Raw genomic sequence first — 50,533 nt, 5'->3', positions numbered from 1 at the left:
TCTAAAAGGAATAAAGAAGTGAGGACATTTCTAAAGCACAATATACTTCCTGAGTTATTTAGCCAAAACTGTTCTCTCACCCCTTTTGCTTTGTATGTAAATTTATTCTTTTGCAAACATAGGAGCCTAAACCTATAAAAGCCTACACATAACATTTGTTAATCAATATCAAAACAGGTAGATTGATAAATAAAAAAGGCTGTTTCTCACAAATGAAACAGCCTTTTTACAATAAATTTAGGAAATGGAAATGTTTTCATGGTGGTTAAGAACTCCAACTTTCAGCATGCATTCCTTCATTTTTTGGTAAGTTCTTTTGATATCGTGGTCAAGACCGATGGAGAATCTGATCAGTCCATCTGAAATTCCTATAGATGCTCTTTCTTCTTCAGGGATTTCAGATGAGGTAGATTTTCCTGAGCATGAGAATAAGGTCTTATAGAACCCTAAGCTCACAGCAAGATAACCCAGGTTCTCTGTCTGCATCAGTTCCATCAGTTCGTTTGCTTTTTCTGTTGTTCCGGCATCCAGGGTCAGTAATCCTCCGTATCCGTATTCTTCATGAATCATACTTTTCATTAATTCATGGTTTTTGTGGGATGGTAAGCCCGGATAAGATACTTTTAAACCATCTTTTTCAAATCTTTCAGCCAGATACATGGCATTGTGGCTGTGCTGTTTGATTCTGATGTGTAATGTTCTCAGATTTTTTAAGATACTTGAAGATCGTAAGCTGTCCATGGTTGGGCCAAGAAGCATACATGCTCCGGAATTGACATTTTTGGTATCATCAATGAATGCCTGACTGGCACAATATACTCCTCCTACCGTATCACTGCTTCCGTTGATGAACTTTGTCAGGCTGTGAATCACGACATCAGCCCCGAATAATGTCGGAGAAATTGAAAGAGGGGAGAAGGTATTATCTACAATCAGTTTCAGGTTGTATTTCTTACAGATTTCGGAAAGCTTTCTAAGATCTGCTACTTCAAGCAGCGGATTGCTGACACTTTCACAATAAATGACTTTAGTATCGGGAGTAATAGCTTTTTCTATAGATTCAAAATTATTGATATCTACAAAAGTGGTCGCTACATTGAACTGAGGGAAGAAATTTTTTAGAAAAGCATAGGTTCCTCCGTAGATAGTCCGGCTTGAAATAATATGGTCTCCACTTTTGCACACCTGCATCAAAACAGAAGTTATTGCTCCCATTCCGGATGCTGTAACGTTGGCAGATTCTGTGTTCTCCATCTTGGCAAGAGCCTGTGCCAGATAAAGATTCATCGGTGATGAATGTCTGGAGTACAGATAGCATCCTTCCGCATTGCCTTCGAAAGTATCAAACATTGTCTTTGCAGAAAGGAAGGTATAGGTAGAGCTGTCAGAGATAGAAGGATTCACTCCCCCGAATTCACCAAAATACTGAAGATCCTGGATCTCATTGGCTGCGTTAAAGTTTTCCATAAATATTGTTTTTATTTTATGGTCTCAATTTGCATTAATTTGTTAATTATTACAACATAAATTTGAATTTATAGAAAATAAAACTGTGAAATATTGTTTATTTAGAAAAAATATTTAGTATCTTCGATGGTATTAAACTTTTACCAAAAAATTATCTATGGAACTTGACGAAACTGATAAGAAACTTTTGTCTTTTTTACAGGAAGACTGTAAACAAACCACCAAAGAACTGTCCGCTAAGCTTGGATTGTCCGTTACAGCAATTTATGAGCGTGTAAAAAAGCTTGAAAATGCTGGAGTTATTTCAAAATATGTAGCCTTGCTGGACAAGAGTAAAGTTAAGAAAAATTTTATCGTTTTGTGTCATGTGAAACTAAGCCAGCATAAAAAAGAATTTGTCCTTCAGTTTGAAAAAGAGGTAATGGACCTTCAGGAAGTTACGGAATGTTTCCATGTGAGCGGAGATTATGATTATATCCTTAAAATAGGAGTGAAAGACATTGAAGATTACCGCAGTTTTATGCTGACGAAACTTACAACACTTCAGCACATCGCAAGTACGCACAGCTCATTTATGATTTCCGAAGTTAAAAATACGACGGCGATTGTATTGTAAGCTTATCGCAGGTTTTTTGATCTAACTGTATGGAAGATCAATGTTTATAAATATCTTCTTTGGTCATTTTGTCGATAAAATAGTGAAGTCTTTTAATCTCGCTTCTGCCTCTGTTTTTGTCATTCAGAAAGCAGGTCGTCACGATAACCATTTTTAAATCTGGAATGATGCAGATAAGCTGTCCGCCATATCCGGTAGCCACAAAAGCCTGATGTCCGTTGGTTTTTCTCCGCCACCAGTAATAGCCGTATCCATTGGCACCCGGCATCACATCCCAGGAATCCAGTTTGACATGCTCAGCTGTCGATTCCTGAATCCATTTTGAGGAAACAATCTGTCTGCCTCCCAATTTTCCGTTATTCAGAATCATCAAACCAAATTTCAGCATATCTTCAGGTTTCATAAACATTTCCGAACCTGCAATATTCCTGTTCATGGAATCTGTATCCCATCGGGGAACATTGATCTTTAATGGTTTAAAAAGGTTTTCTGCTGCAAATTGTTTCAGATTGGTTTTCACAATTTTTGCCAGTGCTGCTCCGAAAAGGTGGGTTTCACCGCTGTTATAATTGAATACGGTTCCCGGATACTCTTCAAAAGGAAGATCCAGTACAAATTTTACAGGATCACCGGAAAATGACATGGCTGTTGAGATTTTTGAATTTTCAATCCAATCGAAACCACCTTGCATGGTCAGCAGATTTCTTAACGTTAACGTATTTCTGATCGAATCATGAGCTACCTTTCCTTCAATATTGGAGATATTTTTGAAACTGCTTCTTGAGACATTGTATTCCGGAAGAGTTTTTAAAACCGGTGTATTGAGATTGGGAAGTATGTTTTTATCTTGCGCAATGCCTGCCAGAACAGAGACGATACTCTTGGTAACGGACTTTATACTGAAGATGGTTTCTTTGTTGGCTCCGTGGGAATAATACTCATAAATCAGTTTGTCATTTTGGGAAACAATGAACGATCCCAGAGAAGGAATACTGTCGTTGATCTCCTGTTTGAACTGATCTGTAAATTCTTTTGGTAACTCTTTATTGAAAGCCGCCTGCGACTTTACTTTAGGGCAGAATAGGGTAAGGCACAGCATTGTGATAGCCTGCAGAAGTTGCCTGGATCTCATTGTTTACAAAGAAGGGATAAATTATTAGCTGATGGAAAAAGTAACAACTATACTGATCCGGATGAATCTATATAGCTGATGCTTTCAATGCCCTAAATTATGAAAAACAATGAACTTTTAAAATATATTTTACCTGATATTTTTATTGCAGTTTTGTTTTAATAAATGATCCTCAGAAATTATACTAATACTCCGTTTTTGGAAGCAATAGGATCCGGAAGATCTGTTTCACCGCTCATCTGCAGAAGGTCTATTTCAATCGTTCTGCAGATAGACAGCATAGGGACGTCAAACATTAATCCCGCAAATGGATTTTCAGAATAATCTCCTACCAGTTCCATGATGATATAAATCCATCCGATAATGATACAGAAAGGAATAGAGGTCCATATTCCCCAATCTCCCAATTTGGCAAACTCGTTCACTAATCCCAGTGGAAGAAGCATGATGAACAGAATATTAAAAACAAAAGCTGTACTGGCAAACTGTCTTGGAGAAGGGAACTTTTTGATTCTCTCCGCCTGTCCCTGGAAATTGTAGAATTCATTCAGGCTGTTTTGAAGCTGAGTCTGATTGAAATCTGTAATGGCATTCATATTTTTCAGCTCGTTGATGTCTTTCGCCTGTTGGGCAATAAGATAGGTAGCAAAATTTTTATAATCATTTTTAAGATCATACTCTTCCTCTGACAGATATTTGTGCAGGAAAATAGGAGCTCTTCCGTAGTCAGGAAAACCGGCTTTTATTAACCTGTTTCTTCTCAGGTTGATATTCCCGAATTTATTATTTTCTGTACTGATATGCTCCCATTCTGTAGGAATCAAAAGCTGTTCCCGGAAAGTGTATAACCATGCTATATGACGGTAAACGATTCTTCTTTTACGGTCTTCAAGATCAAAAACACCAATTTCTTCGTTTTTAGTATCGAAGGCATATACCATAGAGGCAAAAGAACGGCTGGAATTCACAATTCCACCCCAGATTTTTCTGGCTTCCCAAAGTCTGTCATAAGCCTGATTGTTTTTAAAACCTACAAGGAATGCTTCTGCCGTACCAATCAAAGCTACAGGAACCCATGGAATCGTCATCCACTGCCAATTGAAAAAATAGAAAAGGACAGCGATCAGCGTACACCAGATTGAAATCAGTATAAGATGAAAACCTGATAAATTGAGAACCTGCTTATAATTGACATATTTAGTAGTGATCATAAAGAAGTATGGAATTTTTGGTGCATATAAACAAAATAGATACCAAAATGAGACATCTGTTCTGTTGATTAAAATTAATAAAAAAAACCTCTGATTTTTCAGAGGTTTCAATTATTTAATATTTCAGCATTTCTTCGATCTTACTGCTAAGCTTTTCAGCATTTGGAAGCATTTCTTTTTCCAGAACAAGGTTGATAGGAACAGCAGGTACATCCAGTGATCCCATTGTTTCTACCGGTGCGTCAAGATACCTGAAGCAATTTTTGGAAATACGGTGTGCAAAAGCTTCTGCAAAAGAGTTATTAAGCTGTTCTTCTGTCAGAACGATACATTTTCCATGCGCTTTCACTCTTTCGAAAACAAGTTCTTCATCAAGAGGGATCAATGTTCTTAAGTCGATCACTTCAACTCTTCCGTTGAAACTCTTAGCTGCTTCTTTAGCCCAGTAAACTCCCATTCCATAAGTAACTATCAATAAAGTTCTGCCTTTTTCGGTTTCATCCTTATCTGCTTCAATAATTACTTTACCTTTTCCAAATGGAAGAACATAATCTTCAGCAGGCTCTATCGTTTTGGCATCTTCAGTTCCCGGAACTTTACTCCAGTACAATCCTTTGTGCTCCAGCATCACTACCGGGTTCGGATCATAATAAGCTGCTTTTAGCAAACCTTTAAAATCTGCAGCATTACTTGGGTATGCTATTTTGATTCCTTTGATATTAGCTAAGATACTTTCCACACTTCCACTATGGTAAGGACCGCCGCCGCCATAGGCTCCGATAGGAACACGGATGATATTGCTTACCGGGAATTTTCCACCGCTTAAATAACTTGATTTTGAAATTTCCGTAATCAACTGGTTGATTCCCGGATAAATATAATCTGCAAACTGAACCTCAACAATTGGTTTCAGCCCAACAGCGCTCATTCCGGCAGTAGATCCTATGATATAAGCTTCCTGAATGGCCGTATTGAATACTCTTTTGCTTCCGAATTTTTTTCCTAAAGTAACCGTTTCACGGAAAACTCCACCGATTCTTTCCCCTACATCCTGCCCATAAAGAAGTGCTTCAGGGTGTTTCCACATCAGTTCCTGGATGGCATGGATGGCAGCATCCACCATTACAATTTTTTCTCCGTTGGCGGGTTCACGTGTCCCTGTTTCCTCAGTAATGGGAGTTGGGGCAAAAACGTGCTGCATTACGGTTTCAGGCTTTGGATCCTCTGCATTTTTAGCTTTTTCAAAAGCTTCTTCTGCTTCAAGACGCGCCTTTTTAGTGATTTGCTTTAAAAGATCTTCATCAACACCTGTTTCCAGTAAATGTTTTCTAAGGATTTCTCCCGGATCTTTGGCCCTGTGTTTTGTTAAATCTTCTTCGTCTCTATAGAATTCTCTTCTTACTCCTGAAGTGTGATGACCGATCAATACCGTTTTGGCACAGACAACAAGAGGCTTTCTTTCTGTTCTTACAAAATCTACGGCTTTTTTCATGGCTTCGAAACTTTCCACAAAATCAGTTCCGTCTACTCTCATTCTGCTTAACCCCGTGAATCCTGCTACAAAATCGTATGCATCACAGGTTCTTGCTTCGTCTTTCGTTACGGAAATTCCCCATTCGTTATCCTGAACAAGGAAGATGATCGGAAGCTGATGCAGGGCAGCAAACTGTAAAGCTTCACTCACTTCACCTTCTGTAACAGAATTGTCTCCAAGACTGCAAACCACAACAGGATTGTTTTCAAATTGCTGAAGATTGAAATCCTGAATATATTTGATTCCCTGTGCTACTCCTGTAGTAGGAATAGTCTGCATTCCAGTAGCGGAACTCTGGTGAACGATTTTTGGTTTGTTTTCATCCCTGCTTGAAGGGTGGGAGTAATAAGATCTTCCTCCCGAAAAAGGATCATCAGCTTTTGCCAGTAGTTGAAGCATTAGTTGATAAGGTTCAAAACCGATTCCTAAAAGAATGCTTTCGTCTCTGTAATAGGGAGAAACCCAGTCTTCTTTTTTAAGCTGATAGGCTGTCGCAAGCTGGATGGCTTCGTGGCCTCTGGAAGTACTGTGAACGTATTTGCATACATTTCTGTTTTCTTCGTAAATATCCGCCATTGCCTTGGCCAGCATCATATGATTATACGCTTTGAGTAATATATCCTGAGAAACTTTTTCGTGAAGTGCATTTTCCATAGGAAGCAAATATACATAAAAAAACAAAATACTAACAACTGTTAGTATTTTGTGAAAAATCTTTGTTTATATAGGTTATTCCTTGATCACTTTTTTAGAAATAACATCTTTGTCTGTTTTTATTTCAATGATGTAAATTCCCTTCGTGTAAGCAGATAAATCTATCGGTTCTTTGTCATTGCTGATCTTCCCTTTCTGTAACTTCTTACCTGAAAGATCATAGACATTGAATGTGGAATTTTTAGGAGCTTTCAATACATTGGTGAAGTCTTTTACAACCGTTGGTGCGATCGTTATGCCATCAGATGTTCTTAATCCGACATCCTTGGTTCCCAGTACTTCACTAAATCCTGATGCAATGATAGAATAATTCTGAGGGGAAGTGACACTTGGTGAAGCGTTGTTTTTCAATGTACCTTTGTGGGAAATTTCTATTCTGTAAACAGTTCCTGGAGTTGGATTATCAATTACAACCTGTTCTACATTGTCTACTGTATTATCTCCTTTTGCAGCAGGAGCCATTGGGTCTGATGCATTTAATTTCCACGGCTGATAAATTGTGCCTGTTACAGTGTCAATAATTCTTAGATCCAAATCATTTATTAATCTGGAACTTCTGTTGTTGTAAGCATCTGCCCATGTTAAGTTTTCAGAAACTACATATTCAGGATCAATCCAGGATATGGTTACTTTTAAGGGTTCAGATCCGGATGCTTTAACTATTTGGGCATTAACCGAACCGTTATTTAAGGTTTCATCATTAAATAGTATGGTATTATTGGATTTTCCTACAAGAAGTTCGGCTCCTTTTTTTGCATTGATGTATCCCCAGCCATTCCATGGATCCGGGCCGACAGTTCCTGCTTCAGATGCAGAGTGGATCATTAAGGTTTTTGCAGAGGATGCATTAAGCTCAAGAGCAGGATAAAGTTGTTTATAAATCTGCATCCAGACTCCTATGATTCCGGTAACAATAGGCCCTGAAAAAGATGTTCCGCTGCCCACGTTATATAAACTGCTGCCTGTTGTATTTTCCACTGTGGAACCATATCCTACATTAGTTCCTGTAGTAATAATGTCCGGTTTTATAGCACCGTCATCTCTTGGACCTGCGCTGCTGTAGCTTGATTTTATTACATCTGTAGCAGAGGAGTATCTTTTGTCACTAGCAGTCAGAATATCAGAAGCTCCCACTACGATAATATTTTTTGCCAAAGAGCCGGTGCCGATGCAGTCATATCCTAAAGCACAGTTGTTTTGTGGTATTGTATCTGTGGCTGCAAATTGTACATAACTTCCCGCGCTGTTTTTATAATATTTAGCTAAGGTGCTTCCTGTTGGCCCCATTCCATATGAATTTCCGGCTGATTTAACGATAACATAGGTGGGATTGTTATACACTATATTGTCATAAGTCTGATCACTGGTAAGATAGGTTCCCTGTAGATCCATGCTGGTTCCGGGACTTGTAAATTGCCCGTTCCATAACCAAGCAATTCCATAAAGCATACTCCAACCAGGGTTTGTGCCGTATGAATGATTGGATATTTTGGGCTGTGCCAGGACTATCTTTTCAAATACCGTACTGGGAGCAGAAGCTCCGGGTAATGTTGTAGTAGCGAAGGCATAATTGTCAAAAGTTGAATTTTGTGCTATTCCTCTTAAATTCGTAACCCGGGTCGTTCCATTGGTAAAGGTAAATGTATAAGGATAGTCTTTGGCACCGATAAATCCTGTAACAGCAGTGGCGTGTGAACTGTAATTCATGGTACTGGCTTCTTTATTATTAACCCTGCCTGCCGCGTTGTTAAACAGTTCATGTCCTTCAAATGCTCTTCCGCCATCAAAGATGGTATATTTAATATTTTCGCCGTTAAATGAACCTGTCAACCCTGTGATGCTGCCATTCTGTAAAAAGTCTGCATTGGAGTTTTTTATTTGATCCAAATCATCCGACTGATAGAAATAAGGCTTTCCATCCGGATCGAATCCTGCCAAAATTTTTCGCTGTTCTTCGAGTTCTTTAAATGTCTTAGGGTTTTTATCAGACTCAAAATGCTTTGAGAGAAACAAATCAAATTTTTTGTTGTTTTCTATTCGTTGCCGTTCTAATGTTTTTTTTAAAACTTCATTACTGTTTTGCGCATTCATGACAATGGTTGTCAGTATGCCGATCGAAATAAAAATTTTTTTCATTGTGATATTTTTTATGGTTGTTGGTTGTTAAATGTATGGATAAAATGCTTTTATTTTTAGTTTTGTGTAATTAAATATTGTTTTTGTTGATTATTTTAATATTTTATTTGGTTATTTATGAATAATCTAATATTTTAATTTGTGTTTATAGTTTTTATTTTACTGGATTTAAATGAGAATTGATGGTTTTTGACAGGAAAACAGTTAGAAAAAGTCCTGAGATTAGCATTCATGGTGTTTTATATGTGTAATTTATCATTTGATGGAGAATTAATTGGAAAAAAGCAAATCCGTAGGAGTAGAAAAAATTTAGCTTTATATTTCTAAGAGGCGGAGATTTTATATTCTGAAACCAGGGTGGTGATTAGAAAAAAATGAAGTAACTTTACATTCTCTTTTATAAAAAAGTTAGAACATTATATGTATTTAATTTTTGACACAGAAACAACCGGTTTACCAAAAAATTTCAACGCTCCGCTTTCAGACTCGGATAACTGGCCCAGAATGGTTCAGATTGCATGGCAGGTGCACGATGATGATGGGAACTTGATTGAAAACCAGGATTATATAATAAAACCTGAAGGGTATGATATTCCCTTCAACGCAGCACGTATTCACGGAATTACAACCAAAATTGCCAATGAAGAAGGCCGTGATCTTCAGGAGGTTCTTGAAGAATTCTCTACCGTTCTTGAAAAAATCAGGGTGGTTTCCGGGCATAATGTAGAGTTCGATTACAATATCGTAGGAGCAGAATTTTACAGAAAAAACCTGAAAGATAACCTTCAGGAAAAGCCTAAAGCGGATACCATGATTTTGGGAACCGACTTCTGCCAGCTGGGCGGTGGCCGGGGAGGCCGTTTTAAACCTCCGAAACTTGAAGAATTATATGAAAAGCTATATGGGAACAAATTTGATGAAGCCCATAATGCTGCAGCCGACGTAAATGCAACGGCCAGAGCTTTCTTTGAAATGGTAAGAATTGGCGTAGTTCCTGCTGAAACATTAAAGATTTCAGAAGATCAGCTCGCGTATTTCAGAAGCCTTTATCCGGACCCGATCAAGCCTTTCAATATTGTTATCAGAAGGCAGGTTGCTGATTTTCATAATAAGAAAAAGCAGCAGGATTTCGGAAGCATTGATGAAATTGATTTAGGTAAATATTTCAATTTTGATAACCATAGTGTTTTCTCTACGCTTACGGCTACCTCAAGCATTAATGACCTGATTAAAAAAGCCTCTGATGAAAATTTCCCTGCTGTCGGAATGGTGGATCTTGGAAATATGATGGGAGCTTTCAAGTTCGTCTCGGCAGTAGAGGGAGCTAATGCAGACAGAGCAAAAAAGCATAAAGAATATCTGGCAAAAAAGCAGGAAGCAGAAGAAAACGGAACAGAATTTACTGAAGAAGAGCCTGTTTCAGAACCGCTTATTCCTGTAGTGGGTTGTGAGTTTTATATTTCAGACCGTTACGAACAAAAGCAGTTTACCAAAGATGATCCGGACAGAAGAACACAGGTTGTGCTTTTGGCGAAAGATTTTAATGGATATAAAAACCTGGCAAAACTCTCCAGTATCGGATTCCTGAAAGGATTCTATTTTGGAGTTCCCAGGGTGAGCAGGGAGTTGATTGCTCAATATAAAGAAGGAGTCATAGCTTTAACATCCGGAATTATGGGGGATATTCCCGACGCGATCTTAAATACCGGTGAGCAGAAAGGAGAGGAGCTTTTCAAATGGTGGAAAGACACCTTTGAAGATGATTTTTATGTGCAGATTCAGAATCACAAACTGCCTGAAGAAGAACATTTAAATGAAGTTCTTTTGTATCTGGCAGATAAATATAATGTGAAAATTTTAGCTCAGAACGAAACCTTTTACACCAATAAAGATGATTCTAATATTCAGGACATTGTAAGCTGTATCAAAGATGGTGAAAAGCTTACTACGCCTATTGGAAAAGGATTCGGTAAAAGGAGAGGGCTGGCGACAGGCGAATATTACATCAAAAATTCTGATGAAATAAAAGAAGCCTTTTTAGCCTATCCTGATGCTTTTGATGCCTATGAAGAATTTACGGCAAAATTTAAACCTTATACCTTAAAAAGAGACGTACTTCTTCCTAAATTTGATATCCCTGCGGAATTTATCCATGCAGAAGATGAGGTAGACGGCGGAAAAAGAGGGGAAATGGCTTACCTTACCTATCTTACCTATGAAGGTGCCAAGAAAAGGTATGCAGAAACGGGTATTACTGATGAAATTAAAGAACGTCTTGACTTTGAGCTAGAGGTAATTGCCAATACCGGTTATCCGGGTTACTTCCTTATCGTACAGGATTTCTGTAATGAAGCCCGTAATATGGGTGTTTGGGTAGGCCCGGGAAGGGGTTCTGCTGCAGGATCTGCGGTTGCGTACTGTATCGGAATTACCAATGTAGACCCTATCAAATATGATCTCCTTTTTGAGAGATTCCTGAATCCTGAAAGGGTTTCCATGCCCGATATTGATATTGACTTTGATGATGAAGGGCGAGATAAAATTATCAAATGGGTTGTTGAAAAATATGGAAAAACTCAGGTAGCACAAATTATTACCTATTCGGTGTTGGGAGGAAAATCTGCCATTAAAGATGCCGGAAGGGTTTTGGATGTGCCTATTCCTGATACCAATAATATTGCCAAGCTGATTCCTCCAAGTCCAGGGATGAATATTGCAAAAGCTTTAGCGAAGTATGATAAATTAAAACCGGAAGAACAGATGCTTGTTGATGAGATGAGATATGTTCTTGAAAGTCCTGATGATGCACGACACGGAGTTTTAGCAAGTGCTAAAAAAATGGAAGGCTGTATCAGAAATACCGGAATTCACGCCTGCGGGGTTATCATTACGCCGGAAGATGTGAGTAATCTTGTTCCGGTTACCATTGCAGCAAAAGATGCTGATATCTTGGTGTCGCAGTTTGATAACTCTGTTGCGGAAAGTGCCGGTCTTTTGAAGATGGATTTTCTGGGATTGAGAACGCTGACCATTATTAAAGATGCATTGAAGCTTGTGAAAGCAAGATATGGAGTGGATATTGATCCGGATCTTATTCCGCTGGATGATGCCAAAACCTATCAGCTGTTTAAAGAAGGAAGGACAGTCGGGATTTTCCAGTATGAAAGTCCGGGAATGCAAAAATACATGAGAGAGCTTAAACCGACGGTTTTTGCCGATCTTATCGCCATGAATGCCTTGTACCGTCCCGGTCCGATTAAATATATCCCGAACTTCATCAACAGAAAGCACGGAATTGAAGAGATCGTCTACGACTTACCGGAAACAGAAGAATATTTAAAAGAAACATACGGAATTACCGTTTATCAGGAGCAGGTAATGCTTTTGTCCCAGAAACTGGCCAACTTTACCAAAGGTGAAGCCGATACGTTAAGAAAAGCAATGGGTAAAAAGCAGATTGATGTTCTTAATAAAATGTACCCGAAATTTATTGAAGGAGGTAGAAAAAACAACCTTAATGAAGAAAGGTTGGAGAAAATCTGGAATGACTGGAAAGCCTTTGCAGAATATGCCTTCAATAAGTCCCACTCAACATGTTATGCATTCATCGCTTATCAGACCGCCTATTTAAAAGCTAATTATCCGGCAGAATACATGGCGAGTGTAATGAGTAATAACATTAACAATACGGATTCAATCACCATGTTCATGGAAGACTGTAAAAGTATGGGTGTGGATGTTCTGGGACCGGACGTGAATGAATCTCAATACAAATTCTCCGTAAACGAAAAAGGACAGATCCGTTTTGGGTTGGGTGCAATAAAAGGAATTGGGGAAGGACCAAGTGAAGCAATTACAAGAGAAAGAGAAAACGGAAGGTTTAAAAATATTTATGATTTCTTTGAAAGAATACTGCCTTCACAGATGAACAAAAGGGTAGCAGAAAGTTTGGTGCTTGCAGGTGCTTTTGATGAACTGGATGCTTTCCATAGGGGACAGTACTTTGATATTGACATGGCAGGAAAGACCAATCTTGAAAGACTGATCAGATACGGGCAGAGTTTCCAGGAAAGCAAAAACGAGATGGAGCACTCTTTATTTGCAGATTTTGCAGAAGAAGTTCAGATTGAACAGCCTAAACTGGCTCCATGTCCGGAATGGCCTAATATGCATAAGCTTAATAAAGAAAAAGAGATCATTGGCTTCTATCTTTCTGCTCATCCGCTGGACGAATTTAAATATCAGTTCCAGTTTATGCAGGGACAGCTTTCTAAAAAAGCGGTTCTTGAGAAAAATGAAGAGGACAAGGTAGTTACCGATGAAGCGCCTGTTTTGGAGCAGGATGCCCTGGACGATGCTGTGGATCTTACGGAAATTGTTTCAGATGATGTAGTGGCAGGAGAAGAGGAAGTGATAGAAGAAGTTACTAAGAAGGCAGAGCCAAAAGGGAATTTCTTATTTCTGAATCTGGATGAGGTGGATGCTTACAAAGAGCAGGCTTTTTCCAATAAACAGGAAGGGTTGTTTGAAGAGAAAAAGAAAGACTGGAAAACCCTTCAGAAAGAAAGAGAAAATGGCGGTGGTGGTAAAGAATATACTGTAGCCGGCCTTATTACCGAATACAGGGTTCAGGACGGTTTCAGAAGCGGTGAGAAAGTAGCTTTTGTTACACTCGAAGATTATTCCGGTTCCTATTCATTCAGGCTGGGAGACAGAGATTACATGAGATTGAAAGAAAAGCTGGAAGTTCAGAGATTTGTGATTTTTAAGATAAAATTTGCCCAGGTAAAAGATGGCAGGGTCTTCGTTAATGTAAATGATGTAATTGAACTTCAGGAAGCATTTGAAAGATTTGCAAAAAGTATATCGTTGGTAATGGATGTGATGGATGTAAGACCTGAAGATCTCGACTTTTTCAGAACGGTTCTCGACAGAAACAAAGGAAACCAAAAATTGAAATTCTTTATCAAAAACCTGGAAGATGACTCCCATATTGAAGTTCAGTCTATGAAACATTCGGTGGATCTGAATGGTGATCTGATAAAAGAAATTCAACTTCTTAATAAATATGAATTTTATTTAAACTAGAAAAATACATGATAAAGAAAGGAGTGGCTTATGCCACTCTTTTTTTTGTTTATATATTATCAGTATTGATGAAAAATTTTAAATAGTTTTTCGCTTAAAATAGAAAAATTTACTGAAGTCTATTTTGGTTGTATAGTATTTAAGTATCTGTTATTTAATTAGTTGTTATTTTTCATCATATTGCTAAATAATTATACAATTTAAATAAATGTTTAATTGTATAATGTTTTAATGGTGTTTTTTATTGTTTTTGTATAAAAATTTATGATATTTTCTAATATTTCATTTAAAATTTAAATTAATATTTATACATTTACCGCCCTAACTGTTATTATTTACTATTTTATGAAGAAATTACTACTTTCGTGTCTGGCTTCCCTGAGTATGGGAGTCTATGCGCAAACCGACGTCGCCAACTATACTTTTTCAAAAAGTACCGGGGTGGCTTATACTTCCATTACAGGAGGTACAAAATTATTCCCTTCTGGGACTAATACGACTTATGACAATGATGTATCCGCAGCAATTCCATTGTCTTCTCCTTTTAATTTCGGTGGTGTTGCTATGACCACATGTTATGTGAGTGCCAATGGATTTATCACGTTTGGAGCAGCTCCTTCCGGGACAAACTACACTCCAATGTCAAGTCTGGGATCAACTACAGGGGCAATTTCTGCTTTTGGGCAGGATGGAGGCTTTTCATCATCAGATGCAACACAACCAGCGGGAAATCATGAAGTGAGATATGAAGACCTGGGAACTGAATTTGTTGTACAGTGGCAGGATCATGCCAATTACTTTAACAGATCTACTGAAAAGTTAAATTTTCAGATCAGATTGGTTTATGCTACAGGTGAAATAAAGATCATTTATGGAAGCTGTACAGATCCGGGTACCAGCACTTCAGGCAGTACTCCACAGGTAGGGATAAGAGGAAACAGTACTACTTATGCGTCCAATGTAAATTCCCTGATGATCGGAAACGTGCCGTCCGGAACTACGTGCGATTGGTCTAAAGCTGTCACCGGTAATGCTGGTAGCAGTACAATGCTTTTTTCCAGCACAACCAACGCAAGTGTTAAAATCCCTGCCGGGCTGCAATATAAATGGACACCAGGCACACAGGCTCCGGTAAGGACTTTTGCAGCTGCCACTGCAATTACCAACAATGCTGCTACTGTAAACTGGACGGCTCCGACAGGTGCAACAGCTTACAATGTTCAGTATAGAGAAGTCGGAAACTGTGATTGGACAGACCTTGTTGGTAATCCGGTTTCTGCTGCAACTGCTACAATTACAGGGCTAACTCAAAATACAAGCTACCAGGTTCAGGTTCAGGCTTTAAACGGATCAGTGAAATCTATATATTCTCATATTCCAAATGCAGCCGGAACGGGGAATGGGTATGCCTCGTCAGGGTCTTTTACCACTACACCTAACTGTGCAAGTACAGTAACCGGTCTTTCTTCTTCTGCTCTCACTCCTGAATCTGCAACAATAAGCTGGACAGCTTCTACAATACCTCCGGGTAATGGATATGAGTATTATTATTCTACATCCTCCACAACTCCGCTTGCAACGGCTACGCCTTCAGGATCTGTAGGTGCCGGGGTAATAACAGCTGATTTATCTGGCCTGACTCCTTCAACTCAGTATTATTATTGGATAAGAGGAAATTGTAATGGAACAGATAAAGGAAATTGGTCCAGCTCTGCAAACTTTACAACACTTGGGCTATGTCCTACCATTACCGCTCCTGCATCCAATGCTACAGGAGTAAGTGTAACCCCTACGATTACATGGAATGCAATAAATGGCGCTGCCGGGTACAAACTGAAAGTTGGAACTACCTCAGGAGGAAATGATATTGCAGATATGGATATTGCAGGCGGAACTAATAATTCTTATACTTTCGCAGCTCCTTTAAACTTTGCTACTGCCTATTATTATTCTGTAACTGCTTATACAGCTAATATTGCAGGACCTGCTACCGCATGTACGGTAAGATCATTCCAGACGGTATGTAATTCATCTAATTTACCTTATACTTTAGATTTTGAAAATGTTACAACACCTGCATTACCAATTTGTACAACAGTGGTAAACAGTGGTTCCGGAAATTCATGGAAAACAGCAACTGCTCCGGCTGGATTTACAGGGAAAGTGCTTAATTATTCCTATAATAGTTCTAATGCTGCCAATACATGGTTCTTTACCCAAGGTTTAAATCTTACTGCAGGAGTTAGCTACAGAATCAAATATAAGTATGCGAATGCATCAGGAACCACACAATATCCTGAAAAATTAAAAGTTGCTTACGGATCTTCTGCTGCAAGTGCTGCAATGACAAATACTTTAGCTGACCACGCCAATATTACAGGTGGAACTGCTACATATGCGTTTGTAGACTTTACACCAGGCACAACAGGAGTTTATTATTTCGGATTCCAGGCTTATTCTGCTGCTAATATGAACCAGATTTATGTTGATGATATCAATATAAATGTAACTCCTAGCTGCTCTGAACCATTGGCTGTTACTGTTTCAGGGATGACAACCAATGGAGCAAATGCTTCCTGGACTGCTCCGGCTACTGCTCCTGGAAGTGGATATGAGTATTACTATTCTACAAGCAGTACAGCTCCTACAGCGTCTACTGCAGCTTCCGGAACCAGCGCTACCACTTCAGCTCCTTTGTCCGGGTTATCTCCTTCCAGTACTTACTATTTATGGGTGAGATCGGTATGTAGTTCTTCCGATAAGAGTGCGTGGAGTTCTCAGGCTGCTGTTTTCAATACACTTTGTGGAACTGCTATGGCTCCTTTTGCTCAAAACTTTGATAATGGAGCAGCACCCAACTGTTGGAGCAGTATAAACCCTACGGCAACAGGTACCGACGCCAATCTGTTCTGGAAGTTCTCAGGGTCTGCAGATTATGGTGCAAGTCCGGCTAATAACCAAAAAGCGGCAGGTACATATGCATGGGTAGATGCAAGTTCACCATATAATGGAGCGGGTGCCAACACGGTTCAGCTGGTTACTCCTCCTGTAAATTTAACAGGATTAACCGCACCTCTTGTTTCTTTTGACTGGTTTAAAAACCATTCTACCACTTCTTCTACAACGGTTTCACCTTCCACTTATGATAATAACAAGCTTACGGTAGAAGTAAATGATGGAAACGGATGGGTAGTTATCTTTAGTGATAATACCAACTCAAACCAATGGAGAACAGTTGCTGTTCCTTTGGCTGCTTCTTATATCGGAGCTACTATTCAGGTAAGATTTACTGTAGATAAGAATGTAAGTGGTAACGGATATTATTATGATGATGTTCTTTTAGATAATGTTGAAATAAAACAAAACCCTAATCTGGCAACTTCTGAAACTGCAGTAAAAGAAAACAAGATTAATATATATCCTAATCCGTTTACTGATACGTTGACAATTTCTGATGTATCCAAGGTACAGTCTGTTTTAATTGTTGATGTTTCCGGAAGATTGATTAAGACTATTGATAAGCCATCTTCAGAACTTCAGCTGAGAGATCTGAAAGAAGGGTTATATTTAGTGATCCTGAATATGAAAGACGGATCTAAACAAACCCTTAAAGCAATTAAGAGATAAAATAGTTTCTTGAAAAACAGGAAAAAAAGAGGCTGCTCAATTTGAGCGGCCTCTCCTTATATAGGTAAATTGCTTTTTATTAAAGAAAAAGTTTAATTCATTGTGATATAATTAAATAAATATTTTTTTTATTGCTGATTTTCACTAGATTTGATTAACTAATACTGTTTTTATATGAGAAATTTTTTACTTGTTGGTTTCTTAATGGCCGGCTTTTTATCTTCTGCGCAGACTTACTGTACGCCTGCTTTTGCCAGTGGGTGTAATGGAGGAGATGTGATAGATTCTTTTGCAATTCCGGGTGCCGGATTTGATCATCCTAATACAGGTTGTTCTACTGATGCCTATGGAGATTATACCTCTATGACGATCAACCTGAGTGCAGGTTTGAGTTATGATTTTAGTGTTAAACATGATTACAGTGATCAGAATGTCCGTATCTGGATAGATTTCAATAACGACGGAACTTTTGATGATGCCGCTCCTGAACTTGTAGCTACGGCAAGCAGTACTCTTGTAGGAGCCAATAATATTACGGCCGGACTTATAACCATTCCTGCTACCGTTACTCCTGGTACTTACAGGATGAGAGTAGGCGACAGATTCTCCAGTGATCCTATACCTTGTAATACAGATGGGTATGGAGAAGCCCATGATTATACGGTAAACATTGGTGCCGTTCCGACCTGTTTTGCACCATCTGCTTTAACGGTATCTGCTGTTACGGCCAATTCTGCTCAGATCGGATGGACAGCTCCTTCTTCTGCGCCGGGAAGCGGTTACGAATATTATTATTCAACTTCCGGTACATATCCTACTGCTGCGACAGTTGTATCCGGATCTATCAATGGGCTGACTACAAATCTGCCATCCCTTGCACCAGCCACTACCTATCATGTATGGGTACGCTCTGTATGCAGTACTTCGAACAAAAGTGCATGGTCCCAAATGGCAACATTTACAACATCATGTGTCGCTGTGGGAGTACCTTACGCGTTGGATTTCGAAAGTATAACTCCACCTGATATGCCGAATTGTACTTCGGTAGTGAATGATGGTGCCGGAAATATGTGGGAAACAGGTGATCTGGATGCCCAGGGATTTACAGGTAATGTTCTTCAGTATTCTTACGATTATGCTAATAATGCCGATACCTGGTTTTTTACCAATGGAATCAACCTTACCGCAGGAACGACCTACAGAATTAAATATAAATATGCCAATGCAGAAGGAACTGTGTATGCTGAAAAATTAAAAGTAGCCTATGGAACTTCAGCTACCAGCGCTGGAATGGCAAATACCTTGGCGGATCACCCGAATATTGTTACCAGTACAGCAACGAGCGCTTTTGTGAATTTTACGCCAGCAGCTACAGGTGTTTATTATTTTGGATTCCAGGCGTATTCTGATGCTAATATGAATCAATTATATGTTGATGATATTAAAATCGATGTAGCACCGGCTTGTAGTGAACCTAATGCATTAGTTGTTTCAAACATTACCGCTGCAGGCGCTACCGTTTCCTGGGCAGCAGCTACTCCTGTTCCTGCAAACGGATATGATATTTATTACAGCACAACCAATACAGCACCTACAGCAACAAGCACACCTAATTTTACGGGAGTTACAGCAACTACCTATAATATTCCAGGCTTAGCTTCTTCCTCTGTGTATTATGTATGGGTGAGATCTGCGTGTAGCGCAACAAGCAAAAGTGCATGGAGTGATTCTGCCACATTTACAACATTATGTTCAAGTGCAAACCTTCCTTATGTTGTAGATTTTGAAAATGTTACTGTTCCAGAGCTTCCAGGTTGTACAATGAATGTTAATGCAGGGGCTGCAAATAACTGGGAAACAGCGGATCCTCCTTCTGACAGCCAGGGATTCACTACCAATGTACTGAAATATAAGTACAACTCTTCCAATTCTGCCAATGCATGGTTCTTTACACAGGGATTGAACTTAACAGCAGGAGTACAATATACAATCAGTTATCAATATGGTAATAATTCATCAACTTATGCTGAAAAACTGAAAGTAGCATATGGTACTTCGCCTGATGCGGTCGCTATGACGGGCTCTATAGCAGATTATCCTTCAATCAATGATGGAATTGCTCATACAGAATCTATAACATTTACAGTTCCTGCAACAGGGGTGTATTTCTTTGGATTTAATGCTTATTCAGATCCGGATCAGTATAATCTGTATATAGACGATATCAGTATTAACAATGCCAACCTGGCAACATCCGAAGTCGCTGCAGCGAAGAATAATATCCAGATTTATCCTAATCCATTTACAGATGTGTTGAATATCTCCGATGTGAAAAATGTGAAAAATGTATCTGTGACAGATGCTACGGGAAGATTAGTGAAAACCATTGGTAACCCCGAATCTACGATCCATTTAAGGGATGTAACGCAGGGAGTTTATCTGATAACGCTTGAAATGAAAGACGGATCTAAACAAACGATCAAAGCCATTAAAAAATAATTCATCATTTAAATAAAAAAAGGAAGACGGGTCATATGTGATCCGTCTTTTTTATTGAGATTAAAGAGTATTTGAAAATCTTGATAAAAAAAGATGAGTGAAATGTTCAGCTCATCTTTTTATTTTATCCAGGTTCGCGATGATTGTAAATTGTTTATCGTCGACAATTGCACATCACTCATCATTTATCGGGTACTGGCTGTATATCGCCTGTATTCATAAGATCAAAAACAGCAGGGAAGAACATTACTAATATAAAATAAATGATGACCATCAGTACAATCAGTGCAAAAAGAATAATTACTAAGCTATTGGGTCTGTTTTTCTTTTTTGGTTCCATGATTTTGTGGTGTTTGATTAATGAATTTTACTTATATCAAATATTAAGCTAATTTCTTGCCACATTTCTTACAATACCTTGCATCATCATCAATATCTTCATTGCCACAGCGTTCGCATACCATTTCCAGGTTTTGTCTTTTGTTTCTCATTTCTGCTGTTACAATACCGGTAGGAACTGCGATAATAGAATAACCGGCCAACATAAGAATAACCGCAAAAAACTTGCCTAAAGGCGTAATAGGAGATACATCACCATATCCTACAGTAGTTACCGTAACAACGGCCCAATAGATTGATTGCGGTATCGTTTCAAATCCAGGTCTTCCACCTTCTACCATAAACATAAGTGAGCCTACAATGACTGAGAAAATGATCAGGAAAAGAAGGAAAATGTAAATTTTTCTTGAACTGTTCTTTAATGCCCTTACAATGAAATACCCGTCATTCATAAAATCCAGTAAATTGAAGATCCTGAAAATCCTCAACATTCTCAACATTCTGAAAATCAGGAAATATTTGGTAATGGGAAAGAAAAAACTAAGAAAAAAGGGAACCAGTGCCAGAAAATCTATAATTCCGAAAAAACTGAATATATAGCTCCGCTTATTTTTTACCACTGCAATCCGCATGGAATATTCCATTGTAAAGAAGATGGAAATAATCCATTCAAGAATCAGAAAGGTATAATGGAATCTCTTATCAAGCTTAGGTACACTTTCCATCATGATAATAGCAGTACTTGCAAGAATTAAAGACAATAATATGATATCGAACAGTTTTCCAAGCTTTGTATCGGAGCGATAAATTATCCGGTAAAGGAATCTTTTCCAGAGAGTGTCCTCAGGAATAAGATTATGTTCTCTTTCCATTTATATAGGGTTATTTCACAGCGAAGTTAATAATTTCTATAAAGTATATGGTAAATATATGATTGTTAAAAGAATCCTGCAAATGTTAAAACAAAATCTATCATTGAAAAGTGAATTATGTGCAGTTAATTTAATGGTTATCAATATATTATATTAAGTAAAATACGAATAAAATATGACATATAAAAATATTTTTTTTAACATTTTTAGCATTCAACTTTGTAATTTTATTCTACAAAAGCTTTATATCATGAGAAAAATTTTAACCTTTTTAATGCTGTTTTTGATAAGCAGTTTTGCGTATGCTCAGGTTGGGATTAATACTGTAACGCCAAATAGTGCTTCAGTACTGGATATAGTTTCCAACCAGAAAGGAATTCTCATTCCTCGTCTTACTGATACTGACCGGGATACCAACCTGGCTGATAATGACGTTTCCACTGTACCTCCTGCAGGTGTAGTAAACGCTAACCTTACTGCAGGAACTCTTATTTATAATACGACAACGAATAACTTCCAGTATTGGGATGGTACCCTCTGGAGACAGCTTTTTGTTCCCACATCATCTCAGGCTGGTAACGACGGTGTCGTTAAAGTAAATTCTGGAAACGCAAATGTAAAACCCTCATTCAATTTAACGGCATCAGGAAGCGGCTATGGCCCGAGACAACAGGTGCTTTATGCCACACCGCTGGTTTTTGCTGCAAGCCCTACTACAAGCTGGCCGGAAACTACCGTTCCATTTCCGGGGGTTACGAGCAATATCTATATTGCGGCTACCGGTAAGTGGAGAGAAAATGAAATTAACGGGCAGGTTCATTTTTGGAGAGCAATCGCTACAATCACTCCAGGTTCCAACTCTTCAGGATCCATAAAAGCTACTTTTAAAAATCCCGATTCCGGTTTTGAAATCAATTCTATCCAGCTGGTTCCAAGCGGCTCCAGTGGAACAGGTAATATTCTTACCTTTTATTTCTATACCATTGCAGACCCTGCGAGTCTTGATCCGGGAAAAGGCTATCAGCTTTTTATGGAATCCGATATCAACTGTGGCGTAGTAGTAGATTCCTTTACAAGAGTATCGCTTTTCAAAGATTAATAGTCTTATTGAGTTCTTTTTTTAATATCAAAACAAAACCGGTTGAAGAAAGCCGGTTTTTTATTGCAAATTTTTCCGGGTTTTTGGTAAAATTAATATCTTCGCTGTAACCGTAAAATATAAATTAATGAAGCTAAAAACTGTAATTGCAAAGATTGAAGAGGAGATAAGCATCAGGCAGGCAGAAGATTTTGATAATGTAGGATTGCTGTGTGGTGTTTATGATCGTGATGTATCAGGAATTCTGGTTTGTCATGATGCGCTGGAAAATGTAGTAGATGAGGCGATTGAGAGAAACTGTAATCTGATTGTATGCTTTCATCCCATTATATTTTCCGGATTAAAATCTTTAACGGGAAAGAATTATGTAGAGCGGGCTGTTTTAAAAGCTATTGAAAATAAAGTAGCAATCTATGCCATCCACACTGCATTTGACAATGATTTCTTTGGAGTGAACCACGGTATATGCAGTCAGTTAGGATTAAAGAATATGAAGATTCTTCAGCCCAAAGAAAATAATTTAAAGCAGTTAACGGTTTTTGTTCCTAAAGAGTATTCGGAAAAAGTAAAAGAAGCCATGTTCTCAGCCGGAGCAGGAAATATAGGATTCTATGATGAATGCAGTTTTACAGTGAATGGTAATGGGACATTCAGGCCTGTGGAAGGCTCAAATCCGTTTTCCGGACAGCAGGGTATTCGTGAAAATGCAGATGAAGATATGATTTCTGTAATTTTTGAAGGCTTTAAACAAGGGCAGATTGTAGGCGCTATGAAGTCAGCACATCCTTATGAAGAAGTAGCCTATCAGGTTTATAGCCTGGATAATAAAAATCATCATGCCGGATTGGGAATGTACGGTGATCTGGAAGAGGAAATGGATGAAAAAGATTTCCTTGGGTTTGTAAAAGAGAAATTTAGCCTGGAGGTGATCAAACATTCTTCTTTTAACAATAAAAAAATCAAAAGAGTAGGGGTTCTGGGAGGCTCAGGAGCAAGCGGAATAAGATCTGCAGCGGCCAGAAAATGTGATGCTTACCTTACCGGAGATCTTAAATATCACGATTATTTTTTAGCAGAGTCTAAAATGCTGATCTGTGATATAGGACATTATGAGTCCGAACAATTTGTTGCTCAACAATTATTTGAAATTTTATCACAAAAATTTAGTACATTTGCAATTTCAAAATCTATTGAAAAAACAAACCCAGTAAATTATTTCATTTAAATATGGCAAAAACCAACGATATTTCAGTTGAAGAAAAATTAAGAGCTTTATACGATTTACAGATCATTGATTCAAGATTGGATGAAATCCGAAATACTAGAGGAGAATTGCCAATTGAAGTTGAAGATCTTGAAATCGAGATTGAAGGTCTTGAAAAAAGAGCTGAAAAATTTCATGCTGATATCAAAGATCAGGAAGATCAGATCAAAACAAAGCATGAAGTAATTAACCATGCTAAAACTTTAATTGAGAAATACAAATCTCAGCAGGATAATGTAAGAAACAATAAAGAGTTTGAAGCATTAGGTAAGGAAATGGAATTCCAGGAGCTGGAAATTCAGCTTGCTGAAAAAAGAATTAAAGAATTCGGAGCTAAAATTGCTCACAAAAACGAAACTTTAGCTGAACTGAACGCAAAGATCGACGATTTAAAAAGCCACTTGAAATTCAAGAAAGAAGAATTGGATGGTTTGATCTCTGAAACTCAGAAAGAAGAAGAATATCTTTTAGAGCAGTCTAAAGAATTTGCAGCTAAAATTGATGAGAGATTATTGGCTTCTTACAACAGAATCAGAACAAACTCTATCAACGGTCTTGCTGTTGTAGGATTAGAAAGAGGAGCTCCAAAAGGATCTTTCTTCACGATTCCTCCTCAGAAGCAAATGGAAATTGCTCAGAGAAAGAAAATCATCATTGATGAGCACTCTGGAAAAATCCTTGTGGATGATGAGTTGGTAATGGAAGAAAACGAAAAAATGAAATCTGTAATTAAATTCTAGTTATTGATTTTTAAGTCATAAGAAAGCTGTTTCAGAAATGAGACAGCTTTTTTTATGGAGTATAGTGTACAGTATTTTGATACTAGTTGATAAAAGAGAAAATAATATTTATTTTTCATATTTTTTATTAATTATTTTAATTTTAATTAATAATATTAAATTATTACCAACATAATATTTTTATATGTATATTTACTATAATGAAAAGACATGATGATTAAATAACTTACAGAGCTTCAGCAGGAGATATAGGAGGTATGGCTTTACGGTTACAATAAAAGCAGACAGATCCATTAACTATAGCTTTTGACCCGTTCAAAATGAATTTTTATAAATGATATCGTTTGGATATTCTGCTATTCAATTTAAGCATAACAAGAAAAATTATATATCATGAAAAAATTATTTATGGGGTTTTTATCTCTTTTAAGTTATTGCTTGCTAGGGCAATCAGGGAATGTTGGTATTAATACAGTCACTCCAGGAAGTACTTTGGAAATTAACGGTAGCCTTGCAGCACAGTACCGGTTGATATCAGCGGATTATAGTATGAGTATTACAGACTATTATGTAGCCTATAATGGCAGTTCAGTCGGTACCATAACACTGCCGGGAGCTATTGCCGCTTATCCTGCACAGGGACATATCAAGGGACGCGTATATTATATTAAAAACACAGGAAGTTTCAATGTCAATATAACAGCCAATGGAAGTGAACTGATAGATAATCAGCCTGGTGCTGCCGTATCATCCATAGGACTGGGGCAAGGATGGGCTGCAATACTGATCAGCAATGGCAATGCAGGTACCGGGGTAACCTGGGAAGCTGTAGTGATCAATCCAAATAATGCCATCAATACCATTATTGGCATGTCATCAAGCTCAACATATAGCTTACCTTCTACGGCAAATTTTAATTCCGGGATTCCTCAGGTGCTGCCTTTTACTGCCGCTGAAGTACAGGTTAACCAAGGTTCAACTGCTTCGTGGGATGCTGCAAACAACCGTTTTGTTATTAATGAAACGGGTGTCTATGAACTGGATGCTTTGTCCTATTTCGGAGCCGGAGGAACTACAGGGGCAAGTAGTTATATTGGTGTTAATCTGGGTATTACAAAAAATGGAACGGCTGCTGCCAACCTTATTGCCGGTACCCGTTCAAATATAGGTCAGCTTATTGCGGGGGCCGGGAATACACCTATTTCATTCCATTGTCTTGTTAATTTAGTTGCTGGTGATGTTATTTATTTAACGATGTATAGAGGGGCTTTTGACAATGCTACAGGAACAGTACAGTCGCAGGCACCTGCTGGTGTTTCTGAGGCCCGTCATTTCAGTCTGAAGAAATTATAAGGATGAAGAAAAATATGTTCTTGTGAATAAAAAACAGAAACCGCTTCAATAATGAAGCGGTTTCTGTTTTTTATTCATGATGATCATACATCTTATTGTATAAAGCAATAAATTTTTCTTTTACGGCTTTTCTCTTCAGTTTTAACGTTGGAGTAAGCAGTCCGCTTTCGATGCTCCATACTTCAGGAGTAAGCTCAATTTTTTTGATTTTCTCCCAGTTTCCAAGGTGTTCATTGATGCCTTCGATTTCCTTTTCAATTCTTTGCTTCAATTCAGGGCTTTTTGCAATTTCTTCAGGTGTGGAGCCCAAATTCAGGTTATTTCTCATAGCCCAGCTTTTTGCAAATTCAAAATCAGGCTGTACCAAAGCGCATGGCATTTTTTCACCATCACCTACCACCATAATCTGCTCTATAAATTTTGAAGCTTTTGCCAGGTTTTCAATAGTCTGGGGAGCAATATACTTTCCACCGGAAGTCTTGAACATTTCTTTCTTACGGTCTGTGATCTGTAAAAATCCGTCACTATCGATATGTCCGATATCCCCGGTCTTGAAGAAACCATCCTCTGTGAAAGCTTCTTTTGTCATTTCCTCATTCCGGAAATATCCTTTGAATACAGATGGTCCTTTTACCGTAATTTCTCCGTCTTCCTGAATTTTAACCTTTAAATTATCCAATGGGATTCCTACGGTTCCCACTTTCATCTTATCAAAACTGTTCACAGAGATTACAGGTGATGTTTCTGTTAAACCATAACCTTCAAGAATGGGAATTCCGGCATTCTGGAACATTAAATTAAGTCTTGTAGATAGGGCTGCAGATCCTGAAACCAAAGTCACGATTTCACCACCTAAACCTTCTCTCCATTTAGAAAATACAAGCTTGTCTGCAATGATTTCCTGAAGTCCGGAAGGCTTTGAAATGGTTTTCTTTTTGGTGATCAGATTCAATGCCCAGAAGAATATTTTGGATTTTAATCCTCCGGCTGAAGATCCTGTATTATAGATTTTGTCATACACTTTTTCTACCAGTCTCGGAACTACGGTCATATAATGAGGCTTCACTTCTTTTACATTTTCACCCATTTTCTCAATACTTTCAGCGAAATAAAGAGAAAAACCATTGTACTGATAAAGATAGAAAAGCATTCTTTCAAAAATATGGCAGATAGGAAGGAAGCTTAATGCTCTGGCATCTTTGTAATCAAAGCCTCTCTTTTTTGGAATTCTTGGAATGGATCCCAATATGTTTGAAACAATATTGTTATGGGTAAGCATTACTCCTTTAGGTCTGCCGGTGGTTCCGGAAGTATAAATGATTGTTGCCAGATCTTCTGTATTGATTGCATTAGAAAGGTCATCCACTTCAATTTGTGTAGATTCGTCCTTGCCCAGATCAAGAATTTCTCTCCAGTTGGCAGCCCCGCTGATACTGTCAAAAGTAAAAATTCCCTGCAAACTCGGGATATTATGTTTTACTTTCATTACTTTATTCAACAGCTCTTTATCAGAAACAAAACAATACTGGATTTCAGCATTATTGAAGATGAATTCATAATCTTCGGGAGAAATACTTGGATAAACCGGTACTGAAACAACCCCGATCTGAGAAAGTCCGAAATCCATAATAGCCCATTCTGTGCGGGAATTGGTTGTAATTAAAGCGATTTTATCCCCCGGTTTTATACCAAGCTTCAATAATCCTCTGGATACCTTATTTCCCTCATTAATAAACTCCTGTGTAGAAGTTTTTTTCCACTCACCATGATATTTGGTTACAAACATATCCGTTTTAGGATATTTTTCTAAAGCATAGTGTGGAATATCGAATAATCTCTTGATCGTCATGATTTTTTACGTAATTTATAAAGAAATTTAAATATAAGCATTTTTTTTAATTGAAACCATCCGAAGGTAATAATTAGAAATTAGTTAAATGCTTACCATAATAGTTTGAATCAAAAAGGAGACCGGAAGCCCTGAAAAGGGGATTTTATATTTTCAATTAATCTTTTATAAAGATTAATTTTTCCCGACGCATTTTATATTGTCTTCCTAAAGCATTATCCCGGTTCCCGAAACTGGTATCCATCATCAATAAATCTCACCAAACCTGCCTTTTTCCCGCTTTTAATTTATTTTTTCAGATTTGCTCAAAAAGTGTAAATTTACGGCTATCTAATTATTTTTTTTATGGACTTTAATTTATCGGAAGAACAGCTGATGATTCAGCAGGCAGCAAGAGACTTTGCACAGAACGAACTTTTACCTGGAGTGATTGAAAGAGACCGTGACCAGAAATTCCCTGCAGAACAGGTGAAGAAAATGGGAGAAATGGGACTTTTAGGAATGATGGTAGATCCAAAATACGGCGGTGCGGGTATGGACAGCGTTTCTTACGTGCTTGCTATGGAAGAAATTGCAAAAGTGGATGCTTCTGCAGCTGTTGTAATGTCTGTAAACAACTCATTGGTTTGTGCCGGTCTTGAAAAATTTGCTTCTGAAGAGCAAAAAGTAAAATATCTTACTCCACTGGCCAGCGGACAGGTAATCGGAGCATTTGCATTATCTGAGCCGGAAGCTGGTTCTGATGCTACTTCTCAGAAAACAACAGCTGAAGACAAAGGAGATTACTATCTTTTAAATGGTATCAAAAACTGGATCACGAACGGTGGAACAGCTACTTATTATATCGTAATTGCACAGACAGATCCTGAGAAAAAACACAAAGGAATTAATGCTTTTATCGTTGAAAGAGGATGGGAAGGATTTGAAATCGGACCAAAAGAAGACAAATTAGGAATCAGAGGAAGTGATACCCACTCTTTGATCTTTAATAACGTAAAAGTTCCAAAAGAAAACAGAATTGGTGAAGATGGGTTCGGATTCAACTTTGCTATGGCAGTGTTGAATGGAGGAAGAATCGGTATTGCTTCTCAGGCTTTAGGAATTGCTTCAGGGGCTTATGAACTGGCATTGAAATATGCTAAAACAAGAAAAGCTTTCAAAACTGAAATCATCAATCACCAGGCGATTGCATTCAAATTGGCTGATATGGCTACTCAGATCACTGCTGCAAGAATGCTGTGCTTCAAAGCTGCGTGTGAAAAAGATGCAGGAAAAGATATTTCTGAAAGCGGAGCGATGGCAAAATTATACTCTTCTCAGGTAGCAATGGATACTACTATTGAAGCAGTACAGATCCACGGAGGATATGGATACGTGAAAGAATACCACGTAGAAAGATTAATGAGAGATGCGAAAATCACTCAGATCTATGAAGGAACTTCTGAAATTCAGAAAATCGTGATTTCAAGAAGCATCGCAAAATAATATTTATAAAACACACTACCTATGAAAAAATCTTTGTGGATCACCCTCGGTGTCGTACTGCTGTTACTGGGAGTATTTGTATGGTATAAGTACTATTTCGTTTTCGGAGAAGGAGTAAAGTCCGGATACCTGAACTATGCCATGAAAAAAGGTTATGTTTTCAAAACCTATGAAGGTAAGCTGATTCAGGAAGGTTTTGGGAGAGGAAAAACAGGAACTATTACAAGCTATGAGTTTGAATTTTCTGTAGATGATCCCGAAGTTTTCAAACAACTGGAAACCAACAGCGGTAAAACTTTTGATCTGCATTACAAAGAGTACAACGGGGCTCTTCCGTGGAGAGGAAACACAAAATTTATCGTAGATAAGGTAGTGAATATGAAATAAAAACAAATAAGGCTCTCAATATGAGGGCCTTATTTTACACCAAATCACAAAATATTAATATATGAAATAAAATTTCCAAATTTATTTGAACCTCGTCCGATCGGAGATTCATTGCATTTTGCTTATACTTAAAGTTAAGAGTTATTTTTCTAATAAACAACACTTCTGTTGAATATTTGGTAAAATTAAACATAAGAATCGAACACCAATTCCAAACCTCATTAAAAAAAAATTAAAAATCTAATGAGAATCACTATCAGCGGCGTTCCTATTCTTCTTTTTATAGAAATAATATCCAATGCCGGCAATAAGAAATAAAGGCCATAGCGGCAGGATAAACAGGAATATGGACGTAATAACATTCCAGCCGGATTCAATGGCTGCCAGGGATTTTCCACTGAAGGTTTCAGGCTCTGTTTGTGTTTTAGCTTTCTCACTGATATTTACATTGATCGTACAGATTGCATTGTCCGTATAGTTTCGCCCCGAAACCTGAATATCTTTTGTGTCAATATCTCCAACATTACTGTTGATAGCATCCATTAAACCATCAAAATGCTGCATAGGAACTTTGATATCCAGACTGTATACTTTTTGATTTTCCCCATGCAGATAGGCGGATTCCACATAAGACAGATTTTCACTTTTGATATACCCGTTATTTCTGTTCGCTTCTTCCCGGATAATTTCCTTTACCGTTTCCACATTCTCCGCGGTTATAGAAAGATATCCTGATTTTACCATTTTATCTTGTGGTATATTCAGTTCGTAACTGTCGTTCTTAGGCTTTTCTTTATAGATGATTTTGGTTTCTTTAATAACCTTGGGAGCCGGAGCTTTTGCTACAATTTTTTCAGATTTCTTTGCTATAGAATCTTTTTTCTCTATTTTGGATTCCAGTTTTGTATTCGCAATTTTATCCGATAAAGAATCTACCATCTTGGAAGTGTTTTCTATCTTTTGACGGATGTCGCTTTTCGAATTTTCAAAATCTTTTATTTTAATACTGGCTGAGTCCAGGACTTTATCAGCCGTTTTACTGACATGATCTATAGTTTCTGTAGCAACAGTGGCAGCACTGTCCGCTGAATGGATGGCTTCATTGATTCTGTCCTGTGTAGCTTCTGCCTTTTTACACATAATGAAAGTGCCTGCTGCAGCAGCGAGTAAGATGAACTTTTTCATAAGATTAATTTTTTTGATGAAGTAAAATTAGAAGGGAAGTTCTTGTAAAGATTGTAAATGAAATGTATTATGCTGGTAAAACATTAACTCTTATATTACCAGGGTTTTGTATTTGTTTTACAAAAGATTTACAAAGCGTTTTTCTGAGTTTAGGGTATTGAAATGATTCGAAAGCTTTGTCTTTTCACTAAATATGAGTTCGGAAATCTAAAAATTCCCATCCTCAGGAGGGGTGGCAAAAATTTAAAGAATTTTTGACGGGGTGGTTTCATACGATATATTATAAAAAAATCCGCAGAAATTTCTGCGGATCTATATTGTAAACAATTTCGGTTTGCCTGATTGCTTCTTAACTTTCTCTGAACTCACTGATGAAGTGTAACTTCACATTCGGGAATTTCTCCTGCGTCATATGAATCGTGAAAGAAGAGTCTGCAAGGAATACCAATTGATTGTATTTATCTCTCGCCAGGAATCTCTGCTTCAATCTTGCAAATTCTTTGAACTCTTCAGATTTTTCGTCAGCTTCTACCCAACAGGCTTTGTGCATAGATAACGGTTCATAAGTACATTTTGCACCATATTCATGTTCCAAACGGTACTGGATAACTTCGTACTGTAGTGCTCCTACGGTTCCGATGATCTTTCTTCCGTTCATTTCAAGGGTAAACAGCTGTGCAACTCCTTCATCCATCAGCTGATCAATACCTTTCGCCAATTGCTTAGCTTTTAACGGATCATTATTATTGATATAACGGAAATGCTCAGGAGAGAAGCTTGGAATTCCTTTGAAGCTTAATTTCTCTCCACCTGTTAATGTATCTCCGATTCTGAAACTTCCCGTATCATGTAAACCAACAATATCACCAGGGAAACTTTCTTCCACCACTTCTTTCTTATCGGCAAAGAATGCGTTGGGAGAGGAGAATTTCATTTTTTTACCTTCTCTTACCAGTAAATAATTTTCGTTTCTCCTGAATGTTCCTGAAACAATCTTCACGAATGCAAGTCGGTCTCTGTGCTTAGGATCCATATTCGCATGGATTTTGAAAACAAAACCTGTGAAAGTACTTTCTTCCGGTTTTACCAGACGGGTATCACTTTCCTTTGGCTGCGGCATCGGAGCAATATCAATGAAAGCATCCAATAGTTCACGTACTCCAAAATTATTTAAAGCAGAACCGAAAAATACCGGCTGAAGATCACCTTTCATATAATCATCACGATTAAATTCAGGATAAACAGACTGGATCAGATCAAGCTCTTCTCTTAAATTTTTTGCAGCTTTTTCACCAATAACATCATCAATTGAAGTATCATTGATATCATCAAACTTAATAGAATCTCCAACTTTCTGTTTTTTCTCTTCCAGGAATAACTGAATATTGTTTTCCCAGATGTTATAAATTCCCTGGAAGTCACTTCCCATACCAATCGGTAAAGAAAGCGGACAAACGGTTAGTCCTAATTTTTGTTCTACTTCATCCAAAAGATCGAAGGCATCTTTACCCTCACGGTCCAGTTTATTAATGAAGACCAGCATCGGAATGTTTCTCATTCTACACACCTGAACCAGTTTTTCCGTCTGTTCCTCAACTCCTTTTGCAACGTCGATGACAACGATTACAGAGTCTACGGCTGTTAATGTTCTGTAGGTGTCCTCAGCAAAATCTTTGTGACCCGGAGTATCCAGAATGTTGATTTTATGATCTCTATATTCAAATGCCAATACGGAAGTCGCTACAGAGATTCCTCTCTGTCTTTCAATTTCCATAAAGTCGGAGGTAGCTCCTTTTTTTATTTTGTTGGATTTTACCGCACCCGCTTCCTGAATCGCTCCCCCGAAAAGAAGTAACTTTTCTGTAAGAGTAGTTTTTCCGGCATCCGGGTGGGAAATGATCCCGAAGGTCTTTCTTTTTTGTATTTCTTTGATTAAGTCTGACATATCGTATTTTGAAGTTGCAAAAATCGTGATTTTTTATGAGGTTTTCAAATTTAAATGAAGACAATATTCATTACGCAGAAGAATAGAAGGATAACCGCATTTGAGAATGAAAGATATGGCTATAAACTCATCAGTAATTGACTTTGCGTAAACATTACTTATCAGACAAACATTTTGATCAGCAATATAAAGACATAAACCAATCCGGCAGCAATCAGTATAAAAACTGCAGACATGATGTATTCAAATATTCCAAATTTAGTTTTTTGTGGTTCTGAACTAAGATTGTACTGATCAATAGCCTGTTTACTTATTCTCAGATCCGGACGAAAGTGTTGAATTCCTTTAAGAAAATGACGGTAAAGCTGATATTGGTTGCGTAGAATTACTAAGCTAAAATTAAAATCTACCGCTGAAGGCATAATTTCTCCTGCTTTATTTTTCAGATAGAACTGTAATGTTGTTTTGCCATATTTTACGGTCTGGGTGTTGAAAACATGTACATCGGTGGATGAGTGCTGAGCTGGCTGAAGTTCATGGTATAATATGGTTTCAATAATTACATTACGGTGGTTGTAGAATGTTACTCCTTTTTCATCTACAATGGCTTTTCGGATCTTTTGTTTTTTTCTGTAAGTTAAAGCCACGATCAAAGCGATGCAGCAAAAAATAAGAAGAAGCAGAGCAATAAGAATCGTGAAAAAGATTCCAGGATCATTTTCTGCATATTGTCTGAAATTATTGTAGATAAAATTAAAAACAACCCCGATTACCACCATAATCAGAATAACAGCGATCCAGAGAATTCCCAGGAGAAAATAAGTAATGGGTGTATTGATTTTGGATTCTATGGCCTGGAATTTTTCAATCATTTTAATTCTTGATTTCAGTTAACAAAAAAACGAGCCCGCATATAAGTGCCGTAATTATGAGTACTGCCAGAAATAAAAGCCAGCCTCCCAGAGAAATTCCATTGCTGTTTACTTTCCATGTTTCTGTGTCAATAGAGTAGTTACGGAAAACAAAAGAATCTATTGTTAAATCAGGACGGAAAATAACAATGCCGTGAAGAAAATGAGCATATAAAGCAGATTTATTTTTTACCATTTTAAAAGGTAGATTCATATCAATACGCCTTGTTGTTTCTTCTTTTTTCTCTGACCGGATGGTGAGTTCCAATAAGGGAACAATGCCTGATCCCACCGGATTGACTGTATAAATATCAAAGTCCTGTTTTGAAGGCCGGAGATCTGTGTAGAGAATCTGATCTACAATTTCATTTCCTGAATTATAAAATAAAAGTCCGGTATCATCAACTACAATTTGACAGGCTATTTTTTTTCTTTTGATGATATAATAACGGATAGCAGGAATCATAATCACTAATGAAAGTCCCCAGCCGATCAGGGCAGGGTACAGCATGGCTTCAAATCCTCTTTTATAAATTCCGTAAGCAGGGCCCAAAACGAAAATCAAAGCGAAAGAAATAAAGATCACAAAGAAAAGAGCATTCAGGACAATGGTCATCCACCTGTTGGTGATAGACTCAATTTTTTGGAATGGAAATTCTGTATGCATTTTGTGATGTTCATGGATAAAGGAACGAAAATAAGAAAATCCTTTTTTAGTTGCCTGTAGCAGTCAAAAAAATTATCTTTGTTTTTCATAAACTTTTTACAGAGAAAGGATGGAAAATAGCAAATATCCGAAGTTTACGTTTACATGGTTGGGCGGTGTTGTCTTGGTGGTTGGATTATTCGTAGGAACAATGGCCGTTTCTTTATTCAGTACTTTTTGGAAAGTGGTTTTCAGGGAAAATATTGAATTGAAAGACTGGTTTCTGATGGTAGCGAATTCTGTAGGGTTCCTTACTGCTATTGTCTTTTTTGACTTTTTTATCGTAAGGCGTACCACGCAAAAAAAGCTTAATTTCAACATGTCATCAGTTAATTTTTCAACCTATCTCCTCATCTTTCCAATGATGGCGGGAATGATGTTTATTTCTGAATTTGTAGCCGCTCAGATCCCAACTACAGGGCCTTTTTTCGGAGATTTTTATGAATATTTTACAAGGCTGATGAGCCAATTGACAGACAATCCGGTGATAATGATTATCATGACTGTTATTATGGCTCCCGTTTTTGAGGAAATTATTTTCAGAGGAATTATCCAGAAAGGATTGATCAATAAAGGAGTAGAACCCTGGAAAGCGATTCTGTATGCTTCCATTATTTTTGGAATAGTTCACGGAAATCCATGGCAGTTTATCAGTGCAGTGATGCTGGGCTGTGTGCTTGGATTGGTCTATTATAAAACAAAATCTTTACTGATGCCGATATTACTGCATGCGTTTAATAATTTAACACTGTCGTTGTTGGTTCTGTATGGTAAAGATGAGAGTTTTGCAAAAGTTCTTCATATTTCAGAATGGCTAGTATTAGCTGCAGGAATTGTACTTTTTTCCTTATTCTATTACCTGTTTATGAAAAAGTATAAAGTACATTATGCTGAAATGTAAGTAACCCGATTAAGAAAGTAAAATTGAAAATGAATATAGAAATGGAATTATTAGTAGCTACACACAACGAACATAAAAAAGAAGAAATCCAACAGATCCTGGGAAGTGACTGCGTGGTGAAAAGTCTTACCGATTATAATATTCACGAAGAAATTGTAGAAGACGGAGATTCATTTCATGCCAATGCCCTGATCAAGGCTAAATATTGCTTTGAAAAAACAGGTATTCCAAGTTTGGGAGATGACAGCGGTTTGGTCGTAGAATCTTTGGATGGAAGACCTGGGATTTTCTCAGCCCGCTATGCCGGAGATCATGATTTCGCAAAAAATATCGAAAAGGTATTGGAAGAAATGCAGGGAATTGAGAACAGAAAGGCTTATTTTGTAACGGTTCTGTGCTATTATGATGAAAACGGGGCTCAATATTTTGAAGGCAGAGTTCATGGAAATTTACTGACAGAAAATAAAGGTTTCAAAGGCTTCGGGTATGATCCGATTTTTGTTCCTGAAGGATATGAAAGAACCTTTGCAGAAATGGATCCTGAAGACAAAAATAAAATCAGTCACCGCAAACAGGCATTAGACCTGTTTATGGATTTTTTAAAAGTAACCGATTAAGTTTAAATATCAGGACAAAATCCCCATTTAGTTTTTCTGTTGTACATTTGTTATCATAAATTATTGATTTGAGTACTTATTTAACAATATTAGGCTTTAACTCTGCGATTCCTACCATCAACACTTCACCTACAGCACAGCTGCTGGAAATGGAAGAAAGACTCTTCCTGATCGATTGTGGAGAAGGTACACAGGTTCAGCTGAGAAAAGCAAAAGCAAGATTTTCAAAAATCAATCATATTTTTATCTCTCATCTTCATGGAGATCATTGTTTTGGGCTGCCGGGGCTTATAGCTTCTTTCCGCCTCTTAGGAAGAGATATGCCCTTGCATGTTTATGGTCCTAAAGGAATTAAGAAGATGCTGGAAACTATTTTTCAGATCACGGAAACCCACCGTGGTTTTGAAGTGATTTATCATGAACTGGATAAAGATTATTCTGAAAAAATATATGAGGACAACAGGGTAGAAGTATATACTATTCCGCTGGACCACAGAATCTACTGTAACGGTTATCTTTTTAAAGAAAAGCCGAAAGACAGACATCTTAATATGAAGGAGATTGCGAAATACAGCGAAATTGAAACCTGCGATTATCACAATATCAAAGCAGGGAAGGACTTTGTATTGAGTGATGGCTATGTTCTTAAAAATGAAATTCTGACTGTTGATCCCGCTCCGTCGGTATCCTATGCATTTTGCAGTGATACCCGTTATCTTGAAAGTGTCATCCCGATTATTAAAAATGTGACGGTTTTGTATCATGAATCCACATTCTTACATGATCTTAAGGAAATGGCTGATTATACAGGTCATACCACAGCTTTGGAAGCAGCTACCATTGCGCAGAAAGCTCAGGTCGGGAAGCTGATTTTAGGCCACTTTTCCAACAGATACGGGGACCTGACCGTATTTACTGATGAGGCGAGACAAATATTTCCCAATACATTTTTACCAAAAGCATTGGAGAGTGTAAAGATTTAGAATGAATATGCTGAAATTTGAAGAACTCAGAGATTTTCTCAACGAAAAAGCAGATCAGTATAACGCTCCTGATTTTATTGAAAATGATCCGATACAGATTCCTCATCGTTTTTCTTTAAAACAGGATATTGAAATTGCAGGATTTCTGGCAGCTATGATTTCCTGGGGAAACAGAAAGTCGATCATTAGTTCTGCGGATAAAATGCTTGATATTATGGGAAATTCTCCTTATGATTTTGTAATGAATTATTCTGAAAAAGATCTGGAAAGTATTCAGGATAAAAGTATTCACAGAACTTTCAACGGACAGGATTTCTCTTATTTTATTAAGCAGTTCAACAGAATTTACAGAGAAAATGAAAGCCTGGAAAGTTTATTTAAAGTAAAAAAGACAGAAAATAACTTTCTGCATGCCATAGAAAGATTCAGAAACGGATTTCTGGAAACAGAAAAGCACAGAAGTCATAAACACATCAGTTCACCTTACAAAAATTCTTCAGCCAAAAGGATTATTATGTTTTTAAGATGGATGGTGCGTAAAGACAAAAGAGGAGTAGACTTTGGAATCTGGGAAAATATCGATCAGAAATATCTTTCCATTCCTCTGGATGTACATACCGGGAACATTTCCAGAAAACTGGGATTGGTTTCTAGGACACAAAATGACTGGAAAACAGTGGAGGAACTGGATATTGCCATCAGAAAATTTGATGAAAAAGACCCTGCAAAATATGATTTTGCATTGTTTGGATTAGGAGTAACAAAAGAACTGTTGTAAAAATAGAAAGGATGAAAAAATATAACGAAAAAACAGAGGTTCTTGAGAAAATTGCAGACAGCATTACCTCATGGATCGGATCTATTCAGTCCCTGATTGTTCACACCCTGCTGTTCCTTACCTCGTTTTTACTTCCGATGCTGAATATCGTGGATTTTGATAAAATGCTTCTGATTCTTACGACCGTACTTTCCCTGGAAGCTATTTATCTGGCAATCTTCATTCAGATGTCTGTGAATAAAAGCCATGAGAAAATTGAAGATATCCAGGAGGACATTGAGGAGATCAGCGAAGATATCGAAGACATTCAGGAAGATCTTGAAGAAATCAGCGAAGATATTGAAGAGATCAATGAGGATATAGAAGATATCCAGGAAGACATTGAGGAAATCAGCGAAGATATTGAAGAAATTAATGAAGACGAAGATGAAGAAGATCACAATGAAAGAGCGAAAAATGTAATGCTCAAGAGTAATGTCAGCTCAAACAAGAACGAAATTAAAGCGCTAAAAGATATTATCTCTCAATTGCAGAATGAAATAGACCAATTGAAAAAAGATGATAAATTGCCAGAGGAATAATGACAATTAAAATATAAACAGATCAATATATTGGTCTGTTTTTTTGGGGTTAATTTCTCCTGTAAATGATTTGCGGAAAATGTAATAATAAGAAAAAAATGTTGTGAATCTACTGGTCTGATTATAAAATAGTAATGTTAAAGGCTGATTTAGTATAATTATTTTTGCTACATTTGAACAAATGAAAACAAAATGTTAATTTATAGACTAAAAAACTATTTTTTCCTTTTTTCTTTTTTATTGATTTCTGTTTCTGCATTTTCTCAAACGAGACCTGTCAGGAAGTCTGAAAAAATAAAACCTTCTGCGGCCAGTCTCAGAGCTGGAGCATTCATTGATGTGAATGTACCTCCATATACACCTTCCAATTATACACCGGAGCAGTTGGTAAAGAATATTCTGATCAATGGCGGTACCAACTGTACAACAGCCAATGTAACCAACGTTACCGTATCTCCTAATCATGATGTGACCAACAGCAACAGATTCTGGGGATATTTTCATAAAGGAACTACCAGCTTTCCTTTTACCGATGGTATTGTCCTTACTACAGGATACGCTTCAGAAGCCGGTAATAGCTATGTATCAGCTGTAGGACAATCAGTAGGAACAGGAAGTGATGCAGATCTTGTAGCCGCTACCGGAGCTACCGTTAGCTTAACGGATGCCGTGGCTCTTGAATTTGATTTCGTTCCGAATTCCAATCAGGTGAAATTTAATTATATCTTCGTTTCAGATGAATATACTTCCAACTATCCTTGTGACGGGTATTCCGATGCCTTTGCCCTTTTGCTGAAAAAAGTGGGAGATCCTACTTATACCAATCTGGCTGTACTGCCGGGAGGTGCGGGACCTGTAAGCGCAACCAACATCGTTCCTGCAGGAAACGGATTCAGCTGTGGGCCTATCAATGCTAATTATTTCGGGGCTTTGGCCAATCCGCATCTGGTTATTAATTACTATGGAAGAACAACACCTCTGACAGCTGTTGCAGATGTAATTCCAGGGCAGACCTATCATTTCAAAATGGTATTGGCTGATGCAAAAGATCCTTCGCATGACTCTGCAGTTTTCTTAGAGGGTGGATCTTTTGACGTGGGAATTAAAATTGTAGATGAAGCAGGAGTAGTGCTGCCGGGCAGTATCAACATGTGTGATAATACTCCAAAACAATTGAAGGCACAGGTAGCAGCTATTCCGGGCATGACTTATCAATGGTACAAAGACGGAGTGGCCATTCCGGGGGCAACCAGTGCCGTGTATGTAGCTACCCAGGCGGGAGTTTATACGGTAAAAGTAATGGTTCCGGGAAATCAGTGTCCTGGCGAAGCTACTATTACCATTGTTGGAGGAACAAGCCCTACTGTACAAAATGCTGAGCTTAAACTCTGTACCACACCAGCAATTACCAGCTTTAATCTGGAAACAGCAAAACCTCTGATCAGTACAACGCAGGGAGCGGTATTCCGTTTTTATGCGAATCAGGCTGATGCGCAGGCTCAAAATAACAGTTATATCACCAATCTTACCAATTATACAGGAACAGATGGACAGATATTATATGTTCTGGTTTCCAATGGTGCTTTCTGTAGTAAAATTGCAACCTTAACGTTAAGAAAAGAAGAAACACCAACAGCATTGGTTACAGCACCAAGATTGAAAATCTGTGCCGGAGAATCCGTATTGTTAACCGCTACCGGCGGTGTAACCTATGAATGGAGTGATTCAGCAGCCGCTACCGGAGGAATCAGAACGGTAAGTCCAACTCAGACGACTACCTATACGGTATATGCTATCGGAGCACAGGGATGTAAATCTCTTCAGCCGGCACGTATTACCATTGAAGTAGTACCGGCTATTGTTTCGAATTTAAAAGGCGGCCATATCTGTCAGGGAGATAAAATTATTCTGGATGCGGGTTCAGGACCAGGATATACCTATCAGTGGAGTACTGGTGAAACGAGTCAGAGCATTACTGTAGGTACTCCTGGGGAGTATTCAGTAGTAATCAGTAACGGGGTTTGTTCAAAAGAGTTCGAAACTCAGGTGATTAAAGCTGTAATTCCGGAAGTGATAAAAGTGGATTATAATGAGAGTGGAACCATGATCATTACAGCAAGTAATCCAAGTAACGGTATCCTGGAATATTCAGTAGATAACGGAGTTACATGGCAGTCTTCCAATGTATTTAATAATGTCCCTAAAAATAAAATCATTTCAATCAGAGTTCGGGTTAAATTTACAAGCTGCGTAGGTTTCCTTGAATTCTTCACATTCGTCATGAAAAATGTAATTACTCCAAACGGGGATAATATTAATGATACCATAGATTTCAGTGGTGTGGTTAATTATAAAGACTTCAGCGGACAGGTTTTCGACCGATATGGAAGAGAAGTATTCAAAGCAGAAAAGACCAGACCGTATTGGGACGGATATTTCCAGGGTAAAAAGCTTCCTACTTCAACATATTGGTATCAGGTAACCTTCGAAGATCCTGCGAGCAAGGAACTTACCGTGAAAACAGGCTGGATATTGCTTAAAAATATAGAATAATTTGAACTATAATTGAAAGACTGACTATTTTGTCAGTCTTTTTTTATTATTTTAAAATAAACAGAGTTGATATTCTAACATAAATAAATTTGCGTTAGTAATAATGTAAATTGTGTTAACTTGAATTTCAATTAAAAAAAATAGTATTTTTGTTTAAAATAATATAAAATGTTAAATAGGAGGATAGGAAATTTATTTTTAGCGTTATTTTTAGCTTTCATGGGGAACTTTATTTTGGCTCAAAATAAAGGAAGGGTAGAAATAGCATCAAAACCTACTGCTGCTTCTTTGAGAGCAGGTGCCTTTATAGATGTGAATGCACCCAGTTACGCGGAATCCGGCTATCCTATTACCCAACTGATCAATGATGTTCTCATATCCGGAGGTTCCACCTGTACCAGCTCAACAGTAAGTAATGTAACTGTTTCCCCCAACCTGGCTGCTACCAATCAGAACAGAAGCTGGGGATATTTTAATAAATCAAATACCAATTTTCCTTTCAGTAAAGGGATTATCCTTTCTACCGGATATGCCAATAAAGCAGGGAACACTCTTCAGGGAACTTTAAGTGATGATCTTGGAACCGGAGGTGATATAGATCTTGCGAATGCGTTGGGAATCGGTAATACTAACCTCACCAATGCCACCTCTATAGAATTTGACTTTGTGGCTGCCTCTACTGAAATTTCATTCAGATATTTATTTGCTTCTAAAGAATATCAGCAAAACTTTCCATGTACCATCACGGACGGTTTTGCTCTGCTGTTAAAAAAATCAACAGATCCTACTTATACCAATCTTGCAGTGCTTCCGGGAGGAGCAGGGCCTGTTAGTGTAACGAATATCCACCCGCAATATCAAAACTGCGGGCCTAAGAATGAAGCCTATTACGGAGGAACCAATACCGCTCAGATTGAAACCAATTTTAATGGACGTACTATTCCTCTGACAGCAAAAGCAACTGTTATTCCCGGGCAAACTTACCATTTTAAAATTGTGCTTGCGGATTATCAGGATCCCAACTTTGATTCAGCAGTATTTCTTGAAGCAGGATCATTTGATATCGGGGTGAAAATCTTGGATCCGGCTGGCGTGCAGCTTCCTGACTCTGTCAATATGTGTGATAATACACCACAGACTTTTACAGCCTCTGTGCAGGGACCTAATATAACGTATCAGTGGTATCAGGGTACTACTCCGATTGCAGGAGCTACCAATGCAAGTTACACGGCAACTGCACCAGGGGTATACACCGTTAAGGTTTTCATCCAGGGGAATACCTGTCCAGGAGAAGCTACTATTACAGTAGTTGGCGGAACATCTCCTACAGTACAGAATGCTACATTAACAGCCTGTTATGCTGCCGGAAATGCAACTTTTAATTTAACATCAGCACAAGCTTCGATAAGTACTACTCCGGGAGCTGTGTTTTCATATTATACTACCTTGGCGGATGCCAATGCAGGAAATGCCAATACAATCCCTAATCCAACAGCTCATCAGAGTGCAGGTGGAACGGTGTATGTAAGAGTAGCCAACGGTTTCTGTGCAAAAGTAGCACAACTCCAACTGGTAAAAGCTCCACAGATGATACCTACCATTGCCCCTCCGGCAGTGCTTACCTGTAACAATTCTCAGACCACGCTGGATGCATCAGCTTCCGTTTATCCGGCAGGTGCTACTTTCAACTGGACGACTACGGGAGGGAATATTGTTTCAGGGGCAACGACTTTAAATCCTGTGATTAATGCTGCAGGAACTTATACTTTAACCATTACAAAAGTGTATCAGCCTGGAAATATCAGCTGTACAGCGGTAGGAACCGTAACCGTGACAGGAAACAGCGCTCCGCCGGTTACCGGGCTTACAGCAAGCAAAATAAAAATCTGTAAAGGAGATTCTGTAACACTTACCGCTTCAGGCGGGGCTACCTATAACTGGGGTAATGGCCTTACAGGAAACGGCAGTACACAGGTTGTTTCACCTACTGCCACCACTACTTATACCGTAACAGCAGTAGGGGCGAATGGCTGTGTTTCTCAAAACCCTGCAACGATAACAATAGAAGTTTCAGAACCTTTTACAGCGCAAAATGCAATACTTCATAAATGTTATCAGCCGGGATTAACTTATAATCTTACAGAAGCCCAGCCTCAGATCACTACTACTGCAGGAGTTACTTTTACTTACTACGTCAATCAGGCTGATGCCAATGCTGCTAACGGAAACTTTATTGTAACGCCTACAACATATACGCCGCCGGGAGGAAGCCAGACTATTTATGTACTGGTAAGTAATGGAGGCTGCAGCTATGTAGTATCTCTGCAGTTACTAAGCACGGCTCAAACTACGCTTACCATTGCTGCACCACAAACAATTACCTGTACAACACCACAGGTTACCATCAATGCATCAGCGTCTGTTGTACCGGCAGGATCTACCATTGCATGGACAACCACCGGAGGTACTATTGTCTCCGGAGCTAATACACTTACCCCTGTTGTAAGTGCCGGCGGAACCTATACTTTAACAGTGACGAATGTATCACAGCCAGGAAACCTGAGCTGTACCTTTACTTCGACAGTAACAGTACAGGAAGATAAAGTACAGCCTGTTGCTGCATTAGTTTCATCACAACCCCGTATCTGTGTGGGAGAATCCGTAACATTAACGGCTTCCGGAGGGGTAACTTATAACTGGGGAAATGGTCTTACAGGAAATGGAAATACCCAGGTGGTTTCGCCTACCACAACTACTGTATATACGGTATTTGCCGTTGGAGCTAACGGATGTATTTCTGCTACACCAGCGTCAGTTACTGTTCAGGTAGGTCCGCCAATTGCAGGGCTTACAGCATCTAAATTAAAAATCTGTGAAGGTGAATCTGTAACATTGACTGCCACCGGTGGAATTACATATAACTGGATAGGTCTTACAGGAAACGGAAACACTCAGGTAGTTACTCCTACAGCAACAACAGAATATTCAGTATATGCATTGGGAGGAAACGGATGCAGCTCTGTGGATCCTGCCAAAGTTAAGATTGAAGTCGTTCCTGCAATCGTTTCTACATTAAAAGATGTATTTGTCTGTGCCGGAGATAAAGGAACGCTGGATGCCGGTTCAGGACCAAACTATACTTATGTATGGAGCACGGGAGCCACTACTCAAACCATAACAACGAATATTCCCGGAACATATTCTGTGACAATCAGTAATGGGGTTTGTTCCAAAACTTTCTCAGCACAGCTTATTAATCCTGATCTGCCGCAGTTTACCAATATTGTGTATGATAATCACATTCTTACGCTTACGGCAAGTAACCCTACAGGCGGAGTTTTAGAATATTCCATCGATGGAGGATTGACATGGCATGAATCGAATGTGTTTACAGGTATTTTGAACAATACCATGTATACTGTAATGGTTAGAGTGAAAGGTGCTAAATGCGGTACTTCGCTGGATTATTTTACATTCATTATCAGCAACGCTATTACCCCTAATATGGATGGTATCAATGATACTATTGATTTCACCGGAATAAGCGGTTACAAAGACTTCGCAGCTTCTATTTTCGACAGGTACGGTGCTGAAGTATTCAAAGCAAGTAAAGGAAATGTTATCTGGACAGGATCTTTAAAGGGAATTAATCTTCCTACTGCTACTTATTGGTACAGGGTACAATGGGAAAATCCAGCCAGTAAGAAAATGGAACAGCGTTCAGGATGGATTCTCCTGAAGAACAGAAACTAGATTTTATAAAAATAAAAATCAAAAAAAAAATCTTTCAGTAATGAAAGATTTTTTTTTGATTTGATGAATAAATATTATCATGTTTTGTGAATTATTTAAAATAAGTGGAAAATATGTTAAAATGATTTGTAATACGATGCTGGCACAAGAAGTATGATTTGTCCGGATAGGGATTGATTAATGAAAATTTACTGTAAAAGCTTCTTGTTTTGTTTTTTTATAGTAAAAAATATAAATATGTATGCGAGATATTTAAAAAAAAATTAAATTTGTTGAAACAAAAATATTATGAGAAGATATCTACCGCTTTGTTTATTTTTTTTAGTCATCTCGACTTTTTTATTTTCACAAGATCTGCCACCACGAAAACACGCCAAAGAAACACCCTCAAATCTGTCTGCCAGAGCTGGTGCTTTTATTGATGTGAATGCTCCGCAGTATCCTGAAACCGCTTATACTATTGAAAAAATGGTTAAAGATGTATTGATCTCTTCCGGGACCAATACCTGCCTTACTCCCAATGTAACCAATGTGAAGATTACTCCTAACCACGCTGCAAGTGAGGCAAACAGAGCATGGGGATATTTTCATAAGGCTGCAACCAATTTCCCTTTTAAAGACGGGCTTATTCTTTCCACAGGGTATGCAAGAAGAGCTGGTAATACTTTTGAGGGTGGTCTGAGTGATGTCAACGGTGGAGGATCAGATGCTGATCTTGCACAGGTGATCGGGGTTGTGGAAAGCAGACTGAATGATGCCGTTCTTTTGGAGTTTGACTTCGTTCCTACAACTTCTCAGATCAAATTTAATTACCTTATTGCATCAGAAGAATATACTGGATCTTTCCCTTGTACCTTTGCAGATGCATTTGCTATTTTGCTTAAACCTACCTCAGGAGGACCTTATGTGAATATGGCAGTACTTCCGGGAGGTGCAGGTCCGGTGAGTATTACCAATATCCACCCTGCAATCGGAACCAGTTGTGGTGCTGTAAACGAACAGTATTTTGCAGGATATAACACCGGGAACGTTGAAACCAATTTTAACGGGAGAACAATTCCATTGACTGCCACAGCCACAGTAGTAGCAGGACAGCAATACCACTTCAAAATGGTAATTGCCGATTACAGTGACCATAGTTATGACTCTGCCGTATTCCTTGAAGGAGGATCTTTCAATATCGGGGTAGATCTTTTAGATCCTGCAGGAACAAAACTGCCTTCAGATATTAATGTATGTGATAATGTACCTCAGGTCATTACAGCTTCTGTAAATGATCCTAACCTTGTTTACCAGTGGTTCTTTAATGGAGCACCAATCCCGAATGCTACAACCAATACCATTACTGCAATACAGCCCGGTACTTATACGATCGAGGTAAGTGTTCCTGGTAACCCTTGTCCGGGTAAAGCTTCAATCCAGATTCACGGAGGAACAACACCTCAGGCTCAGGATGCTACATTGCTGCTTTGTACCACACCGGATATTACTACTTTCGATTTAAGTACAATTATGCCTACCATCAGCCCGACGCCTGGAGCTGTCTTTAAATTCTATGAAAATCAGGCGGATGCTGTTGCACAGAATAACAACTATATTCAGACACCTTTAAATTATAATGGTAACGATGGCCAGATTCTGTATGTTCTTGTTTCCAATGGAGGATTCTGTAGTAAAATTGTAGAATTGACATTACAGAAAGAAGCCACGCCAACCGCTAAAGTGAAGGCTTCCAGAATTAAAATCTGTCCGGGAGAATCCGTAACCCTTACGGCTGAAGGAGGAGATACCTATCTTTGGAGCAATTTCATGGGAACAGGGAATATGCAGACGGTTACTCTATATCAGACTACAACATTTACAGTATATGCGATTGGGGCAAAAGGATGTAAATCTCTTAATCCGGCAACGATCAGAATTGAAGTGACACCAGAAATTACCTCTACATTAAAAGATGTTGAAATGTGTGTCGGTGATATTGTAACTCTGGATGCAGGAGCTGGCGATGGCTACAAATATCTTTGGAGTACAGGTGCTACAACACGTAAAATTAATGTAGACCAATGGGGAATCTACTCAGTAGAAATTGATAATGGTATCTGTAAGAAAGTTTTTGAAGCCAAAGTAATGGGGGCAGCAACTCCTTTTGTTACTGCATTAAATTATGAAAGCATCAAAAAAACAGTAACAATTACTGCTGAAAACCCGCCAATGAACAATACACCAAGCACTTTGGAATATTCTCTTGATGGTGGTATCACATGGCAGGATTCAAACGTATTTACGAATCTTTTAGACAATACAAACTATACTGTTTTGGTAAGAAGAGTAGGGACACACTGTGTAGGATCTCTTGAATTCTTTACATTGCAGATCAACAATATCATTACTCCGAATGAAGACGGAATCAATGATGTATTGGATCTTAAGGCTCTTGGAGACTTTAAAAACTTTACGGGTTCTATCTATGACAGATATGGAGTGGAAATGTTCAGATTCTCAAAAGAAAATCCTGTCTGGGACGGAACAGTAAGTGGTAAGAGACTTCCTACGGCAACTTACTGGTATAAGTTCAATTTTGAGTATCCGAAATCAAAAGCCCAGATGAACTGGTCAGGATGGATCATGCTGAAAAACAGAAACTAAAATTGATAATGTACTATAAAAGAAAGCCTTTCGAATTTATTTGAAAGGCTTTCTGCTTTTAACAGACAGTGTATTGTAATGTATTCAACAAAAAAGCTCCCTGTAAGGAAGCTTTATAATGATTATTTTATTGATTTTCTTTCCACAGATTGGCAAAGTGTATAAAATCTGCTACACTAAGTTCTTCGGCTCTCTTATCTAAAAATTCGTGTCCTTTCAAGGCTTCAGGAATATTGAGTGTTTTTAAAGCATTGGAAAGCTTTTTCCTTCTTTGGTTGAAACCTGTTTTTACAATCTGCTTAAACAGAACTTCATTGCCTGCAAGCCCTTCTTTAGGGTTTCTTGTAAGTCTTATTACTCCCGATTTTACTTTTGGAGGAGGATTGAAGACATTCTCATGTACCGTAAACATATAAGATACATCATAATAAGCCTGTATCAGAACAGAAAGAATACCATAATCTTTAGTTCTCGGAACAGCTGCCGTTCTTTCCGCTACCTCTTTCTGGAACATTCCTACCATTTCCGGGATCAGCTTGTAATGATCTACAATCTGAAACAGAATCTGTGAAGAAATGTTATAAGGGAAATTACCAATGATCGCAATCTGATCATCCTTGATAAAACTGAAATCCTGCTTCAGAAAATCGCCAACAAAAGTTTCTTCAGTTACTTTTGTATAGTTGTTTTTCAGGTATTCTATAGATTCCGTATCTATTTCGGCAAGATAAATGTTCTGATCCTTTTCAAGAAGATATTTGGTAAGAACCCCCATTCCGGGACCTACTTCCATGATGTTGGTATAGTTCTCAAAACTAAGACCTTCTACGATTTTTCTTGCGATATTTTCATCTGTCAGGAAGTGCTGTCCAAGATGTTTTTTTGCTTTTACACTCAAAGTTTTTTATGATTTTATTAACAGTGATTTTCTTTATTTCGTCCCAAATTTCGGAAGATTTTTTCTATTTTAGCCAAAAATTTTAATATTAATGGCTAAATCTGTAGATGAATTTAATAAGAAAAGGCTTCGGTCCAGCAATATTACAGTAGTGATAAGTATTGCCTTAGTGTTATTTTTGTTAGGATTAATGGGGCTTATTCTGATTAATGCCCAGAAGTATTCTGACTATATCAAAGAACAGTTGGTAGTGAATGCCTACTTTGATGAAAACTATGACGCTAAAGATTCTGTAAAAATTGCAAAACTTGAGGAAGAAACTTTTAAAAAGGTACAGTTATTAGCTCCTGTAAAAAAAGCGACTTATATTTCAAGAGAAATGGCGGCAAAAGAAGCCAAGAAAAGTATGGGAATCGACAGTGATGCATTGTTTGAGGAAAATATTTTCCCTTCTTCTATTGAAGTGGCTTTAAAGCCGGAGTTCGTAGATCCAGCAAAAATTGATGAAGCTATTAAAGAAATCAAATCCGTTCCCGGAATTATTGATGTTAAAAATGACAGTACTCTGATGGTAGATGTCTACAATAACCTGAGCAGAATCCTGAAATGGATCTTAGGATTTTCGGTTCTGTTCCTGATATTGGCTGTTGTATTGATCAACAACTCTATCCGTCTCAAAATATTCTCGAAGAGATTTATTATTAAAACTATGCAGCTTGTAGGGGCGAAAAGAAGATTTATCCTTAAACCTTTCATTGTGGAAGCTATTATTTTAGGAGCTATCGGTTCTGTTATAGGTCTTCTCGCTTTGGGCGGAGTCTGGTATTATTTCACAAGTCAGATTGGTTCTGCTTTCGTACAAGACAATAACCAGTACTTCTGGTTAGTAATCCTGGTACTGGGTGTTGGAATTTTTATTTCTGTCTTAAGTACCATTTTCGCTACATGGAGATTCTTGAAATCAAACGTTGACGATTTATATTACTCTTAATAATGAGCAAAAAAACAAATAAATTTTCTGCTTCAGACTACGGGCATGAAGCTGAAGTACCACAGGAAAACGCTTTCTATTTCGGACAGCAGAATTTCAAATGGATGCTGATCGGATTAGCCTTCATTGTAGTAGGATTTCTACTTATGATGGGACCTGATGCCAATACGGTAGACGGAAAATTTGATCCTAACTCATGGAATGACGGGATCTTTTCTATCAGAAGAATCAGAATAGCACCTCTGTTCGTTGTTATAGGATTTGTAATAGAAGTGTACGCGATCTTAAAAAGAAAATAAATAAAATAATTTTATTTAAGGATTAAAAAATTTAAGAATTGAAAGATGTAAGCCAGTGAGCTGATTTTTTAATTCTTAAATCTTTTAATCTTTTTAATTTTTAAAAGAATATGGATTTAATCAAAGCAATTATTATTGCCATTGTAGAAGGGTTGACGGAATATCTTCCGATTTCCTCTACAGCACATATGGGATTTACTGCGAATCTTATGGGGTTGGAAGAAACAGAATTTTTAAAAATGTTTCAGGTGTCTATTCAGTTTGGAGCTATTCTATCGGTGGTAGTAGCTTATTGGAAAAAGTTTTTTGACTTAAATAATATTCAGTTCTATTTCAAACTTGCATTTGCGGTCGTTCCGGCTTTGGTGTTGGGATATTTATTCGATGATAAAATTGAAGCCGTTCTTGGGAACCAGATTGCGATTTCTTCCGTATTGGTGTTGGGTGGTGTAGTTTTATTGTTTGCCGATAAATGGTTTAAGAATCCTAAGATTGATGATGAAAAAGGAATTACGATAAGAAATGCTGTTACCATTGGTTTCTGGCAGTGTCTTGCAATGATGCCGGGTACAAGCCGTAGTGCTGCTTCCATCATTGGGGGAATGGCACAAGGTCTTACCAGAAAGGCTGCTGCAGAATTCTCTTTTTTTCTTGCAGTTCCTACCATGCTTGCGGTAACTGTGTACTCAGTTTTTGTTAAGACCTGGGGAAAAGAAACCGCAAATCCACAGAAAGGATATGAAATGATTATGTCTTCACAGGATCACATTATGATCTTCGTGGTAGGAAATATTGTAGCATTTATTGTAGCACTTATTGCCATTAAAGCATTTATTGGTGTGCTTAACAAATATGGATTCAAACCTTGGGGCTGGTACCGTATTTTTGTTGGAGTTGCCCTGTTGATTTATTTTTATTTCTTTAAATAATGCAAAACATATTATTTAAAGAGAAATTTGTTTATCTACTTTGTCTGTTATTTTTCATCCTTGGTGGCTTTATCTTTATTCCTTTAAATATCCATCCTTTTGCTTATAATGTAGGTTTAGAACATGATATTTTTGTAACAAGTATTCTTATTTTTGCAATTATAATTTTCATTTTCTTGATTAACAAAAAAAGAATTACAATACGATTAATAAATATTTATCTCATATTAGTTTTATTAATAAATATTAAATCTTTTATTGCTTTATTTTTTAATCATTATTATGATTATATCCCTTATTATTGTAAAGCTGTAATAACTGTATTTTTAATAATTCTTCTTTATCTTGTAAATAAATATAAAGTTAGTTTCAAACAAGTGAGAGAAATAGACAATATTGGAAAAGAATGACTGCTGAAGAACTGAAATCAGGATACATTTTTTTA

36 protein-coding genes (1 of these 36 running past the window's edge) are annotated in these 50,533 nt (G+C 37.8%); 23 read left to right on the top strand and 13 right to left on the bottom strand.

What is annotated here, in order from left to right; all coding sequences use genetic code 11:
- Positions 1-237 precede the first annotated feature (237 nt).
- A complete protein-coding gene (locus tag LIV57_RS17190; RefSeq protein WP_227943593.1) occupies positions 238-1,467 on the bottom strand; it encodes an aminotransferase class I/II-fold pyridoxal phosphate-dependent enzyme in 1,230 nt (409 codons plus the stop codon).
- Positions 1,468-1,624: 157 nt separating this feature from the next.
- On the opposite strand from LIV57_RS17190, the gene LIV57_RS17185 reads away from it, so the two are divergent.
- Positions 1,625-2,083, top strand: a complete 459-nt coding sequence (locus tag LIV57_RS17185; RefSeq protein WP_110009280.1) for an Lrp/AsnC family transcriptional regulator — start codon at positions 1,625-1,627, stop codon at positions 2,081-2,083.
- Positions 2,084-2,120: 37 nt separating this feature from the next.
- Here the strand turns inward: LIV57_RS17185 and LIV57_RS17180 are convergent, their stop codons facing one another.
- From LIV57_RS17180 to LIV57_RS17165, 4 genes are all read right to left on the bottom strand, one after another.
- Positions 2,121-3,215, bottom strand: coding sequence for a serine hydrolase domain-containing protein (locus tag LIV57_RS17180; protein ID WP_227943592.1), 1,095 nt, complete (start codon positions 3,213-3,215; stop codon positions 2,121-2,123).
- Positions 3,216-3,394: 179 nt separating this feature from the next.
- The gene (locus LIV57_RS17175) at positions 3,395-4,426 is read right to left on the bottom strand and encodes a bestrophin family protein (RefSeq protein ID WP_110009282.1); all 1,032 of its coding nucleotides are present in this window, start codon (positions 4,424-4,426) and stop codon (positions 3,395-3,397) included.
- Positions 4,427-4,541: 115 nt separating this feature from the next.
- A complete protein-coding gene (locus tag LIV57_RS17170; RefSeq protein ID WP_227943591.1) occupies positions 4,542-6,614 on the bottom strand; it encodes a thiamine pyrophosphate-dependent enzyme in 2,073 nt (690 codons plus the stop codon).
- A gap of 75 nt (positions 6,615-6,689) precedes the next feature.
- Positions 6,690-8,810 (bottom strand): S8 family peptidase, encoded by a 2,121-nt coding sequence (locus LIV57_RS17165; protein ID WP_227943590.1) that lies wholly within the window; start codon positions 8,808-8,810, stop codon positions 6,690-6,692.
- A 420-nt stretch (positions 8,811-9,230) separates the two neighbouring features.
- On the opposite strand from LIV57_RS17165, the gene dnaE reads away from it, so the two are divergent.
- The 3 genes from dnaE (at position 9,231) to LIV57_RS17150 (ending at position 20,024) form a co-directional block, all read left to right on the top strand.
- Positions 9,231-13,898: a DNA polymerase III subunit alpha gene (gene dnaE / locus LIV57_RS17160; RefSeq protein ID WP_227943589.1), complete on the top strand. Its 4,668-nt coding sequence runs from the start codon at positions 9,231-9,233 to the stop codon at positions 13,896-13,898.
- A 345-nt stretch (positions 13,899-14,243) separates the two neighbouring features.
- Positions 14,244-17,525: a fibronectin type III domain-containing protein gene (locus LIV57_RS17155; protein ID WP_227943588.1), complete on the top strand. Its 3,282-nt coding sequence runs from the start codon at positions 14,244-14,246 to the stop codon at positions 17,523-17,525.
- 174 nt (positions 17,526-17,699) lie between these two features.
- Complete coding sequence (locus LIV57_RS17150; protein ID WP_227943587.1) at positions 17,700-20,024, top strand: GEVED domain-containing protein; 2,325 nt, start codon at positions 17,700-17,702, stop codon at positions 20,022-20,024.
- Between the two features lie 181 nt (positions 20,025-20,205).
- On the opposite strand, the gene LIV57_RS17145 is transcribed toward LIV57_RS17150, so the two are convergent.
- Positions 20,206-20,364 carry a hypothetical protein gene (locus LIV57_RS17145; RefSeq protein WP_171006318.1) on the bottom strand — a complete coding sequence of 53 codons (159 nt, stop codon included), beginning with the start codon at positions 20,362-20,364 and terminating at the stop codon, positions 20,206-20,208.
- A 43-nt stretch (positions 20,365-20,407) separates the two neighbouring features.
- The gene (locus tag LIV57_RS17140) at positions 20,408-21,235 is read right to left on the bottom strand and encodes an ion transporter (protein WP_227943586.1); all 828 of its coding nucleotides are present in this window, start codon (positions 21,233-21,235) and stop codon (positions 20,408-20,410) included.
- Between the two features lie 250 nt (positions 21,236-21,485).
- Between LIV57_RS17140 and LIV57_RS17135 the strand changes: the two genes are divergently transcribed.
- The 4 genes from LIV57_RS17135 (at position 21,486) to LIV57_RS17120 (ending at position 25,691) form a co-directional block, all read left to right on the top strand.
- Positions 21,486-22,334 (top strand): hypothetical protein, encoded by an 849-nt coding sequence (locus LIV57_RS17135; RefSeq protein ID WP_227943585.1) that lies wholly within the window; start codon positions 21,486-21,488, stop codon positions 22,332-22,334.
- A 127-nt stretch (positions 22,335-22,461) separates the two neighbouring features.
- The gene (locus LIV57_RS17130; RefSeq protein ID WP_227943584.1) at positions 22,462-23,559 is read left to right on the top strand and encodes a Nif3-like dinuclear metal center hexameric protein; all 1,098 of its coding nucleotides are present in this window, start codon (positions 22,462-22,464) and stop codon (positions 23,557-23,559) included.
- A 2-nt stretch (positions 23,560-23,561) separates the two neighbouring features.
- Positions 23,562-24,338: a zinc ribbon domain-containing protein gene (locus tag LIV57_RS17125; protein WP_110009291.1), complete on the top strand. Its 777-nt coding sequence runs from the start codon at positions 23,562-23,564 to the stop codon at positions 24,336-24,338.
- A 393-nt stretch (positions 24,339-24,731) separates the two neighbouring features.
- Complete coding sequence (locus LIV57_RS17120) at positions 24,732-25,691, top strand: hypothetical protein (protein WP_227943583.1); 960 nt, start codon at positions 24,732-24,734, stop codon at positions 25,689-25,691.
- A 70-nt stretch (positions 25,692-25,761) separates the two neighbouring features.
- On the opposite strand, the gene LIV57_RS17115 is transcribed toward LIV57_RS17120, so the two are convergent.
- Positions 25,762-27,540, bottom strand: coding sequence for an AMP-dependent synthetase/ligase (locus LIV57_RS17115; protein WP_227943582.1), 1,779 nt, complete (start codon positions 27,538-27,540; stop codon positions 25,762-25,764).
- Between the two features lie 345 nt (positions 27,541-27,885).
- Between LIV57_RS17115 and LIV57_RS17110 the strand changes: the two genes are divergently transcribed.
- Both LIV57_RS17110 and LIV57_RS17105 read left to right on the top strand, forming a co-directional pair.
- Positions 27,886-29,025 (top strand): acyl-CoA dehydrogenase, encoded by a 1,140-nt coding sequence (locus LIV57_RS17110; RefSeq protein ID WP_110009295.1) that lies wholly within the window; start codon positions 27,886-27,888, stop codon positions 29,023-29,025.
- Between the two features lie 21 nt (positions 29,026-29,046).
- Positions 29,047-29,412, top strand: a complete 366-nt coding sequence (locus tag LIV57_RS17105) for a hypothetical protein (RefSeq protein ID WP_034695305.1) — start codon at positions 29,047-29,049, stop codon at positions 29,410-29,412.
- A 240-nt stretch (positions 29,413-29,652) separates the two neighbouring features.
- On the opposite strand, the gene LIV57_RS17100 is transcribed toward LIV57_RS17105, so the two are convergent.
- From LIV57_RS17100 to LIV57_RS17085, 4 genes are all read right to left on the bottom strand, one after another.
- Positions 29,653-30,597, bottom strand: coding sequence for a DUF4349 domain-containing protein (locus LIV57_RS17100; RefSeq protein ID WP_227943581.1), 945 nt, complete (start codon positions 30,595-30,597; stop codon positions 29,653-29,655).
- Positions 30,598-30,946: 349 nt separating this feature from the next.
- Positions 30,947-32,542 (bottom strand): peptide chain release factor 3, encoded by a 1,596-nt coding sequence (locus tag LIV57_RS17095; RefSeq protein ID WP_202838518.1) that lies wholly within the window; start codon positions 32,540-32,542, stop codon positions 30,947-30,949.
- Positions 32,543-32,703: 161 nt separating this feature from the next.
- Positions 32,704-33,414, bottom strand: a complete 711-nt coding sequence (locus LIV57_RS17090) for a hypothetical protein (RefSeq protein ID WP_227943580.1) — start codon at positions 33,412-33,414, stop codon at positions 32,704-32,706.
- 1 nt (position 33,415) lies between these two features.
- Positions 33,416-34,120: a hypothetical protein gene (locus LIV57_RS17085; protein ID WP_227943579.1), complete on the bottom strand. Its 705-nt coding sequence runs from the start codon at positions 34,118-34,120 to the stop codon at positions 33,416-33,418.
- A gap of 109 nt (positions 34,121-34,229) precedes the next feature.
- Here LIV57_RS17085 and LIV57_RS17080 point away from each other — a divergent pair, with 109 nt between their 5' ends.
- The 8 genes from LIV57_RS17080 to LIV57_RS17045 all read left to right on the top strand — a co-directional run bounded on the left by LIV57_RS17080 (position 34,230) and on the right by LIV57_RS17045 (position 46,971).
- On the top strand, positions 34,230-35,060 hold the full coding sequence (locus tag LIV57_RS17080) for a CPBP family intramembrane glutamic endopeptidase (protein WP_227943578.1): 831 nt from the start codon (positions 34,230-34,232) through the stop codon (positions 35,058-35,060).
- Between the two features lie 41 nt (positions 35,061-35,101).
- The gene (gene rdgB, locus LIV57_RS17075) at positions 35,102-35,677 is read left to right on the top strand and encodes an RdgB/HAM1 family non-canonical purine NTP pyrophosphatase (RefSeq protein WP_262908372.1); all 576 of its coding nucleotides are present in this window, start codon (positions 35,102-35,104) and stop codon (positions 35,675-35,677) included.
- Positions 35,678-35,745: 68 nt separating this feature from the next.
- Positions 35,746-36,660 (top strand): ribonuclease Z, encoded by a 915-nt coding sequence (locus tag LIV57_RS17070; protein ID WP_227943577.1) that lies wholly within the window; start codon positions 35,746-35,748, stop codon positions 36,658-36,660.
- 7 nt (positions 36,661-36,667) lie between these two features.
- Positions 36,668-37,438 (top strand): TIGR02757 family protein, encoded by a 771-nt coding sequence (locus LIV57_RS17065; protein WP_410674000.1) that lies wholly within the window; start codon positions 36,668-36,670, stop codon positions 37,436-37,438.
- An 11-nt stretch (positions 37,439-37,449) separates the two neighbouring features.
- Positions 37,450-38,019, top strand: a complete 570-nt coding sequence (locus LIV57_RS17060; RefSeq protein ID WP_227943576.1) for a hypothetical protein — start codon at positions 37,450-37,452, stop codon at positions 38,017-38,019.
- Between the two features lie 192 nt (positions 38,020-38,211).
- On the top strand, positions 38,212-40,572 hold the full coding sequence (locus LIV57_RS17055; RefSeq protein WP_227943575.1) for a choice-of-anchor L domain-containing protein: 2,361 nt from the start codon (positions 38,212-38,214) through the stop codon (positions 40,570-40,572).
- 168 nt (positions 40,573-40,740) lie between these two features.
- The gene (locus tag LIV57_RS17050; protein ID WP_227943574.1) at positions 40,741-44,325 is read left to right on the top strand and encodes a choice-of-anchor L domain-containing protein; all 3,585 of its coding nucleotides are present in this window, start codon (positions 40,741-40,743) and stop codon (positions 44,323-44,325) included.
- Between the two features lie 288 nt (positions 44,326-44,613).
- Positions 44,614-46,971: a choice-of-anchor L domain-containing protein gene (locus tag LIV57_RS17045; RefSeq protein ID WP_227943573.1), complete on the top strand. Its 2,358-nt coding sequence runs from the start codon at positions 44,614-44,616 to the stop codon at positions 46,969-46,971.
- Between the two features lie 127 nt (positions 46,972-47,098).
- Here the strand turns inward: LIV57_RS17045 and rsmA are convergent, their stop codons facing one another.
- On the bottom strand, positions 47,099-47,869 hold the full coding sequence (rsmA, locus tag LIV57_RS17040) for a 16S rRNA (adenine(1518)-N(6)/adenine(1519)-N(6))-dimethyltransferase RsmA (protein ID WP_227943572.1): 771 nt from the start codon (positions 47,867-47,869) through the stop codon (positions 47,099-47,101).
- A gap of 91 nt (positions 47,870-47,960) precedes the next feature.
- Here rsmA and LIV57_RS17035 point away from each other — a divergent pair, with 91 nt between their 5' ends.
- The 5 genes from LIV57_RS17035 to truB form a co-directional block, all read left to right on the top strand.
- Positions 47,961-48,860, top strand: coding sequence for a cell division protein FtsX (locus LIV57_RS17035; protein WP_110009307.1), 900 nt, complete (start codon positions 47,961-47,963; stop codon positions 48,858-48,860).
- Positions 48,861-48,862: 2 nt separating this feature from the next.
- The gene (locus LIV57_RS17030) at positions 48,863-49,159 is read left to right on the top strand and encodes a DUF3098 domain-containing protein (protein ID WP_227943571.1); all 297 of its coding nucleotides are present in this window, start codon (positions 48,863-48,865) and stop codon (positions 49,157-49,159) included.
- A gap of 110 nt (positions 49,160-49,269) precedes the next feature.
- Entirely contained in the window at positions 49,270-50,088 is an 819-nt protein-coding gene (locus tag LIV57_RS17025; RefSeq protein ID WP_062671115.1) for an undecaprenyl-diphosphate phosphatase, read from the top strand.
- Positions 50,088-50,498 carry a hypothetical protein gene (locus LIV57_RS17020; RefSeq protein WP_227943570.1) on the top strand — a complete coding sequence of 137 codons (411 nt, stop codon included), beginning with the start codon at positions 50,088-50,090 and terminating at the stop codon, positions 50,496-50,498. Before LIV57_RS17025 ends, LIV57_RS17020 begins: the two co-directional genes overlap by 1 nt.
- On the top strand, positions 50,495-50,533 hold the start of the coding sequence (gene truB, locus LIV57_RS17015; RefSeq protein WP_227943569.1) for a tRNA pseudouridine(55) synthase TruB. The gene runs 660 nt beyond the window's last position; 39 of the gene's 699 nt are visible here — the first part of the coding sequence; it begins with the start codon at positions 50,495-50,497; its stop codon lies off the right edge, out of view. The genes LIV57_RS17020 and truB overlap by 4 nt, the downstream gene beginning before the upstream one ends.

The organism is Chryseobacterium sp. X308, assembly GCF_020733145.1.
In the GTDB taxonomy this organism is placed as follows: domain Bacteria; phylum Bacteroidota; class Bacteroidia; order Flavobacteriales; family Weeksellaceae; genus Chryseobacterium; species Chryseobacterium cupriresistens.
The sequence above is the reverse complement of the archived record's forward strand: the minus strand, read 5'-3'. Positions and strand labels throughout refer to the sequence as shown.

Excerpts from the sequence above, each read along its gene's own strand:
- LIV57_RS17190 (WP_227943593.1), bottom strand. The coding sequence starts at position 1,467 with ATGGAAAACTTTAACGCAGCCAATGAGATCCAGGATCTTCAGTATTTT.
- LIV57_RS17185 (WP_110009280.1), top strand. The coding sequence starts at position 1,625 with ATGGAACTTGACGAAACTGATAAGAAACTTTTGTCTTTTTTACAGGAA.
- LIV57_RS17180 (WP_227943592.1), bottom strand. The coding sequence starts at position 3,215 with ATGAGATCCAGGCAACTTCTGCAGGCTATCACAATGCTGTGCCTTACC.
- LIV57_RS17175 (WP_110009282.1), bottom strand. The coding sequence starts at position 4,426 with ATGATCACTACTAAATATGTCAATTATAAGCAGGTTCTCAATTTATCA.
- LIV57_RS17170 (WP_227943591.1), bottom strand. The coding sequence starts at position 6,614 with ATGGAAAATGCACTTCACGAAAAAGTTTCTCAGGATATATTACTCAAA.
- LIV57_RS17165 (WP_227943590.1), bottom strand. The coding sequence starts at position 8,810 with ATGAAAAAAATTTTTATTTCGATCGGCATACTGACAACCATTGTCATG.
- dnaE (WP_227943589.1), top strand. The coding sequence starts at position 9,231 with ATGTATTTAATTTTTGACACAGAAACAACCGGTTTACCAAAAAATTTC.
- LIV57_RS17155 (WP_227943588.1), top strand. The coding sequence starts at position 14,244 with ATGAAGAAATTACTACTTTCGTGTCTGGCTTCCCTGAGTATGGGAGTC.
- LIV57_RS17150 (WP_227943587.1), top strand. The coding sequence starts at position 17,700 with ATGAGAAATTTTTTACTTGTTGGTTTCTTAATGGCCGGCTTTTTATCT.
- LIV57_RS17145 (WP_171006318.1), bottom strand. The coding sequence starts at position 20,364 with ATGGAACCAAAAAAGAAAAACAGACCCAATAGCTTAGTAATTATTCTT.
- LIV57_RS17140 (WP_227943586.1), bottom strand. The coding sequence starts at position 21,235 with ATGGAAAGAGAACATAATCTTATTCCTGAGGACACTCTCTGGAAAAGA.
- LIV57_RS17135 (WP_227943585.1), top strand. The coding sequence starts at position 21,486 with ATGAGAAAAATTTTAACCTTTTTAATGCTGTTTTTGATAAGCAGTTTT.
- LIV57_RS17130 (WP_227943584.1), top strand. The coding sequence starts at position 22,462 with ATGAAGCTAAAAACTGTAATTGCAAAGATTGAAGAGGAGATAAGCATC.
- LIV57_RS17125 (WP_110009291.1), top strand. The coding sequence starts at position 23,562 with ATGGCAAAAACCAACGATATTTCAGTTGAAGAAAAATTAAGAGCTTTA.
- LIV57_RS17120 (WP_227943583.1), top strand. The coding sequence starts at position 24,732 with ATGAAAAAATTATTTATGGGGTTTTTATCTCTTTTAAGTTATTGCTTG.
- LIV57_RS17115 (WP_227943582.1), bottom strand. The coding sequence starts at position 27,540 with ATGACGATCAAGAGATTATTCGATATTCCACACTATGCTTTAGAAAAA.
- LIV57_RS17110 (WP_110009295.1), top strand. The coding sequence starts at position 27,886 with ATGGACTTTAATTTATCGGAAGAACAGCTGATGATTCAGCAGGCAGCA.
- LIV57_RS17105 (WP_034695305.1), top strand. The coding sequence starts at position 29,047 with ATGAAAAAATCTTTGTGGATCACCCTCGGTGTCGTACTGCTGTTACTG.
- LIV57_RS17100 (WP_227943581.1), bottom strand. The coding sequence starts at position 30,597 with ATGAAAAAGTTCATCTTACTCGCTGCTGCAGCAGGCACTTTCATTATG.
- LIV57_RS17095 (WP_202838518.1), bottom strand. The coding sequence starts at position 32,542 with ATGTCAGACTTAATCAAAGAAATACAAAAAAGAAAGACCTTCGGGATC.
- LIV57_RS17090 (WP_227943580.1), bottom strand. The coding sequence starts at position 33,414 with ATGATTGAAAAATTCCAGGCCATAGAATCCAAAATCAATACACCCATT.
- LIV57_RS17085 (WP_227943579.1), bottom strand. The coding sequence starts at position 34,120 with ATGCATACAGAATTTCCATTCCAAAAAATTGAGTCTATCACCAACAGG.
- LIV57_RS17080 (WP_227943578.1), top strand. The coding sequence starts at position 34,230 with ATGGAAAATAGCAAATATCCGAAGTTTACGTTTACATGGTTGGGCGGT.
- rdgB (WP_262908372.1), top strand. The coding sequence starts at position 35,102 with ATGGAATTATTAGTAGCTACACACAACGAACATAAAAAAGAAGAAATC.
- LIV57_RS17065 (WP_410674000.1), top strand. The coding sequence starts at position 36,668 with ATGCTGAAATTTGAAGAACTCAGAGATTTTCTCAACGAAAAAGCAGAT.
- LIV57_RS17060 (WP_227943576.1), top strand. The coding sequence starts at position 37,450 with ATGAAAAAATATAACGAAAAAACAGAGGTTCTTGAGAAAATTGCAGAC.
- LIV57_RS17055 (WP_227943575.1), top strand. The coding sequence starts at position 38,212 with ATGTTAATTTATAGACTAAAAAACTATTTTTTCCTTTTTTCTTTTTTA.
- LIV57_RS17050 (WP_227943574.1), top strand. The coding sequence starts at position 40,741 with ATGTTAAATAGGAGGATAGGAAATTTATTTTTAGCGTTATTTTTAGCT.
- LIV57_RS17045 (WP_227943573.1), top strand. The coding sequence starts at position 44,614 with ATGAGAAGATATCTACCGCTTTGTTTATTTTTTTTAGTCATCTCGACT.
- LIV57_RS17035 (WP_110009307.1), top strand. The coding sequence starts at position 47,961 with ATGGCTAAATCTGTAGATGAATTTAATAAGAAAAGGCTTCGGTCCAGC.
- LIV57_RS17030 (WP_227943571.1), top strand. The coding sequence starts at position 48,863 with ATGAGCAAAAAAACAAATAAATTTTCTGCTTCAGACTACGGGCATGAA.
- LIV57_RS17025 (WP_062671115.1), top strand. The coding sequence starts at position 49,270 with ATGGATTTAATCAAAGCAATTATTATTGCCATTGTAGAAGGGTTGACG.
- LIV57_RS17020 (WP_227943570.1), top strand. The coding sequence starts at position 50,088 with ATGCAAAACATATTATTTAAAGAGAAATTTGTTTATCTACTTTGTCTG.